Below are 55,586 nucleotides of genomic sequence, written 5' to 3'. Positions count from 1 at the left end.
TTCTTCAGGTATGGCGGTAGTAACGGTCCAACAACGCCGGCAACCCCGCCCGCCACGCCCGTGGCTTGATACCAAAGGTGTGCAGGATCTTCTTGCAGGCCAGCACCGCGTGTTGTGGCTCATCACTCGCATCCGGCCGCGCCGCGTGGGCCTGGGCAGTGGGCGATTCAATCGCCAGCGGATGAAAAGTTCGCGCTTCGGTAAGGATCGCCTGCCCCAGCGCCAACGGCGTGGTCGCCTCCTGGCCAGCGTAATGGTAGGTGCCCCACAGCGGCGCCGCGCAATCGAGTTGCTTGAGCACCGAGATGATCACCCGCGCCGCATCGTCCACTGGCGTCGGGTTACCGCGACGGTCATCGGCCATCAATAACTCATCCGGTTTCTCGGCCCGGGCCAGGAAGCGCCCCAGGGCGCCATCGACGCTGTCATCCAGCAGCCAACCAAAGCGCAGCAGCACGTGCTGTGGGCAGGTCGCGCGTACGCTCTGCTCGATGCGCCACAACGCCTGGCCGCGCAGGCCCAGAGGCACTGGCTCGTCTTTCTCGCTGTAGGCGGTGGCGCGGGAGCCATCGAACACGCGGTAGCTGGACGGCTGTAGCAACGTGATGGTGTGGTGCTGGCACAGTTCGGCCAGGCGTTCGATAGCGAACTCCTGGGCGGCCAAGCGGGTTTCGCTGACCGCTTCGGCTTGGAACCAGTCGAAGTAGTAGGCGAGGTTGATCAACGCATCGGGACGGGTGTCGTCGAGCAATTGGGTAAGGCTCGCGGCATCCCAGCCGTCTTGGGGCGGTTTGGGTGCGAGGAAACCGATGTCTTCCTCTGCACCAAGGCGAATCAGCGCTTGCCCGAGGGCATTCCCGCCGCCCAGTAACATAAGGCGCATTCGCATAAATTGAGCAGGCCCGGTCAGTTTGGAACGATGGCTATTTAGGTATGTGCCTGAATCGTTGCATTTTGCGGGTTTGTAGCGCAACCGTCACGGATTAACTATCTTCGCGCCACCCTCGGCTCCCTCATGCTCCAGGGCCGCCCGCTGGGGCACCATTACCTGTTGTGGATAAGTCTGCGCGAACTGCACCTGGTCGCAGTTATCCACAAGCTTTTTCAGACGCTGGTTAAACGCACGGCTCACCGCGTACTGCCCGCCCGACACCGTGCGGAACTGCGCCGTGAGCACTACGCCGTTGAGGTCCATCTTGTCGACGCCAAACACCTCCAGCGGCCCTTGCAGGTTGTACTTGAGGAACACATCGTCGCGAATCGACTGCCCCGCCTCGCGGATCAACTCTACGGCTTTATCCACATCGGTGTCGTAGGTGAACTGTACCGAGAAAAATGCATAGGCAAATTGCCGCGACTGGTTGGTCACCGCCTTGATCTGCCCGAACGGCACCGAATGCACAAAGCCCTTGCCATCACGCAGGCGCAGGGTACGGATGGTCAGGCCTTCGACGGTGCCGGCGTGGCCGGAGTCGAGCACCACCCAGTCGCCGATGGACAGGGTGTCTTCGATGATGATGAACAGCCCGGTGATCACGTCCTGCACCAATTGCTGGGAGCCAAAGCCGATGGCCAGACCGACCACACCGGCACCCGCCAGCAGCGGCGCGACATTGATGCCCAGGTTGGCCATGGTGGTGATCGCGCAGATCACCACCAGAATGATCTTCACCGCATTGCGCACCAGCGGCAGGATGGTTTTAACCCGCGTACTCGGCTGGCGGTTAGAGCGCTTGTTCACGGGCGGTTTGAGCGCTTCCTGGATCGCCGTGTCGAGCACTACCCAGAACAACCAGGTCATCAGCAGGATCAGGCCGATGCTGCTCAAGGAATCGCTGATCGCCCGGCCCACCGAGTTGCGTTGGGCAAACTCGAACAGCGACACGCCCCAGATCCGCCCGAGAATCTCGATAAACGCGATGGCCATGGCGATACGCAGAATGGCGTGCAACAGACTCAGGAAGCGCTCCTTGTACGCACTGCTGCGTTGGATCGCCACCTGGCTGCGAGACTTGAACAGGTGCTGCAACACGGTGCTGAGGAACACGGTGCCAATCAACAAAATGGTGGTGAACAACGCACAGCGCAGGGCCTTCTGGTTATCGTCGCCCGCGCCGATCAGGTTGATGGCCGACACCAGCACCATCAGCAGAATGGGCCAATACCACAACCCGGAAAACACCCGCAGCGATTGCTGCAACGCCGGGTGCTTGAGGCGCGGGGCCAACGGCCGGTTGCGAATCAAGTGGGCCACCGGCCGCCGCAGGCGCACCACCAATACCCCAAAGATCACCGCCGCAAACAACCCGGTAAATACCGCGACACTGCTGGTGATATTGCCGCCCAACTGACGGGCGATCTGCGGGCTGGTCAACGCATCGCTCAGGGCCGCAAGAAAGCCGATCAAGAACAGCGGTTTGGGACAGTAGTCGCGAATAATCCGCACCGCCGGGCGCTTGTGGCCGACATTGAACATGACGATGACGCACAACAATATCGAGGTAGAAAAGATGCCGCTGCTGGTGGCATAGGCGAAACACAGCGCCAGCGCACGGCCCACGGAAGTGGGCAGAAAGTGGCTGACATACAGGGTCAAGGGCAGGCACATCAGTGCGGGAATCGTATAAGGCACGATGTAGCCAAGCACCCCTTGCAGCCGCCCACGTTGTTCGACAAACGCGCGCCGACTCAAACGCAGCACGATAAAACGCCCCAACAGCGTCAACAGGGTAAATGCGCCGACCCACACACCAGACAGCAACAGAAAGTCCCCGGCCACGCTCCATGGCGAGCGTTCAGACGTCTGATCGACCAGGCGCCCTACTTCGTCCGCAGCCCGATCGGCACGCAGGCGCCAGGCATCGATCAGGTTTTGGTTGAGGTCGAGTTTGTCCTGCACATCGTCGATGGAGGAACTGATGGCACCGAGCAAACCGCCTTCGACCAGCAACTCAGGCTTGGCGGGGGCGGGCTCAGGAGCCGCGGCTTGCAGCGCGCCGCTGCCACACAACAACAGCGCACCGAGCAGTAATGCAGTCTTGAGATTGCGCAAAACACCGGGCTCCTTACAGAAGGGTCTGTAAGGAACTGACGGAATTGAGTCGTGATCGTTCCCTGTAGGAGCGAGCTTGCTCGCGAAAATCGTCAACGATTACGTGGGCATTCTGAATGAACGCGGTGCCTGTGCGCTCTTCGCGAGCAAGCTCGCTCCTACAAAGGTGGTTATTTCAGGTCGACATTCAGGCTTGGCGCACCAAATGCCACCAACTGCGCGTTGGAGGCGGCGAACCAGCCTTTCCAGAAGTCTTCCAGCGCCTGGATGGTCTTGCCCGAGCGATAGGCCTGCTTGATGTCCTTGGTCACCAGGGCAGCGCCGACCACATACACCCGGGCGCCTTGCAGGTCGGCAAACAGGTGCTTGTCCCCTACCCGCTTGAGCTCAGCCTCCGGCTGTAAATCACGTATGCGGTTGTTGGCGTAGAAGCTGCCGAAATCGCTGTTTTCAAGCATGTCGGAGACCAACAGCACCACTCGCTCCTGGGCCGGTTGCTGGCCCAGGTCGTTACCAATCTCGCGCAGCGAATGGAAGATCTCGCTGCGGGCGATATCTTCGGAGGCTTCGCGCAGCGTGCTCACAAACACCTTGCCCAAGGTCTTGTTGAAAAAGCTGCGCTGCTCGGTCAGGCACGTGTCGAAGGTGCGCAGCGACTGCATGCCGACGTTGTTGCGCACCTTGTCATCAATGCCCCGGTTGAGTTGGCCGGCAAACCGCAGTTGCATGAACTGCCCCGGCACAAACGCCGAGAAGCTGTACAGCCGCACCTTGTCCCCCGGCTGCACAAAGCGCTGCACCTGGGCCCACGTGGCCTTTTGGATCACCTCGGGCATCGGGATCGTCTGGTCGATGATCACCGTCAGCTCGCGGCCACTGTCGGCCGGGCGATAGTCCCCGACCTTGGCGTAGGCATAGCAGTCCGGGATGTCGTTGCGCTCGCCGGCCACCGCCAGCAATGGCGCCAGCAACAGGGCCGGGAAAAACCGCGAGATCTTCATTCAGGCACCTGCTGCGTCGAAGTCTTTGAGCAGTTGCTGTTCGGCCCGCAGCGCCATTACCTGTTCCAATGGATGGCCCTTGGCGCGGCTGATGGTTGCCAATTGCTCTTCGGTGTAGGCGGTCAGGTCTTTGCTGCGCAGGGCGTCGAGGCTCGACGGCGAAGCGGCGGGTACAGGTTGTTCAACCGGGGCGCTAACCGGCGCTGCCACTTCGGCCACAATCGGCGCAACCGGTGCGGCGGCTGGTTTGGCCGGCGCTTGCGGCGTACCCGGCATGACCTGCTTGCGCGCCAGGTACGTCTCAAAGTTGCGGTTGTGCGCGCTGGTCAACGCCGCCTGTTGCTGGGCGTTGGTGGTGGAACGACCGGCCAGCTTGAGTTGCAGCTTGCTCAACTTATGGTCGGCATGGGAGGCAATCTCCACACGCTGGCTCTGCATCCAGTTTTCCAGGGCTTCGCCGCTGGAAAATTTGTGGGTGTGCTCCCAAGCGGTCTTGGACTCCACGCCGGCAAACCCGAAGATCGACGCCAGCCAGATGCTGGTGATCTGGATCGCGATGTAGATCACCGACAGCACGATGAAGGTGATCAGCGAGGCTTTGCGAATCGCGTCCATCTTGTCGGTGAGGGTTTGTTTGTCGGCTTGCTCGTTGATCGCCGCCGAATCAGCTGGCAGGTCGAACGGGCTGGCCGATTCGTAGTTCTGCTGGGCAAACGCGTGGGGGCTGCCAACCATTTCAGTCTCAATGCTCTTAAGCTGCATGGTGCGGATACCAAACGCCGCCACCGCAATGATCGCGATCCAGATGCCGGTGGTGATCATCCAGCCACGGCTTGGGGTCACGGTGTGGTTGGTGTTGATGCGCGCCAGGATGCGGCTGTAATCCTTGCCGTCTTTGTCGCTGTCGGTGTCTTTGATGCCAATGCCCGGCAGTTCCTTGAGTTGTGGCGGGCGATTGCTGTCGGTGTCGTTTTCCCACCAGTGGCGTGCCTTGCTGATCAGCGCGTTCTTGTGCACGGCACGGCCGGTCACTTCCGCCAGGATCGCCGAAGCCACAGCCAGCAGGAAGGCGAACAACCAACCCATCCAGCTCTGGTCATTGGCCGACAGGTTCTGGTTGATGAACGGCACCAGCACGTAGGCAAAACCCACGGCCTCGAACATGATCAGCATGAAGATCAGCGCAAACACCCAGAACGGCCGTTCGCGGCGGCCGCGCTCGCCGATGGTGCGCAGGTAGGACTCACTTTTGTTGAAGAAATCGACGTCTTTGGCGCCGATCTTTTCATAGCGCGAGTAGTACGCGTCGCACAGTTCGCTTTCCGATTTCGGCCAGCCGTGGGAGTCGAGCATCAGGCTTTGCTTGGACAACCGCGCCACCTTGCCGATCAGCGGCACGCCGTGCCATACGCGCATCACGAAGTAGCCCACTTTGTCCCAGTAAGCCTGGATCAAAATGGCCGCCAGCAGCGTGGAAATCACAAGGCCTGTGATCAACTTGTTTGCCCAGAGCAGGGCTGTCAGCGCATTGAAGCTGAACTCTTCCATGGTGTGTTTCCTTGAGACTTATGCGCGAATCGGCACGAAACGGGTGGTGAAGGCTTCGCGGCTGCGGGGGTAGACCAACGCACCGTCAGTGGCTTCGGAATTTTTCTTGCTGAACACCACGTCGATACACGACACCGGCGCCTTGGGGTCCTGGGTGAACACCCGATACAACACCAGGTCCTCACCTTCGTAGGTGTTGGCCACGGCTTTGCTTTTGATCGACTTGCGATTGCCTTGGTCGTAGCCCTTGACCACTTCGATGAAGGGCTGGCGGCCGACGCTGGCGCCGTCGCGCAGGATCGACACCGGCGACAACGTCACCAAGTGGCCATTGACCACATTGGCCCACACGCGGTTGTTGTAGCCCGGCAGGTATTCGGTGGTGGTCTGGGTATCCAGTGCCTTGCCGCTGGCGAGGTTGAATACCTTGCCGCTTTCCCGTGGGCGGTCGGCTTCGCAACTGCTGGACGGCAAGTCGCCGGCGTGTGCGCTGGAAATCAGGGCAAACCCGGCCTTTTTCGGCGCGATGGCTTGGCCCATGGTCCAGCGGGTATCGCTGGCCGGTTCGCCGCCGAAATCCACCAGGGCGGTGCCGGCATCGGCAGGTTTGCTCTCGGTGGCGGGTTTGGCCGCCACGGCAGGCTTGGCCTTGGGCGCGCTGGCCACAGTGCGCGCAGGCTCGGTCGAGGTGCCGTGGGCAAGGTACTTGGTGTTGTTCTGCTCGGCATTGACGCGCTTGACCAGCATGTTGCGGTCGGTCACTTCAACGATTTCCACGCGGCGGTTCTTGCCGCGTTGCGCGCTGTCGCTGTTGTCGGCAATCGGCCGGGACGCACCTGCGCCCTGGAAGAACATGCGCTGAGGGGCAATGCCTTGCTCGGCGAGGATCGACGCCACGGCGCGGGCGCGCTGCTCGGACAGGCGTTGGTTGGTCGCGGCGCTGCCGGTGGCATCGGTGTGGCCCACCACCAGAATCGCCGCCTGGGAATTCTGCCCCTGCTTGGGGGCGAAGGCAGCAGCCAGTTTGCGCACCTGGCGCTGGCCATTGGTGCTCAACTGCGCGCTGCCGGTGGCGAACATGCCTTCGTCCTGCACCTGGGCGACGATGCCCGCCTCGGTCGGCGCTGGCGCACGGGAGTTGCCGGCGGCCACTTCCTGGCTCTGCAAGGTTTGCACCTGGATATTCAGGTTCTCTTCCTTGGCGATGCGCTCCAGCTCCTGCAAGCGGTTCTGCCACAGGTTACCGGCCACACAGCCAGCAGCAGCGCCCACACCACCGCCCACGACGGCTTTTTTGGCGTCGCCGGTGATCGCATAGGTCAGGCCGGCGCCCAGTATCGCGCCGCCAGCGCAGCCGATGGCCGTGCCGTAGTTTTTGCCCGCTTCGTTAAGGGTTGCACAGCCACTGAGCGCAATCGCGCCAGCCAGCAGGCTGATTTTTCGGGTAAGGGAGGTATTCACGTGATGGGTTCCGGCCTTTATCAAAAAAGAGCCGCCGACCCCACTGCCAACACTAGAACAGTGTCAGCGGCATCATCCATGAACAGGCCCTGCAAAATCGTCGAATTAAACAAATCGCGCGGAATTTGATCACGTCACTAATGGCATTTCAATACTACTTGTAACTCTTTATTGCTCTAGGCCGGGCACCTTCACGTTAGGCGCCGTCTGTAGGACGCTGGAAACTTTCCGCCAAACATCGCAGTCAGCCATAAACGGGGGCCAGGCCCCCAAACTCTTTTTCAGGAGCCACCATGGCTGCGATTCCCGACTGGGTGCCCATCACCCCCAGCGTCGCCATCACTCGCTTCACGGTGCTGACGGTCAATATCCACAAGGGTTTCACCGCCCTGAATCGACGTTTCATCCTGCCCGAGCTGCGCGAAGCGGTGCGCAGTGTGGGCGCCGACATGGTGTTTTTGCAGGAAATCCACGGCACCCACGAGCGCCACCCCCAACGCTACAGCGATTGGCCAAACATGCCGCAGTACGAGTTCCTCGCCGACAGCATCTGGCCGCAGTTCGCCTATGGGCGCAACGCCGTTTACCCCCATGGCGACCACGGCAACGCGCTGCTGTCGAAATTCCAGATCGTTAATTACGACAACCTCGACATCTCCCAAAGCGGCCATGAAAACCGTGGCCTGCTGCATTGCGTGCTGCGCCTGCCGGGCACCGGGCAGGAGGTGCATGCGATCTGCATGCACTTGGGCCTGCGCGAAGTGCATCGCCAGCAGCAATTGCGCTTGCTGGAGCAGCGCATCAGCGAGATCCCGGCCGATGCGCCGTTGATAGTCGCCGGTGATTTCAACGACTGGCGCCAAAAGGCCGACCTGAGCCAGAGCGGCCTGCGGGAAGTGTTCGTCGAGACCCATGGCAAGCCTGCGCGGACGTTTCCGGCACGCCTGCCCTTACTGCCGCTGGACCGCATTTATGTGCGCAATGTGAAGGTGCATAACCCCCGCGTACTGACCACTCGGCCCTGGTCCCATTTGTCGGACCATGTGCCGCTGTCGGTGGAGATCGAGTTATGAACGTGGCCGTCGAACACATCGCCACCGACCAGCCGCCAGACGAAGCCAAGGCCCGCGACCTGGATTACGGCTGGCAAAGTGGCAACCAGGTGATGTTGCTGGAGAACGGCGAGGCGTATTTCCCACAAGTGTTCGACGCCATGCGCGGGGCGCAGCGGGAGATCCTGTTGGAGACCTTTATTCTGTTCGAAGACAAGGTGGGCCATGAGCTGCAAGGCATCCTGATTGAGGCGGCGCAACGTGGCGTGAAGGTGGTGGCCAGCCTGGATGGCTTTGGCTGCGGCGAGTTGAGCCCGGGGTTTCTCGGCGAGTTGGCCGACGCCGGGGTGACGGTGCAGATGTTCGACCCGGCCTCGCGGACCCTGGGGTTTCGCACCAATTGGTTTCGCCGCCTGCACCGCAAGATTGTAGTGGTGGATGCGAGCGTGGCGTTTATCGGCGGGATCAATTTTTCGGCCGACCACCTGGGGGATTTCGGCCCCGAAGCGAAACAGGACTATGCCGTGCAAGTGACCGGCCCGGCGGTGGCCGACCTGCATCATTTTGCCCTGGTACAAAGCGGCCGCCAGGTGCGTACACGGCGCGGTTGGCGACGGCGCCAGCAGCGGCCATCTGCGTGGTCGGCCGATAACGCCGAGGGCCTGGTACGCCTGATTTATCGCGACAATGTGCAACACCGCGATGACATTGAAGAAGCCTATATCCACGCCTTGAGCAAAGCGCAAACACGCGTGGTGATCGCCAACGCCTACTTCTTTCCCGGCTACCGCCTGCTACGGGAAATCCGCAATGCCGCGCGCCGTGGCGTGCAGGTGCAACTGATCATGCAGGGTCAGCCCGATGTGCTGCTGGCCAAGCTCGCGGCGCGCATGCTCTATGACTATCTGCTCAAGGACGGCGTGGTAATCCACGAGTATTGCCAGCGCCCGCTGCACGGCAAAGTCGCGTTGGTGGATGATGAGTGGAGCACCGTAGGGTCCAGCAACCTCGACCCCTTGAGCCTGTCGCTGAACCTTGAGGCCAATGTGTTGATTCGCGACCGCGCTTTCAATCAGCAGCTCTATGAACGCCTGCAGGTGCTCGCCAAGGAGCATTGCCAAACCATGCCGGAGAACCGCAAGCCGCGCTTGTGGCTGTGGCGGTTGACCGTGGGTTTTCTGGTGTTTCATGTGATGCGCCACTTCCCCGCGATGACCGGTTGGTTGCCCGCACACAAACCCCGGTTGAAACCGTTCGAGGGCCAGGCCCATGACCACTGAATCGCGCTTCAAGCGTTGGAAGAAACCGCTGACCGTGGTGTTTTTTCTGGCGCTGATTGTGTTGTTCACCCTGCTCGCCCGGCGCATCGACTGGAGCGAAGTGGTTCAAACCCTGGGGGACTTCAAACTGCGCACCCTGCTGATCGCGGGCGCGGTGACGCTGTGCAGTTTTCTGGTGTACGCCAGCTTTGACCTGATCGGTCGCACCTACATTCGCCAGGACCTGGGCTGGAAGCAGATCTTGCCGGTGGGGGTCATCAGTTATGCGTTCAACCTCAACCTGAGTGCGTGGGTAGGCGGTATCGCCATGCGCTATCGGCTGTATTCGCGGCTGGGGGTCACCACCGGCAATATCGCCAAGATTTTAGGCTTGAGTTTGGCGACCAACTGGTTTGGCTATATGGCGTTGGCCGGGGTGGTGTTCAGCAGCGGGCTGGTGACGATGCCGCCGGGGTGGAAAGTCAGTACCACCGCGCTGCAAGGTATTGGCGCCGTGTTGGTGCTGGTCAGCCTGGGGTATTTGGCGGCCTGCCAGTTCTCGAAAAAGCGTGCGTGGACGATTCGCGGCATGGAGATCAACCTGCCGTCGGTACGCATGGCCTGCTTGCAGTTGGCGCTGGGCGCGCTGAACTGGTCGCTGATGGCGGCGGTGATTTTTACGCTATTGCCAGCCAAGTTGGATTATCCGTTGGTGTTGGGAGTGCTGCTGATCAGCGCAATTGCCGGGGTGGTCACGCACATTCCGGCCGGGCTTGGGGTGTTGGAAGCAGTCTTTATTGGGTTGCTGCAGCATGAAGCGTCGCGGGGCAGCTTGTTGGCGGGGTTGATTGCTTATCGGGCGATCTACTTTATTTTGCCGTTGTTGATTGCCTTGGTGATGTATTTGGGGGTGGAGGCCAAGGCCAAGGCGTTGCGGGTTAAGAAGGCGCCGGCTTGAATCTGCGTTTGCTGGACTGGCGCTATCGCGGGCAAGCCCGCGATAGCGATCTGAAGAACACCCAAATCATTGCGCCTGAATAATGCTCAACCGCTCCCCCACCACCATCTCGGTAATCCAGTCCACCAGGATCGAGGTATAGGCCTGCTGCGACACCGGATCACTCAGCGAATGGTCGGCGCCATCAATGATGCGGTGAGTCAGCGAGTGAGTCTGCTGGCACGCGGCCCGATAGCTCATGATGGTTGCGTGGGGCACGTGGTCGTCGGTTTCCGACTCGACGATCAGCACATCTCCGGTGAAGTTCGCGCAGGCATGCAAGGCGCGGTTGGTCTCGGCGTGCACCAGCGTACTGCGGTAATCCATCAAGTCGACTTTATCCAGATCGCGCTTAGGCTTGAGCCATTCCTGGTCGCGGTACAGCGCCGGCACCCGCAGCGCCAGCCAGCGCACCGGGCGCAGCGAGGTGAGAATGGCGGCCAGGTAACCGCCATAACTGGTGCCCACCACCGCAACCGCCGAGGTGTCGATGGCCGGATGGGATAACAGCCGGTCGTAGGCCGCCAGCAGGTCGCGCAGGTTGTCCTCGCGGGTGACGCGCGACAGCGGAATGCCTGCGCCGGCGTGGCCGCGCAGGTCGAACGTCAGGCACACGCAGCCAAGGCCCGCGATGCCTTTGGCACGCTCAAGGTCGCGCTCCTGACTGCCGCCCCAACCGTGCACAAACAACACCCCCGGCACTTTGGATTTGGGGCTCAGGAAGGTGCCACTCATCTGTTCGTCGTCGATGTCGATCGCAATGCTTTCGCTTCTAGCCGTCATAAGGTTTAACCGTCACGTACTTGAGAAGAAAGTCGCTGTTTTCTGCCGGGCCTCGGTACACCTCAATGGCATCCGCGGGCAGTGCCTGGTCCACGTAGGTTTCTACCGAGGACACGCGGATTGCCCGCAGGCCCGGATTGTGGATAAAGCTCTGCAGCGCCGCGACTTCCGCGCTGCTGGCCCCGCCCATGCGCCAAGACTGTTCGAGCACGCCACTGCAACGATGGCCGTGGCTGTCCAGGCCTTGGGCGATGTCGTAGTTGCGCCTTGAAGCATAGAAGCCGGGGTAGGCTTCGTCGGCGGCCGTGTCGAAGACCTGGGCTTGTTGGATGGCCAGGCGCACATCGTCGGGTAGGTCGAGCTTGAGCAGATCCTTGTAGTCGCCCGGCACCACCAATAGATTGGAGCCGCCGTAGACATCTTCGCCCTGCCCGTCCTGGGTCAGGTATTGATCGCCGCAGTAGCTGATCACGTGATCGCCGAAGAAGCTTTGGCCGACACTGTGAGTTATTACCTCTCGCAGATCTTGCTCAAACACCACGCCTTGGTTGAACAACGCTGCCGCATCGGGACGCGCCAGCACGGCATCAAGCTCTTTAGGGTTGTGGATAACTTCCTGGCCGCGCCCGGCGCAGGCGTGCACCGGTTTCAGGCGTATGGGGCCGCCTTCGAGCAACCGCATCCCAGCGGGCCGAGCATCTTCCAGAGCGAATACACTCAGGCCCTCCAGTACGACTTTTCGCACACGCTCGCCGAACAATGGCGACCAGCCTTCGGGGGCGCTGGCGTCCGGGCTGGAAAGCCCATGGCTGATGGCTTTGGTCGCGATGAATTCGTGATCCACATAACCGCCCCACAAGTCTTGCGGGCCCTTGATGTTAAGGGCTCGGGCTTGCGCAGGGCCGACCAGGGTTTGAGTCGGCAGCAGATACAGCGCCCGGCCAAGGTGAAGATCCAGGTCGTAACTGCCACCGAACGTGAGCCCGAGAACTTGCGCCAGCCAGCGCGCCAACGCGCGGTTGGTCTCGATCTCGTGCAACGGCGCAGCCTCCCGTGTGGAGTGAGCCACTACCAACTTGTTGCAATGCGTCGGGGTCATGCGTCCCCCTTGCCCGTCGGGCGATTCGTGTAGGGAGAACGCTGCAGGGATCAGGCCAAGGGGCTGTGGATAAGGATGGCCGTGAAATCAGGTAGTTACTCAGAAACCGATAGCACTTGGCCTGTTTTATTCTGCACGAAGCTACCGTTGGTCGGCGGCGTTCTGCACGACTTACACCCCAAATCGGCTGCGGTAATCGCTGGGGGCCAGCCCGGTGATTTTTTTGAACGTGGCGCGGAAGGCGCTGGGGTCCTGATAGCCCACGGTCCAGGCGATATGGTCGATGGTGCCGTTGGTGAATTCGAGCATTTGCCGCGCCTTGCCCACGCGCAGGTGCTGGCAGTATTCGGTCGGTTTCAACCCTGTCGCATTGCGAAAACGCCGCAGGAACGTGCGCTCCTCCAGGCCCGCCTCTTGGGCCATGGCCGCGACGGACACATCCACCGCGCCGCTGGCCTGCAACCAGTGCTGGACCTTGAGGATCGCGCCATCGCCGTGGCCAAGGATCGGTGCGAAGTTACTGCCGCACTGGCTGGCACTGTCGCTGTGTTCTATCACCAGGAAACGCGCAGTATCGGCAGCGATGCTGGGCCCCATCAGGCGGTCTACCAGGCGCAGGCCCAGTTCGGACCAAGCCATCAGGCCGGCGGTGGTGATCAGGTCGCCGTCATCGACGATGGGTTTATCGGCTTCAAGACGCACCGCCGGATAACGGGTGGCGAATGACTGGGCGGACGACCAATGGGTGGTGGCGCTGCGCCCATCCAGCAGACCACTGCGCGCCAGCATGATCGAGCCGATGCACACGCCGCCGAGCACCGTGCCGGCCGCATGCTGCTGGCGCATCCATTCCAGCAGCGCGGGCGGCGCCTGTTCTTCGGTGAACTCACCAATCGAGGGCGGCACCAGTACCGCCATCATCGGTTGATCGGGGCCGGGATGGCTGTCGAATACCTTTGCCGGCTTGCCGGCGGCATCCACCTGCCAATGACTGACCCGCAGCAATGGCAGTTGCGCGGACTGATGCTCGGCGGCGATCCGGTTGGCCACGCCAAACAGGTCGGTCAGGCCATGCACGGCCGCCAGTTGCGCGCCTTGGTAAATCAACACACCCAGCTCAACAACGACCATTGTCAGTTTTCCCCCTGTTATTGTCGGTGCAGCCAATCCCAGGTCTTGGCGCCAGCTAAGATACTGGGCCCCATCAACCCATCACGAGGCACTACCCATGGCCAAGCAAGCGCTCATCCTAATCGATATCCAGAACGACTACTTCCCCCAGGGCAAGTGGCCACTTGACGGCGTGGAAGCCGCAGCTGACAAAGCCGCGCAGGTGCTGCAAGCGTTTCGCCAAGCCGGGGATGCGGTGATTCACGTGCGCCACGAGTTCACCTCCGAGGACGCGCCGTTCTTCACCCCGGGCTCCGAGGGTGCACACCTGCATGGCAAGGTATTGAACGAAGGTAATGAACCGGTGGTGCTCAAACACTTCGTGAATGCGTTTCGCGAAACCAACCTGCGCGCCCTGCTGGAACAACGCAGCATCACGGAACTGGTGGTGGTCGGCAGCATGAGCCATATGTGCATCGACGGCGTAGTACGCGCGGCGGCGGACTTTGGCTATACCGTTACGGTGATCCATGACGCGTGCGCCACTCGCGACCTGGAGTTCAACGGGCAGGTGATTCCAGCGGCGCAGGTCCACGGGGCTTACATGGCTTCGCTGGCCTTTGGGTATGCGGGCGTGGTGTCGGCGGATGAGTACTTGAAGGCGCAAGCGGCGGCGGCATAACCGCCACCTGCGCTTGCCACGTCAGCGGGTAGCGATGATGAACAGGCGCGGGAAGGGCAGCAACACAGTGCCATCGCCCAGGGCTGGGTAAGCCTGGGTAATCCGCGTTTGGTAATCCTGTAGGAAGGCCGCTTTTTCGCTATCGGTCAAAGGTGCGAGGAATGGTCTAAGCGCGGATGCCTTGAACCATTCCACCACCGCAGCATGGTCTACCAATGGGTGCAGGTACGTGGTGCGCCATACATCAACGGTGCTGCAATGCTTGCTCAGCAGTTCGTAGTAGTAGCTCGCGGTGTGGCGCTCGTTGTGTTTGACCGAACCGATCTTGGCCGCCCACGGGCCATCGGCCGCGACTTCGCGGGCGAGTCGGTGGGCGGGTTCATCGAGGTTGTCCGGCGTTTGCACCGCCAGCGTGCCGCCAGGCGTCAGTTGGTTGACCAGGTGCGGATAGAGCGTGGCGTGGTCTGGCAGCCATTGCAGGGACGCGTTGGCCAGAATCACGTCGAAGGCTTGCGCGGGGATCCACGCACCGATATCCGCCAGCTCAAAGTTCAGCGCTGGCAGGCGTTTGCGGGCGTCGACCAGCATGTCGTCGGAGCTGTCCATGCCGGTGACATGCGCCTGCGGGAAGCGTTCGGCCAGCACTTGGGTGGAATTACCGGGGCCGCAACCCAGGTCGACCGCGGTGCGTACCTCGGAACTCGGGATAGCCGCAACCAAGTCACGCACGGGGCGCGTGCGCTGTTGCTCGAACATCGTGTATTGCTTGGCAGACCAGGTCATTGCGGCGCTCCTTCCTGTTTAAGGTGGGCCACAGCCTAAATCCTATGGGCCAGGAGAACAAACGCCAGGAATGGCAGGCAATAAAAAACCCCCGTGGCCAGGGCCATCGGGGGTTTGCTCGTTCCAGGCCTTAGACCTTAGAACGGGATATCGTCATCAAAGCTGTCGAAATCCGGAGCCGGTTGCGGAGCGGCCTGCTGTGGCGCTGGGCGCGACTCACGCTGTGGCTGCTGGCTTGGCTGTGGACGCGACTGCTGTGGACGCGGTGCCGAGTTGGACATGCCGCCCTGGCCCTGTTGGTCGCCCTGTGGACGGCCGCCCAGCAGTTGCATGGTGCCTTGCATGTCGACCACGATTTCAGTGGTGTAACGCTTGATGCCGTCTTTTTCCCACTCGCGGGTTTGCAGCTTGCCTTCGATGTAGACCTGCGAACCTTTACGCAGGTATTCACCGGCGATCTCGGCGACCTTGCCGAACATCGACACACGGTGCCATTCGGTTTTCTCGACCTTCTGGCCGGTTTGCTTGTCGGTCCACTGTTCGCTGGTCGCCAGACTCAGGTTGGTCACGGCGTTACCGTTAGGCAAGTAGCGAACTTCGGGATCCTGGCCGCATGTACCGACCAATATGACTTTGTTAACCCCACGGGCCATAACGTTCTCCTAGGCTGGGCGCGCTGTCGGCACTGGGTTGACCAGTTGCTCAAGCGTCGCGCGATCCAATAATTCGGTGTCCAATTTGATGTAGATGGCGGCTTCTTCGGCGATCACTACCGCATCTGTTACCCCAACAACGGCCTTAAGGCGCTCTACCAGGCCGGCTTCACGAATTGCTTCGGGCGACAACGGCAGGCGCAGGCTTGTGACGTATGGAGGTTCGCGCATGGTAACAGCAAAGGCCAACCAAAGTGCAGCAAGGCCGGCGCATCCGAGGAACACAACCGACAAACCGCCATGCTGGAACATCCAGCCACCCATGATGCCACCCAGTGCAGACCCCAGGAACTGGCTGGTGGAATACACCCCCATTGCCGTGCCCTTGCCACCGGCCGGTGAAACTTTACTGATCAGCGACGGCAACGAGGCTTCCAGCAGGTTGAACGCGGTGAAGAACACCACCGTGCCGATTACCAGCGCCCGTAGGCTGTCGCCGAACTGCCAGAAGAATAGCTCAGTGAGCATCAGCGTCGCGACGGCGCCGAGCAAAACCTGTTTCATTTTGCGTTTCTTCTCGCCATAGATGATGAACGGGATCATGGCGAAGAACGAAATCAGCAGCGCAGTGAGGTAGACCCACCAGTGCTGCTCCTTGGGCAGCCCGGCTTTTTCCACCAGCGCCAGGGGCAAGGCGACGAAGCTGCACATCAGCATCGCGTGCAATACGAAGATACCTAAATCCAGGCGCAGCAGGTCCGGGTGCTTGAGCGTCGGCAACAAGGCCTTGCGCGCAACGCCCGACTCACGGTGCTGCAACGTGCCGGTGGAGCGCGGCACCATGAAGGCCACGATCACGATGCCAAACAACGCCATGCCGCCGGTGGCGAGGAACAACCCGTGCAGGCCGAACGCGCGGGTGAGCAAGGGGCCGACCACCATGGCCACGGCAAACGACAGGCCGATGGTCATGCCGATCATGGCCATGGCTTTGGTACGGTGCTGCTCACGGGTCAGGTCTGACAGCAACGCCATGACCGCGGCGGAAATCGCCCCGGCGCCCTGTAGGACGCGGCCAGCAATCACACCCCAGATCGAGTCGGATTGAGCGGCGAGCACACTGCCGAGGGCAAACACGATCAACCCGAGGTAAATCACCGGGCGGCGGCCAATGCGGTCGGAAATGATCCCGAACGGAATCTGGAAAATCGCCTGGGTCAGGCCATAAGCGCCAATGGCCAGGCCGATCAGGGCGGGGGTCGCTCCTGCGAGATCCATTCCATAGGTCGCCAGTACCGGCAACACCATAAACATGCCAAGCATACGGAATGCGAACACCAGGGCCAGACCGCTTGCCGCTCGGGTCTCGCCGCTACTCATGCGTTCGCTGTGGGGATCGTGCATGGAAAAACCTCGTGTGAACCGGCGGCGATTCTACCAGTCCCATCGATTGAGAGGGTATATGCGGCGCTTTGCCGCGCAGCTTTCATGTAAGGCTGCACCCGGCACTTTGGCAGTGTATATTCATCCAGTCTTTAGCCGTATACTCCGGCATTATTTACGCCCGCCGTGCGAGGCCATCTTGGACAAGATCCTGATTCGTGGGGCTAGAACCCACAACCTGAAGAACATCGACCTGACCCTGCCCCGGGACAAGCTGATCGTCATCACCGGCTTGTCCGGCTCCGGCAAATCGTCCCTGGCGTTCGACACGCTGTATGCCGAAGGCCAGCGTCGCTATGTGGAATCGCTGTCGGCCTATGCCCGCCAGTTCCTGTCGATGATGGAGAAGCCCGACGTCGACACCATTGAAGGCCTGTCGCCGGCGATCTCCATCGAACAGAAATCGACCTCCCACAACCCGCGTTCCACCGTGGGCACCATCACCGAAATCTACGACTACCTGCGCCTGCTTTATGCACGCGTGGGCATTCCTCGCTGCCCGGACCACGATATTCCCCTGGAAGCCCAGACCGTCAGCCAGATGGTCGACCTGGTGCTGGCCCAGCCGGAAGGCGCCAAGCTGATGCTGCTGGCGCCGGTGATTCGCGAGCGCAAGGGTGAGCACCTTTCCGTCTTCGAAGAGCTGCGCGCCCAAGGTTTTGTGCGTGCACGCATCAACGGCAAGCTGTATGAGCTGGATGAAGCGCCAAAACTCGACAAACAGAAGAAGCACTCCATTGATGTGGTGGTCGACCGCTTCAAAGTGCGTGCCGACCTGCAACAGCGCTTGGCGGAATCCTTCGAAACCGCCTTGAAGCTGGCGGACGGCATTGCCTTGGTGGCGCCGATGGACGACGAGCCTGGGGAAGAAATCATCTTCTCCGCACGCTTCGCTTGCCCGATCTGCGGCCATGCCATCAGTGAGCTGGAGCCCAAGCTGTTCTCCTTTAACAACCCCGCTGGTGCTTGCCCGACCTGTGATGGCCTGGGGGTTAAACAGTTCTTCGATATCAAGCGGCTGGTCAATGGCGAGCTGACACTGGCGGAAGGTGCGATACGCGGCTGGGACAGACGTAACGTTTACTACTTCCAGATGCTCGGGTCGTTGGCGTCCCACTACAAGTTCAGCCTGGAAGTGCCGTTCAACCAACTGCCGGCGGACCAGCAAAAAGTCATCCTGCATGGCAGTGGCTCGCAGAACGTTGACTTCAAGTACCTGAACGACCGTGGCGATATCGTCAAACGCTCGCACCCGTTCGAAGGCATCGTGCCAAACCTGGAGCGCCGCTACCGCGAGACCGAATCGGCGAGCGTGCGTGAGGAGTTGGCCAAATTCCTCAGCACCCAACCGTGCCCGGACTGCCGGGGCACTCGCCTGCGCCGTGAGGCACGGCATGTGTGGGTAGGCGAGAAGACATTGCCGGCAGTTACCAACCTGCCGATTGGCGATGCCTGTGAGTACTTTGGTGTGCTCAAGCTGACCGGGCGCCGTGGGGAAATCGCCGACAAGATCCTCAAGGAAATCCGTGAGCGGCTGCAGTTCCTGGTCAATGTTGGCCTGGATTACCTGTCGCTGGACCGAAGCGCAGATACGCTATCTGGCGGTGAGGCGCAGCGTATTCGCTTGGCCAGCCAGATTGGCGCGGGGCTTGTGGGCGTTCTGTATATCCTCGATGAACCGTCGATTGGCCTGCACCAGCGGGACAACGATCGTCTATTGGGCACGCTGAAACACCTGCGGGATATCGGCAACACCGTGATCGTGGTCGAGCACGATGAAGATGCGATCCGCCTGGCGGATTACGTGGTCGATATCGGCCCGGGTGCGGGTGTGCATGGTGGGCATATCGTTGCCGAGGGCACGCCGGCCGAGGTAATGGCCCACCCGGATTCTTTGACCGGCAAGTACCTGTCCGGCCGCGTGAAGATTGAAGTCCCCGCCAAGCGCACACCGCGCAACAAAAAGCTGGCGCTGCACCTCAAGGGCGCGCGTGGCAACAACCTGCGCAATGTCGACCTGGAAATTCCGCTCGGCCTGCTCACTTGCGTGACCGGGGTTTCCGGCTCGGGCAAATCGACGCTGATCAACAACACGTTGTTCCCACTCAGTGCCACTGCTCTGAACGGCGCAACCACCTTGGAAGCCGCAGCGCACGACAGCATCAAAGGGCTGGAACATCTGGATAAAGTGGTCGATATCGACCAGAGCCCGATTGGTCGTACGCCGCGCTCCAACCCGGCAACCTATACTGGGCTGTTCACGCCGATTCGTGAACTGTTTGCTGGCGTGCCAGAGTCGCGCTCGCGGGGCTATGGGCCTGGGCGGTTCTCTTTCAACGTCAAGGGCGGGCGCTGCGAAGCCTGCCAGGGCGATGGCTTGATCAAGGTGGAGATGCACTTCCTGCCCGACATCTACGTGCCCTGCGATGTGTGCAAGAGCAAGCGCTACAACCGCGAAACCCTGGAGATCAAGTACAAGGGCAAGAGCATCCACGAAACCTTGGAGATGACCATTGAGGAGGCGCGGGTGTTCTTCGACGCGGTTCCGGCGTTGGCGCGTAAGCTGCAGACGCTGATGGATGTGGGCCTGTCGTATATCAAGCTGGGGCAATCGGCGACCACCCTGTCTGGTGGTGAAGCGCAGCGGGTGAAGCTGTCGCGTGAGTTGTCCAAGCGCGACACCGGCAAGACCCTGTACATCCTTGATGAGCCGACCACAGGCCTGCACTTTGCGGATATCCAGCAGCTGCTGGACGTGTTGCACAGGCTGCGTGACCACGGCAACACCGTGGTGGTGATCGAGCACAACCTGGATGTGATCAAGACTGCCGACTGGCTGGTGGACCTGGGGCCGGAAGGCGGTTCCAAAGGTGGCCAGATCATTGCGGTGGGGACGCCGGAGCAGGTCTCTGAAATGCCTCAGTCCCACACCGGTTACTACTTGAAACCGTTGCTGGAACGCGACCGGGCCTGACTTTATCGGGCCCAATGAAAAGCCCCTGCCACCTTTCGGTGACAGGGGCTTTTTTGTAGCCGGGAATCAGAACTGCGATTGCAGGTAATTCTCCAGGCCGACCAGCTTGATCAGGCCCAACTGCTTTTCCAACCAGTAGGTGTGATCTTCTTCGGTATCGTTCAATTGCACGCGCAAGATTTCGCGGGTGACATAGTCGTTGTGCTTCTCGCAGAGCTCGATGCCCTTGCAGAGTGCTGCACGGACCTTGTATTCCAACCGCAAGTCGCTGGCGAGCATCTCAGGCACTGTAGTACCGGTGTCCAGGTCGTCGGGACGCATACGTGGCGTGCCTTCGAGCATCAGGATACGGCGCATCAGAGCGTCGGCGTGCTGTGCCTCTTCTTCCATTTCGTGGTTGATACGTTCATAGAGCTCGGTAAAGCCCCAGTCCTCGTACATACGCGAATGGATGAAATATTGGTCACGAGCTGCCAGTTCGCCCGTCAGCAACGTGTTGAGGTAATCGATTACGTCGGGGTGACCTTGCATCGCCCTACATCTCCCTGCTTGAAAGCCTGTAGTTTGAACCATGATGACTCGGAGGTCACGGGATCAACGGCAGAAAAGTGAAGATTTCCGGAGAAAAGTAGTTGAAATAACGCAAAAACCGCCCAAATGAGGGCGGTTCTGCTTATCGTTTAGAGTCAGTTAAGCGATACACCCAATGCCTTTGCGATCGCTTCTCCATAAGCAGGGTCTGCCTTATAGAAGTGCTGCAACTGACGCTGGACCACATCACTGGACACCCCACCCATTGCACCGGCGATGTTGCTGGTGAGCAAAGCTTTCTGCTCATCACTCATCAGGCGGAACAGCGCACCGGCGTGGCTGTAATAATCGGTGTCTTCACGATGATCGTAGCGGTCAGCTGCACCGCTAAGGGCCAGGGCAGGCTCTGCGTACTGTGGCGCTTGCTTGGGTGCATCCGAGTAGCTGTTGGGTTCGTAGTTGGGCGCCGCGCCACCATTGCTGCCGAAAGCCATCGAGCCATCACGCTGGTAGCTGTTCACAGCATTACGTGGGGCGTTCACCGGCAGTTGCTGATGGTTGGTACCGACGCGATAGCGATGGGCATCTGCGTAGGCAAACACACGACCTTGGAGCATGCGATCTGGCGACAGGCCAACGCCTGGAACCATGTTGCTTGGACCGAACGCAGCCTGCTCAACTTCGGCGAAATAGTTCTGTGGGTTTCGGTTGAGTTCCAACTCACCCACTTCGATCAGCGGGAATTCTTTCTGCGACCAGGTCTTGGTCACGTCGAAGGGGTTCTCGTAATGAGCGTTTGCCTGCGCTTCGGTCATGATCTGGATGCAAACACGCCATTTTGGGAAGTCACCGCGCTCGATCGCACCGAAAAGATCGCGTTGGGCGTAATCCGGGTCGGTACCTGCCAAGCGTGCGGCCTCAGCCGGCGCCAAGTTCTTGATGCCTTGTTTGGTCTTGTAGTGCCACTTCACCCAGTGACGCTCGCCCTTGGCGTTGATCAGGCTGTAAGTATGGCTGCCGAAGCCATGCATGTGGCGGTAGCCATCAGGAATGCCACGGTCCGAAAAAAGAATGGTGACTTGGTGCAATGCCTCTGGGGAGTGCGACCAGAAGTCCCACATCATCTGCGCGCTTTTCAGATTGCTTTGCGGCAAGCGTTTCTGGGTGTGAATGAAGTCAGGAAATTTCAGCGGGTCGCGAATGAAGAACACGGGGGTATTGTTACCCACGATGTCCCAGTTGCCTTCCTCGGTGTAGAACTTCAAGGCGAAGCCACGTGGGTCGCGCTCGGTATCTGCCGAGCCACGCTCGCCGCCCACAGTGGAAAAGCGCAGGAATGTCGGGGTTTGCTTACCAACGGACTCGAACAGCTTGGCACTGGTGTATTGGGTAATGTCTTGGGTAACGGTAAAGGTACCGTAGGCACCCGAACCTTTAGCGTGCACACGACGCTCGGGAATGTTTTCACGGTTGAAGTGAGCAAGCTTCTCGATCAGATGAAAATCGTCGAGCAGCAACGGGCCGCGTGGGCCGGCGGAGCGGGAATTCTGGTTGTCCGCAACGGGAGCACCGCTTGCGGTGGTAAGGATTTTATTCTGGCTCATGTGCATATTCCTCAGGTCGGACTTGGAACTGCCGGCTAATCGGCTTGGTGGAGAGTATTGATCATCAACATGACACCCACAAATTCATTAAATTGCGGACATCAATAGAAAATTACTACCAACAACTCCAACGTCCATAGTGCCGAGCACAACCTGGGGAAGCTTGTACAAATCGCGCTTTTATTACGCGCACAAAAAACCGGGCACTAGGCCCGGTTCTTCGTTACAGACTGACGTCTTACTCGGCGCTTACAGCTTCGCCGGCAGTAGCACGATCAACCAACTCGACGTACGCCATAGGCGCGTTGTCGCCAGCGCGGAAACCGCACTTGAGGATGCGCAGGTAGCCACCCTCACGGGTAGCGTAACGCTTGCCCAGGTCGTTGAAGAGCTTACCAACGATAGCTTTCGAACGAGTACGGTCGAAAGCCAAACGGCGGTTAGCCAGGCTGTCTGTCTTGGCCAAAGTGATCAGCGGCTCAGCAACGCGACGCAGTTCTTTAGCTTTCGGCAGTGTAGTTTTGATCAGCTCGTGCTCGAACAGCGACACCGCCATGTTTTGGAACATGGCCTTGCGGTGCGAGCTGGTACGGCTCAGGTGACGACCACTTTTACGATGACGCATGGTTCATTCCTTACCAAACTCACGTTCGGTGATTACGACGATCAGGCAGTCGCCTTGTCGTCCTTCTTAAGACTTGCAGGCGGCCAGTTGTCGAGGCGCATGCCGAGGGACAGACCGCGGGAGGCCAGAACGTCCTTGATTTCAGTCAAGGATTTCTTGCCCAGGTTCGGAGTCTTCAACAGTTCTACTTCGGTACGCTGAATCAGGTCGCCGATGTAGTAAATGTTTTCCGCCTTAAGGCAGTTAGCCGAACGTACAGTCAGTTCCAGATCGTCAACCGGGCGAAGCAGGATCGGATCGATCTCGTCTTCCTGCTCGATTACCACTGGTTCGCTGTCACCTTTGAGGTCGACGAACGCAGCCAACTGCTGTTGCAGAATGGTTGCAGCGCGGCGGATAGCCTCTTCAGGATCCAGAGTACCGTTGGTTTCCAGATCAATAACCAGCTTGTCCAGGTTAGTACGCTGCTCGACACGGGCGTTTTCCACCACGTATGCGATACGGCGAACCGGGCTGAACGAAGAGTCAAGCTGCAAGCGACCAATGCTGCGGCTTTCGTCTTCATCGCTCTGACGCGAGTCGGCCGGTTCATAACCACGACCACGAGCTACGGTGAGCTTCATGTTCAGGGCGCCGTTAGACGCCAGGTTAGCGATTACGTGATCGGGGTTAACGATCTCGACATCATGATCCAGCTGAATATCGGCAGCGGTAACCACCCCCGAACCCTTCTTCGACAAGGTCAGCGTAACTTCGTCACGGCCGTGCAGCTTGATAGCCAGACCTTTAAGGTTCAACAGGATTTCAATTACGTCTTCCTGTACACCTTCGATGGCGCTGTACTCGTGGAGCACACCGTCAATCTCGGCCTCGACTACTGCACAGCCGGGCATTGAGGACAACAGGATGCGGCGCAGCGCGTTGCCCAGGGTGTGGCCAAAACCACGCTCGAGAGGCTCGAGAGTGATCTTGGCGCGGGTTGGACTGACAACCTGCACATCAATGTGGCGGGGTGTCAGGAACTCATTTACCGAAATCTGCATGGATGCACCTATTTTCTAGCCCTTACTTGGAGTAGAGCTCGACAATCAGGCTTTCGTTGATGTCGGCGGACAGATCACTGCGAGCAGGAACGTTCTTGAAAACGCCCGACTTCTTCTCAGTGTCTACTTCTACCCATTCTACGCGGCCACGTTGGGCACACAGATCGAGAGCTTGGACAATGCGAAGTTGGTTTTTTGCTTTCTCGCGAACTGCGACCACGTCACCAGCACGAACCTGGTAGGACGGAACGTTTACGGTCTGACCGTTAACGCTGATCGACTTGTGCGATACCAGCTGACGGGATTCGGCACGAGTCGAACCAAAGCCCATACGGTATACAACGTTGTCCAGACGGCATTCGAGCAGTTGCAGCAGGTTTTCACCGGTTGCACCTTTCTTGCCAGCAGCTTCTTTGTAGTAGCCGCTGAACTGACGCTCGAGAACGCCGTAGATACGACGGACCTTCTGCTTTTCACGCAGTTGGGTGCCGTAGTCGGACTGGCGACCGCGGCGTTGGCCGTGGATACCAGGTGCTGCTTCAATGTTGCACTTCGATTCGATCGCGCGCACGCCGCTCTTCAGGAAGAGATCGGTGCCTTCGCGACGAGCGAGTTTGCATTTTGGACCAATGTAACGAGCCATTCTTTACAATCTCCTGGATTACACGCGGCGCTTCTTCGGCGGACGGCACCCGTTGTGCGGGATTGGCGTCACGTCGGTGATGCTGGCGATCTTATAGCCACAGCCGTTCAAAGCACGGACAGCAGACTCACGACCTGGACCTGGACCTTTGACGTTAACGTCGAGGTTTTTCAGGCCGTATTCCAGCGCAGCTTGACCAGCACGTTCAGCAGCTACTTGAGCAGCGAACGGGGTGGACTTGCGGGAACCGCGGAAACCCGAACCACCAGAGGTAGCCCAAGACAGCGCGTTACCTTGACGGTCGGTGATGGTCACGATTGTGTTGTTAAAAGAAGCATGGATGTGGGCGATGCCATCAACCACTGTCTTTTTAACTTTTTTACGAGGACGAGCAGCAGGTTTTGCCATGATAATTTTCCTGTCGATTCGCTGGGGCGATTACTTGCGGATCGGCTTACGCGGACCTTTACGGGTACGCGCGTTAGTCTTGGTACGCTGACCGCGTACTGGAAGACCACGACGATGACGCAGACCGCGATAGCAACCGAGGTCCATCAAACGCTTGATTTTCATGTTGATTTCGCGACGCAGGTCACCTTCAGTGGTGAACTTCGCCACTTCGCCACGCAGCTGTTCAATCTGCTCGTCGCTCAGATCCTTGATCTTAGCGGCTGGGTTTACCCCAGCAACTGCGCAAATCTTCTGCGCAGTAGTGCGACCAACACCATAGATGTAGGTCAGCGAGATAACAGTGTGCTTGTTATCTGGAATGTTAACGCCTGCAATACGGGCCATTCAGTGGGACTCCAATTGACAGCTACCTACGCCCCGGAAGCCAAGAAATAGGGCGCGAGATAATATCGCTGTAATAACAAATAATCAACCCGGCAGCGCACTAGCTGCCGGGCTTCAAGCGGATCACACTCAGCCTTGGCGCTGTTTGTGACGCGGTTCCGCGCTGCAAATTACTCGAACAACACCTTCGCGGCGAATAATCTTGCAGTTACGGCACAGCTTTTTCACCGATGCACGAACTTTCATCACCAACTCCTCGAACCTTATGGGTACTCAGCGCAACATGCCGCTGCCGTAGCCCTTCAGGTTGGCTTTCTTCATCAGGGATTCGTACTGGTGCGAAACGAGGTGCGATTGTACTTGGGACATGAAGTCCATCACAACCACGACGACGATCAGCAACGAGGTCCCGCCAAGGTAGAACGGAACGTTTGCTGCAACCACCAGGAACTGGGGCAGCAAGCACACGGCCGTCATATATAGAGCACCGAACAGGGTCAAACGAGTAAGAACGCCATCAATGTAGCGCGCAGACTGCTCACCTGGACGGATGCCCGGAATAAAGGCACCGGACTTCTTCAGGTTTTCCGCTACGTCTTTCGGATTGAACATCAACGCCGTATAGAAGAAGCAGAAGAAAATAATCCCTGCACTAAACAGCAGAATATTCAACGGCTGACCAGGAGCGATCGACTGAGAGAGGTCCTGCAGCCAGCCCATATTTTCAGACTGACCAAACCAGGTACCCAACGAAGCCGGAAACAGCAAAATGCTGCTCGCGAAAATTGCCGGGATAACACCGGCCATATTCACTTTCAGCGGCAAGTGGCTGGTCTGCGCAGCGAAGACCTTACGGCCCTGCTGACGCTTGGCGTAGTGAACAGCAATACGACGCTGGCCACGCTCAATGAACACCACAAAACCGATAATCGCTACTGCCAGCAAACCGATGGCAACCAAGGCGAAGATATTGATATCACCCTGACGCGCAGACTCGAAAGACTGCCCGATTGCTCTCGGAAGACCGGCGACGATACCTGCGAAAATCAACATCGAGATACCGTTACCAACACCGCGCTCAGTAATCTGCTCACCCAGCCACATCATGAACATCGCACCAGCCACAAACGTGGATACCGCGACGAAATGGAAGCCAAAGTCACCAGTGAACGCAACACCCTGCCCCGCCAGGCCAACGGACATGCCGATAGCTTGAACCAGGGCGAGGATGACAGTGCCGTAGCGGGTGTACTGGCTAATCTTGCGACGGCCAGCTTCACCTTCCTTCTTCAACTGCTCCAGCTGCGGGCTGACGGCGGTCATCAACTGCATGATGATCGATGCCGAAATGTACGGCATGATCCCCAGTGCAAAGATACTCATCCGCTCCAGCGCGCCGCCGGAAAACATGTTGAACAAGCTAAGAATGGTCCCCTCATTCTGTCGAAACAGGTCTGCGAGTCGGTCCGGGTTGATACCTGGAACCGGGATGTGTGCGCCTATTCGGTAGACGATAATCGCCAGGAACAGAAAACGCAGACGAGCCCAAAGTTCAGACATACCGCCTTTGCCGAGCGCTGAGAGAGCACCTTGCTTAGCCATTTATTCCTCGAACTTGCCGCCAGCTGCTTCGATAGCCGAACGCGCACCTTTGGTGGCGCCGATTCCCTTGCCGATAGTGACAGCGCGAGTCACTTCACCGGACAGCATGATTTTCACACGCTGTACGTTGACGTTGATCACGTTGGCATCTTTCAGGGTCTGCACAGTAACGATGTCGCCTTCCACTTTAGCCAGCTCGGACAGACGCACTTCTGCGCGATCCATGGCTTTCAGGGATACGAAACCGAACTTAGGCAGGCGACGATGCAGCGGCTGTTGACCGCCTTCAAAGCCTGGAGCAATGGTGCCACCGGAGCGGGAGGTTTGACCTTTGTGGCCACGGCCACCAGTCTTACCCAAACCGCTACCGATACCACGGCCCGGACGATGCTTTTCGCGACGGGAACCCGGCGCTGGACTCAGATCATTGAGTTTCATCGATTAACCCTCTACACGCAGCATGTAGTAAGCCTTGTTGATCATCCCACGATTCTCGGGAGTATCCAGGACTTCTACAGTGTGACCGATGCGACGCAGACCCAAACCTTTAACGCACAGTTTGTGGTTAGGGATGCGGCCGGTCATGCTTTTGATCAGCGTTACTTTAACGGTAGCCATGATCAGAAGATCTCCTTGATAGTCAGACCACGCTTAGCAGCGATGGACTCAGGAGATTGCATAGCTTTCAAACCTTTGAAAGTGGCGTGAACCACGTTTACCGGGTTAGTCGAGCCGTAGCACTTGGCCAGAACGTTCTGAACGCCAGCAACTTCGAGGACAGCACGCATAGCGCCGCCAGCGATGATACCGGTACCTTCAGAAGCAGGCTGCATGTACACCTTCGAAGCGCCATGGGCGGACTTCATAGCGTACTGCAGAGTGGTGCCGTTCAGGTCAACTTGGATCATGTTGCGGCGAGCAGCTTCCATTGCCTTCTGGATCGCAGCAGGCACTTCACGCGACTTGCCACGGCCGAAGCCAACACGGCCTTTACCATCACCAACCACGGTCAACGCGGTGAAAGTGAAGATACGGCCGCCTTTAACGGTTTTGGCTACGCGGTTAACTTGAACCAGCTTCTCAATGTAGCCTTCGTCGCGCTTTTGGTCGTTATTTGACATAACTTAGAACTCCAGCCCAGCTTCACGAGCAGCATCAGCCAGCGCTTTCACGCGACCGTGGTACTTGAAGCCAGAGCGGTCGAAAGCCACTTGCGAGACGCCAGCGGCCTTAGCACGCGTAGCGACCAGCTGGCCAACCTTTGTGGCCGCGTCGATGTTGCCAGTGGCACCATCACGCAGTTCTTTATCCAAAGTCGAGGCGCTTGCCAGGACTTTGTTGCCGTCGGCCGAGATGACCTGGGCGTAGATGTGCTGCGACGAGCGGAACACGCAGAGACGCACGACTTCGAGTTCGTGCATTTTCAGGCGTGCTTTGCGAGCGCGACGCAGTCGAGTAACTTTTTTGTCGGTCATTTGCTATGCCCTACTTCTTCTTGGCTTCTTTACGACGGACGACTTCGTCCGCGTAGCGCACACCTTTGCCTTTGTACGGCTCTGGTGGACGGAAGTCGCGGATCTCAGCGGCCACTTGACCTACCAGCTGCTTATCGATGCCCTTGATCAGGATATCGGTCTGGCTAGGGGTCTCAGCGGTGATGCCTTCCGGCAGTTCGTAATCCACTGGGTGCGAGAAGCCAAGGGCCAGGTTCAAAACCGTGCCTTTTGCTTGCGCTTTGTAACCAACACCGACCAGCTGGAGCTTACGCTCGAAGCCTTGGCTTACGCCTTGGACCATGTTGTTTACCAACGCACGCGTGGTACCGGCCATTGCGCGAGTTTGTTGATCGCCATTGCGAGCAGCGAAACGCAGCTCACCAGCTTCTTCAACGATCTCAACGGACGAATGGATGTTCAGTTCAAGAGTACCCTTGGCACCCTTCACCGAAAGCTGTTGGCCTGCGAATTTGACTTCGACACCGGCTGGCAGCTTAACGGGGTTCTTAGCGACGCGAGACATGCTTATCCCCCCTTAGAACACAGTGCAAAGAACTTCGCCGCCGACACCGGCAGCGCGCGCAGCACGATCCGTCATCACACCTTTGTTGGTGGAGACGATAGACACGCCCAGACCGCCACGAACTTTCGGCAGATCTTCAGCGGACTTGTACTGACGCAGGCCTGGACGGCTAACGCGCTTCACTTCCTCGATGACCGAACGGCCTTCGAAGTACTTCAGCTCGATGGACAGCAGAGCTTTTACATCGCTGCTGATCTGATAACCCGCAATGTAGCCTTCGTCTTTCAGGACTTTGGCAACAGCTACCTTCAACTTGGAAGATGGCATGCTTACGACGGACTTTTCAGCCATCTGGGCATTACGGATACGAGTTAGCATGTCCGCTAACGGGTCCTGCATACTCATGGGCTAGACGCTCCTAATACAAAAAAATTAGCCTTGCGGCTACATATGTCGCCGAGAATCTCCGGGTAAAAAACACGGGCTCAGGCGAGCCGCGTATTTTAGACACACTCCGGAAATGAAACAAGCCCCAAAAGGGGCTTGTTCCAGATTCAAGGTCACCGGTGGTCGTTATCTTGCGATTCCAACCACCTGGACGTTGAAAGTACTTACCAGCTGGCTTTAACCAGACCTGGAACGTCACCACGCATTGCCGCTTCACGCAGTTTGTTACGGCCGAGGCCGAACTTGCGGTAAACGCCGTGTGGACGACCGGTCAGGCGGCAGCGGTTACGCATGCGCGAAGCGCTTGCGTCACGTGGCTGCTTCTGCAGAGCAACTGTAGCTTCCCAACGCGCTTCTGGACTTGCGTTCAGATCAACGATGATTGCTTTCAGTGCTGCACGCTTCTTGGCGTACTTGGCAACCGTGAGCTGACGCTTCAGCTCGCGGTTTTTCATGCTCATCTTGGCCATGGTCCTACTCCAATCAGTTGCGGAACGGGAATTTGAAAGCACGCAACAGGGCGCGACCTTCATCATCGTTCTTGGCAGTGGTGGTCAGGGTGATGTCCAGACCGCGGAGAGCATCGATCTTGTCGTAGTCGATTTCCGGGAAGATGATCTGCTCTTTCACGCCCATGCTGTAGTTACCACGACCATCGAAGGACTTGGCATTCAGGCCGCGGAAGTCGCGAACCCGAGGCAGGGAGATCGACAGCAGACGATCCAGGAACTCGTACATACGCTCACGGCGCAGGGTCACTTTGACGCCGATCGGCCAACCTTCACGGACTTTAAAGCCAGCGATGGATTTGCGAGCGTAGGTCACAACGACTTTCTGGCCGGTGATCTTTTCCAGGTCAGCAACAGCGTGCTCGATGACTTTTTTGTCGCCGATCGCTTCGCCCAGACCCATGTTCAGGGTGATTTTGGTAACGCGCGGAACTTCCATCACGTTCCCAAGCTTAAGTTCTTCCTTAAGCTTAGGGGCGATTTCCTTCCGGTAAATCTCTTGTAGTCGTGCCATGGTCTAATCTACCTAGCAGTGTTCAAGCATCAACCGCTTTTTGGGTCGACTTGAAGACACGAATTTTCTTACCGTCTTCTACTTTGAAACCAACGCGGTCAGCCTTGTTGGTTTCGCCGTTGAAGATGGCGACGTTAGAAGCATCCAGCGGAGCTTCTTTCTCGACGATACCGCCCTGCACGCCCGACATCGGGTTAGGCTTGGTATGACGCTTAACCAGGTTCAGACCGCCGATAACCAGACGGTTATTAGCGAGAACCTTAAGCACCTTACCGCGCTTACCTTTGTCTTTGCCGGCGATCACGATGATCTCGTCGTCACGACGAATCTTTTGCATGTCGGATCTCCTTACAGCACTTCTGGGGCGAGCGAGACGATCTTCATGAACTTCTCAGTACGAAGTTCACGGGTCACTGGCCCAAAGATACGGGTGCCGATCGGCTCTTGCTTGTTGTTCAGAAGAACAGCAGCGTTGCCATCAAAGCGGATAATGGAGCCATCAGCACGGCGTACGCCGTGACGAGTGCGGACTACAACAGCAGTCATCACTTGGCCTTTTTTCACTTTACCGCGAGGAATTGCTTCCTTCACGGTAACTTTGATGATGTCACCGATACCAGCGTAACGACGATGGGAGCCACCCAGCACCTTGATGCACATAACACGGCGAGCGCCGCTGTTATCGGCCACATCGAGCATGGATTGAGTCTGAATCATATAATTTCTCCGACCCCTAGTCCTTAGACTTCCACAGCGCGTTCGAGAACATCAACCAGTGCCCAAGACTTGGTCTTGGCCAGCGGACGAGTTTCACGAATAGTGACTTTGTCGCCGATGTGGCACTGATTGGTTTCGTCGTGCGCGTGCAGCTTAGTCGAACGCTTAACATATTTACCGTAGATCGGGTGCTTAACGCGACGCTCGATCAGTACGGTGATGGTTTTGTCCATCTTGTCGCTGACAACACGGCCAGTCAGCGTACGGACAGTCTTTTCGGCTTCAGCCATGATCACTTACCTGCCTGCTGGTTGAGCACAGTCTTCACGCGAGCGATGTCACGCTTAACTTGCGAGAGCAGATGAGACTGCCCCAACTGGCCAGTTGCTTTCTGCATACGCAGATTGAACTGGTCGCGCAGCAAGCCGAGCAGTTGCTCGTTCAGCTGCTGTGCGGATTTTTCACGAAGTTCATTCGCTTTCATCACATCACCGTCCGTTTAACAAAGGAGGTGGCGAGCGGCAGCTTTGCAGCAGCCAGGGCGAAAGCCTCACGCGCCAGCTCTTCAGTAACACCCTCGATTTCATACAGGACTTTGCCTGGCTGAATCTGGGCAACCCAATATTCCACGTTACCCTTACCTTTACCCATCCGCACTTCGAGAGGCTTCTTGGAGATCGGCTTGTCCGGGAATACACGGATCCAGATCTTGCCGCCACGTTTTACGTGACGGGTCAGTGCACGACGCGCTGACTCGATCTGACGAGCGGTGAGACGACCACGAGCTACAGACTTCAGCGCGAACTCGCCGAAGCTGACTTTGCTACCGCGCTGAGCCAGACCACGGTTGTGGCCTGTCATCTGCTTGCGGAACTTCGTACGCTTAGGTTGCAACATTTGGCGTACCCCTTACTTAGCAGCTTTTTTACGAGGCGCTGGTGCTTGTGGTTTCAGTTCTTCTTGGCGACCACCAATTACTTCGCCTTTGAAGATCCAAACCTTTACACCGATCACACCGTAAGTGGTGTGAGCTTCGTAGTTGGCATAGTCGATGTCGGCACGCAGGGTGTGCAGTGGCACACGACCTTCGCGATACCATTCAGTACGTGCGATTTCAGCACCGCCGAGACGACCGCTCACTTGGATTTTGATGCCTTTGGCACCAATGCGCATGGCGTTCTGTACGGCGCGCTTCATAGCGCGACGGAACATTACGCGACGCTCCAGCTGCTGAGCTACGCTCTGCGCAACCAGCATACCGTCGAGCTCCGGCTTACGGATCTCTTCGATATTGATGTGCACAGGCACACCCATTTGCTTGGTCAGGTCCTGACGCAGTTTCTCAACATCTTCACCTTTCTTCCCGATAACGATACCTGGACGAGCGGTGTGGATGGTGATACGTGCAGTTTGGGCCGGACGATGGATATCGATACGGCTTACGGACGCGCTTTTTAGTTTGTCTTGGAGATACTCACGCACCTTCAGATCAGCGAACAAATAGTCCGCATAAGTCCGACCGTCTGCGTACCAGACGGAGGTGTGCTCCTTGACGATTCCCAGGCGAATGCCAATGGGATGTACTTTCTGACCCATCTCTTCGACTCCGTTACTTGTCAGCAACCTTGACAGTGATATGGCAAGACCGCTTGACGATGCGATCAGCACGGCCTTTGGCACGTGGCATGATGCGCTTCAGCGAACGCCCTTCGTTGACGAAAACGGTGCTGACCTTCAGGTCATCAACGTCTGCGCCTTCGTTATGCTCGGCGTTGGCTACGGCCGACTCCAGCACTTTCTTCATGATCTCGGCGGCTTTCTTACTGCTGAAAGCCAACAGGTTGAGCGCTTCGCCCACCTTCTTCCCGCGGATCTGGTCGGCGACCAAGCGGGCTTTCTGGGCGGAGATTCGAGCGCCCGACAACTTAGCGGCTACTTCCATTTCCTAACCCCTTAACGCTTGGCTTTCTTGTCTGCCACGTGCCCACGATAAGTGCGGGTACCGGCAAACTCGCCCAGTTTGTGGCCGACCATGTCTTCGTTAACGAGAACTGGGACGTGTTGACGACCGTTGTGTACTGCGATGGTCAGACCGACCATTTGTGGCAGGATCATAGAACGACGCGACCAGGTCTTAACTGGTTTGCGATCATTCTTTTCCGCCGCCACTTCGATCTTCTTCAGTAGGTGAAGATCAATAAAAGGACCTTTTTTCAGAGAACGTGGCACTGTCGTATCCCTCTATTTACTTGCGACGACGGACGATCATTTTGTCGGTACGCTTATTACCACGAGTCTTCGCGCCCTTAGTCGGGAAGCCCCATGGCGATACCGGATGACGACCACCAGAGGTACGACCTTCACCACCACCGTGTGGGTGGTCAACCGGGTTCATGGCAACACCACGAACGGTTGGGCGAACGCCACGCCAGCGTTTGGCACCAGCTTTACCCAGCGAACGCAGGCTGTGCTCGGAGTTCGAGACTTCGCCCAAGGTCGCACGGCATTCAGCCAGCACTTTACGCATCTCACCAGAACGCAGACGCAGGGTCACGTAGACACCTTCACGAGCGATCAGCTGAGCCGAAGCACCAGCGGAACGAGCGATCTGTGCGCCTTTACCTGGCTTCAATTCGATGCCGTGTACGGTGCTACCAACTGGAATGTTGCGCAGTTGCAGAGCGTTGCCCGGCTTGATCGGTGCCAGAGCACCTGCGATCAGCTGGTCGCCAGCGCTCACGCCTTTAGGGGCGATGATGTAGCGACGCTCGCCATCTGCGTACAGCAGCAGAGCGATGTGAGCAGTACGGTTTGGATCGTATTCGATACGCTCGACAGTGGCAGAGATGCCATCTTTGTCGTTGCGACGGAAGTCGACCAGACGATAATGCTGCTTATGGCCACCACCGATGTGACGAGTGGTAATACGACCATTGTTGTTACGACCACCAGACTTCGATTTTTTCTCGAGCAGCGGTGCGTGAGGAGCGCCTTTATGCAGCTCCTGGTTGACCACCTTGACCACAAAACGGCGGCCAGGGGAAGTCGGTTTGCATTTAACGATTGCCATGATGCACCCCTTCCTTACTCAGCACTGCTGCTGAAATCGAGATCTTGGCCTGGCTGAAGGGAGATAACTGCCTTCTTCCAGTCATTACGCTTGCCCAGACCGCGAGCAGTGCGCTTGCTCTTACCCAGAACATTCAGGGTAGTAACACGCTCAACTTTCACGCTGAACAGGCTTTCGACGGCCTTCTTGATTTCCAGCTTGGTTGCGTCAGTTGCAACCTTGAAAACGAACTGGCCTTTCTTGTCAGCCAGAACCGTAGCCTTTTCGGAAACGTGCGGGCCAAGCAGAACTTTAAATACGCGTTCCTGGTTCATCCCAGCAGCTCCTCGAATTTCTTCACGGCCGACACGGTGATCAACACCTTGTCGTATGCGATCAGACTAACTGGATCGGAACCTTGCACGTCACGTACATCAACGTGTGGCAGGTTACGAGCAGCCAGGTACAGGTTCTGATCAACAGCTTCCGACACGATCAAAACGTCGGTCAGGCTCATGTTGTTCAGTTTGCCCAGCAGATCTTTGGTTTTCGGGCTTTCAACAGCGAAGTCCTGAACCACGACCAGACGGTCAGTACGCACGAGTTCAGCAAGGATGGAGCGCAGAGCTGCGCGGTACATCTTCTTGTTGAGCTTCTGCGAGTGATCCTGCGGACGAGCTGCGAAAGTGGTACCGCCGCCACGCCAGATTGGGCTACGGATAGTACCGGCACGAGCACGGCCAGTGCCTTTCTGACGCCAAGGGCGCTTACCGCCACCACGTACGTCGGAACGGGTCTTTTGCTGCTTGCTACCTTGACGGCCGCCGGCCATGTAGGCCACGACTGCTTGGTGAACCAGCGTCTCGTTGAATTCGCCGCCAAATGTCAGTTCGGAAACTTCGATCGCTTGAGCGTCATTTACATTTAATTGCATGTCAGCTTCCCCTTAACCGCGAGCCTTGGCCGCTGGACGTACAACCAGGTTGCCGCCAGTAGCGCCAGGAACAGCACCCTTGACCAACAACAGATTGCGTTCAGCGTCGACGCGCACTACTTCGAGGGACTGCACGGTCACGCGCTCAGCGCCCATATGACCGGACATTTTTTTGCCCTTGAATACACGACCAGGAGTCTGGCACTGGCCAATAGAGCCCGGGACGCGGTGGGAAACGGAGTTACCGTGAGTGTTGTCTTGGCCACGGAAATTCCAACGCTTGATCGTACCCTGGAAGCCTTTACCTTTGGACTGACCGGTTACATCAACCAGTTGACCAGCGGCGAAGATTTCAGCGTTGATCAGATCGCCAGCCTGGTAGTCGCCATCTTCAAGACGGAACTCCATAACAGTACGACCAGCTGCAACGTTTGCTTTAGCGAAGTGACCTGCTTGAGCAGCAGTCACACGCGAAGCACGACGCTCGCCGACAGTGACTTGCACTGCACGATAGCCATCGGTTTCTTCAGTTTTGAACTGGGTGACGCGATTCGGTTCGATCTCAATGACCGTGACCGGAATGGAGACACCTTCTTCGGTGAAAATACGGGTCATACCGCATTTACGACCGACTACACCAATAGTCATGTTGTAAACCTCATGAGTGTACGGGGCTTTCACCCGCTATGGCCGCCCATTTCAGAGCGTTACACGACTAAGACCCAAGTCTTAGCCGAGGCTGATCTGTACTTCCACACCGGCCGCCAGATCAAGCTTCATAAGTGCATCAACGGTTTTATCCGTTGGCTGGACGATGTCCAGTACGCGCTTATGAGTACGGATCTCGTACTGGTCACGCGCGTCTTTGTTGACGTGCGGGGAGACCAGAACGGTGAACCGCTCTTTACGGGTAGGCAGTGGAATTGGACCACGCACTTGAGCACCAGTACGTTTCGCGGTTTCCACGATTTCCTGGGTGGATTGGTCGATCAGGCGATGGTCAAAAGCCTTCAACCTGATACGGATTTGCTGATTTTGCATTGGATTTCAGACTCCGGCTGCTATTCCCACCGAGCGCAATACGCCCGTTAAAAGGAGGCGCAATTCTATAGACGGCCCAGATAGGTGTCAACCCAATAAAAAAAGCCCCCGCTGAGCGGGGGCTTTTTCAAAACTTCAAGCTAACTCAAAAAGAGCTTACTCGATGATTTTAGCTACAACACCAGCACCAACGGTACGGCCGCCTTCACGAATTGCGAAGCGCAGACCGTCTTCCATTGCGATGGTTTTGATCAGGGTAACTTCCATTTGGATGTTATCGCCTGGCATTACCATTTCAACGCCTTCTGGCAGCTGGCAGTTACCAGTCACGTCAGTAGTACGGAAGTAGAACTGAGGACGGTAGCCTTTGAAGAACGGAGTGTGACGACCGCCTTCTTCTTTGCTCAGAACGTAAACTTCTGCGGTGAACTTGGTGTGCGGCTTAACCGAACCCGGCTTAACCAGAACCTGGCCACGCTCAACGTCGTCACGCTTAGTACCACGCAGCAGAACGCCGCAGTTCTCGCCAGCACGACCTTCGTCGAGCAGCTTACGGAACATTTCAACACCAGTGCAGACGGTGTTGGTGGTGTCACGCAGACCAACGATTTCCAGCGCATCTTGAACGCGAACGATACCGCGCTCGATACGACCAGTAACAACAGTACCACGACCGGAGATCGAGAATACGTCTTCGATTGGCATCAGGAACGGCTTGTCGGTCAGACGAACTGGCTCTGGGATGTAGCTGTCCAGAGTTTCTACCAGACGCTTAACAGCGGTGGTACCCATTTCGTTGTCGTCTTTGCCTTCCAGAGCCATACGAGCGGAACCGATGATGATCGGAGTGTCGTCGCCTGGGAAGTCGTAAGTGCTCAGCAGATCGCGCACTTCCATCTCAACCAGTTCCAGCAGCTCAGCGTCGTCTACCAGGTCAGCCTTGTTCAGGAAAACCACGATGTACGGAACGCCTACCTGACGGGACAGCAGGATGTGCTCACGGGTTTGTGGCATCGGACCATCAGCGGCCGAGCAAACCAGGATCGCGCCGTCCATCTGGGCAGCACCAGTGATCATGTTCTTCACGTAGTCAGCGTGACCTGGGCAGTCAACGTGAGCGTAGTGACGAATCGAAGAGTTGTACTCTACGTGCGCGGTGTTGATGGTGATACCACGAGCTTTTTCTTCTGGAGCGCTGTCGATTTTATCGAAATCAACGACTGCGGAACCGAAAACTTCGGAGCAGACGCGAGTCAGAGCTGCGGTCAGAGTGGTTTTACCGTGGTCAACGTGGCCGATGGTGCCAACGTTTACGTGCGGTAGGGAACGATCAAATTTTTCTTTAGCCACGACAATTAACTCCTTGCCTAAAGGACTGAATCAGCCTTGTTTTTTGGATACAGTTTCAGCGATGTGCGCCGGAGCTGTGTTGTATTTTTTGAATTCCATAGAGTAGCTTGCGCGACCCTGGGACATGGAGCGAACGTCGGTCGCATAACCGAACATCTCACCCAACGGAACCTCGGCGCGAATCACTTTGCCGGAAACCGTGTCTTCCATACCCAAGATCATGCCGCGACGACGGTTAAGGTCGCCCATGACATCACCCATATAGTCTTCAGGTGTAACAACTTCTACCGCCATGATTGGCTCAAGCAACTCACCACCGCCCTTCTGGGCCAGTTGCTTGGTTGCCATGGAGGCAGCCACCTTAAACGCCATCTCGTTGGAGTCGACGTCGTGGTAAGAACCGTCAAAAACGGTTGCTTTCAGGCCGATCAGCGGATAGCCGGCAACAACACCGTTCTTCATCTGCTCTTCGATGCCCTTCTGGATAGCCGGGATGTATTCCTTAGGAACCACACCACCAACTACTTCGTTCACGAATTGCAGACCTTCCTGACCTTCGTCAGCAGGAGCAAAACGGATCCAGCAGTGACCGAACTGACCACGACCGCCGGACTGACGAACGAACTTACCTTCGATTTCACAGTTCTTCGTGATGCGCTCACGATAGGAAACCTGAGGCTTACCAATGTTGGCTTCGACGTTGAACTCACGGCGCATCCGGTCAACCAGGATGTCCAGGTGCAACTCGCCCATGCCAGAGATGATCGTCTGACCAGTCTCTTCATCGGTTTTAACGCGGAAAGATGGATCTTCCTGAGCAAGCTTGCCCAGAGCGATACCCATTTTTTCCTGGTCATCCTTGGTCTTAGGCTCAACGGCAACCGAAATAACCGGCTCCGGGAAGTCCATGCGAACCAGGATGATTGGCTTGGCAGCGTCGCACAAGGTCTCACCAGTGGTGACGTCCTTCATGCCGATCAGGGCCGCGATGTCACCAGCGCGTACTTCCTTGATCTCTTCACGGGCGTTTGCGTGCATTTGCACCATACGACCCACGCGCTCTTTCTTGCCTTTAACCGAGTTGATCACGCCGTCGCCGGATGCCAACACGCCCGAGTAAACGCGGACGAAGGTCAAAGTACCCACGAATGGGTCGGTAGCGATCTTGAACGCCAGAGCCGAGAACGGCTCGCTGTCGTCAGCATGACGCTCCATCTCTTCTTCCTCGTTATCAGGGTTGGAACCCTTGATAGCAGGAATGTCGGTTGGAGCAGGCAGGAAGTCGATAACGGCGTCGAGAACCAGGGGAACACCCTTGTTCTTGAAGGAAGAACCGCAAACAGCCAAGACGATCTCACCAGCGATAGTACGCTGACGCAGAGCGGCCTTGATTTCCACGTTGGTGAGTTCTTCACCTTCGAGGTACTTGTTCATCAGTTCTTCGCTGGCTTCGGCAGCAGCCTCAACCATGTTGTTGCGCCACTCGTCAGCCAGCTCTTGAAGCTCGGCAGGGATAGGCTTGCGAACAGGAACCATACCTTTGTCGGCGTCATTCCAGTAAACAGCTTCCATGTTGATCAGATCGATCTGACCTTGGAAATTGTCTTCGGAACCGATGGCCAATTGGATTGGCACCGGAGTGTGACCCAGACGCTGCTTGATCTGACCGATCACGCGCAGGAAGTTGGCACCAGCACGGTCCATCTTGTTTACGTAAACAAGACGTGGAACGCCGTATTTGTTGGCTTGACGCCATACGGTTTCCGACTGAGGCTCAACACCCGAGGTACCGCAGAACACAACGACAGCGCCGTCGAGTACGCGCAGGGAACGCTCAACTTCAATGGTGAAGTCTACGTGGCCTGGGGTATCGATTACGTTGAAGCGGTGCTCGTCTTTGTACTGCTTCTCGGAACCTTTCCAGAAGGCGGTAATAGCAGCAGAAGTAATGGTAATACCACGCTCCTGCTCCTGAACCATCCAGTCTGTGGTCGCGGCGCCGTCATGCACCTCGCCCATTTTGTGACTTTTGCCGGTGTAAAACAGTACGCGCTCGGTGGTGGTGGTTTTACCAGCATCCACGTGAGCGACGATACCGATGTTACGGTAGCGGCTAATCGGAGTAGTACGAGCCATAAAGCCCTCGCAAAATTAGTGAAGCTAAAATTAGAAGCGGTAGTGCGAGAAAGCTTTGTTAGCTTCAGCCATACGGTGCACGTCTTCACGCTTCTTAACAGCAGCACCTTTACCTTCAGCAGCGTCCAACAGTTCGCCAGCCAAACGCAGAGCCATAGACTTCTCGCCGCGCTTACGGGCGAAGTCTACCAACCAGCGCATTGCCAGAGCGTTACGACGGGACGGGCGAACTTCAACCGGAACCTGGTAAGTAGCACCGCCTACACGGCGCGACTTCACTTCGACCAGCGGAGCGATGGCGTCGAGAGCTTTCTCGAAGATTTCCAGGGGGTCGCTGTTCTTGCGTTCTTTAACCTTTTCCAGCGCGCCATAAACGATACGCTCGGCAACGGCTTTCTTGCCGCTTTCCATCACGTGATTCATGAACTTGGCCAGGATTTGGCTTCCGTATTTTGGATCGTCAAGCACTTCGCGCTTGGCTGCTACGCGTCTTCTTGGCATGGATAAGCCCTCAAACGGTCTTCAGGTTCGCTCGGAATCGGTGCCCTTACGGGACGCCTCCGACCTTACTCTTATCGACTCAGAAAATTAGATGATTCAGTTTTACAAAAAGCCGCTACTACTTAGGCTTTTTGGTACCGTACTTCGAACGACCCTGGTTACGACCTTTAACGCCGGAAGTATCCAAGGAGCCGCGTACGGTGTGGTAACGAACACCTGGCAAGTCTTTTACACGACCGCCGCGGATCAGTACCACGCTGTGCTCTTGCAGGTTGTGACCTTCACCACCGATGTACGAGGAAACCTCGAAACCGTTGGTCAGGCGCACACGGCATACTTTACGCAGTGCCGAGTTAGGTTTTTTCGGCGTGGTGGTATACACACGGGTGCATACGCCACGACGTTGCGGGCAGTTCTGCAGCGCAGGTACGTCGGATTTCTCGACGATACGCTTACGCGGCTGACGTACCAGCTGGTTGATAGTTGCCATCTACTAGCTCCACTGTTGTCTTGCGACGCTATTGTCTTGCAAGAAAAGCAAAATGGCAGGAACGAATTCCCGCCAAATTTAGGGGTACAAGAGTCTAAAGAGGATCTTGCCCCCAGTCAAGGCAAGGCCCCGACCTCCCCTCTCGTCGAACCGGGGCAAAACTGCCTCGATCCGACGAATGGGGCTGCCAGGGCCCAGACTTATTTATCGCAGAACTCAGTTACCGCTTGAGTTCAGCGCTTCGGTCAGTGCAGCTTCCACTTCACTGGCGCTTACGCGCAACGGCTTGTCAGCATCACGGCGGCGCTTGCGCTCGCTGTGGTAAGCCAAACCGGTACCAGCCGGGATCAGACGACCCACAACCACGTTTTCTTTCAGGCCGCGCAGGTAATCGCGCTTGCCGGTTACCGCTGCTTCGGTCAGTACGCGAGTGGTCTCCTGGAAGGAGGCCGCCGAGATGAACGACTCAGTGGACAACGACGCCTTGGTGATACCCAGCAACACACGAGTGAACTTGGAAACGAATTTCTCGTCGTTCGCCAGGCGCTCGTTTTCTACCAGTACGTGAGTCAGTTCCATCTGGTCGCCCTTGATGAAACTGGAATCGCCGGATTCAGCGATTTCAACTTTACGCAGCATCTGACGCAGGATGGTCTCGATGTGCTTATCGTTGATCTTCACGCCTTGCAGACGGTAAACGTCCTGGATCTCGTTAACGATGTACTTGGCCAGCGCACTCACACCCAGCAGACGCAGGATGTCGTGTGGATCGCTTGGACCGTCGGAGATAACTTCGCCGCGGTTTACCTGCTCGCCTTCGAACACGTTCAGGTGACGCCACTTCGGAATCAGCTCTTCGTACGGATCGGTACCGTCGTTCGGAGTAATGACCAGACGGCGCTTGCCTTTGGTCTCTTTACCGAACGCGATGGTGCCGCTGACTTCAGCCAGAATCGACGCTTCTTTCGGACGACGAGCTTCGAACAAGTCGGCTACACGCGGTAGACCACCGGTGATGTCTCGAGTTTTCGAAGTTTCTTGCGGGATACGCGCGATAACATCACCGATCGCGATCTTCGCACCGTCCGCTACACCGACCAAGGCGTTGGCTGGCAGGAAGTACTGAGCGATTACGTCAGTGCCTGGCAGCAACAAGTCCTTGCCGTTGTCATCGACCATCTTCACGGCAGGACGGATGTCTTTACCGGCAGCTGGACGATCTTTCGCGTCGAGTACTTCAATGTTGGTCATACCGGTCAATTCGTCAGTCTGACGCTTGATCGTGATGCCTTCTTCCATGCCCACGTAGGTCACGGTACCTTTCATTTCGGTAACGATTGGGTGAGTGTGCGGATCCCACTTGGCCACGATTGCGCCAGCGTCGACCTTGTCACCTTCTTTTACCGAGATCACAGCACCGTACGGCAGCTTGTAACGCTCACGCTCACGACCGTAGTCATCAGCGATTGCCAGCTCACCGGAACGGGACACAGCAACCAGGTGACCATCCACTCGCTCAACGTGTTTCAAGTTGTGCAGACGGACGGTACCGCCATTCTTAACTTGAACGCTGTCGGCTGCGGAGGTCCGGCTTGCCGCACCACCGATGTGGAACGTACGCATGGTCAGCTGGGTACCCGGCTCACCGATGGACTGGGCAGCGATAACGCCGACCGCTTCACCGATGTTCACCTGGTGACCACGGGCCAAGTCACGGCCGTAGCACTTGGCGCAAATGCCGTAGCGGGTTTCGCAGCTGATCGGCGAGCGAACGATCACTTCGTCGATGCTGTTGAGTTCGATGAACTCTACCCACTTCTCATCTACCAGGGTGCCAGCAGGAACGATGATTTCCTCGGTACCTGGCTTGAATACGTCACGGGCAATTACACGACCCAATACGCGCTCACCCAGCGGCTCCACAACGTCACCGCCTTCAATGTGCGGAGTCATCAGCAGGCCGTGCTCGGTGCCGCAATCGATCTCGGTAACAACCAGATCTTGTGCAACGTCTACCAGACGACGAGTCAGGTAACCGGAGTTAGCGGTTTTCAACGCGGTATCCGCAAGACCCTTACGAGCACCGTGAGTGGAGATGAAGTACTGAAGTACGCTCAAACCTTCACGGAAGTTCGCAGTAATCGGCGTTTCGATGATGGAACCGTCCGGCTTGGCCATCAGGCCACGCATACCGGCGAGCTGACGGATCTGCGCAGCAGAACCCCGTGCGCCCGAGTCGGCCATCATGTACATCGAGTTGAAGGACTCTTGGTCAACTTCGTCGCCGTGACGGTCGATGACTTTCTCTTTCGAGAGGTTGGCCATCATCGCCTTGGAAACTTCGTCGTTCGCCTTGGACCAAAGGTCGATTACTTTGTTGTACTTCTCGCCCTGGGTTACCAGGCCGGAGGCGTACTGGCTTTCGATCTCTTTCACTTCATCAGTAGCAGCGTTGATGATGCGGGCTTTTTCATCCGGGATAACGAAGTCGTTAACACCGATGGAAACGCCGGAGATGGTCGAATAAGCAAAACCGGTGTACATCAACTGGTCAGCGAAGATCACGGTCTCTTTCAGACCAACCACGCGGTAGCATTGGTTGATCAGCTTGGAGATCGCCTTTTTCTTCATCGGCAGGTTGACGACGTCGTACGACAGACCTTTTGGCACAACTTGATACAGCAGCGCACGGCCGACGGTGGTGTCGACAATACGGGTGCCGCTCACGCTGCCGCCGTCACGGTCGTTGACGGTTTCGTTGATCCGCACTTTGACCTTGGCGTGCAGTGCGGCTTCGCCGGCACGGAACACACGGTCAACTTCTTGCAGGTCAGCGAACACACGACCTTCGCCCTTGGCGTTGATCGCTTCACGGGTCATGTAATACAGACCCAATACAACGTCCTGCGACGGAACGATGATTGGCTCACCGTTGGCTGGCGACAGAATGTTGTTGGTCGACATCATCAACGCACGCGCTTCCAACTGGGCTTCCAGTGTCAGCGGTACGTGCACGGCCATTTGGTCGCCGTCGAAGTCGGCGTTGTACGCAGCACAGACCAGAGGGTGCAGCTGGATAGCCTTACCTTCGATCAGTACCGGTTCAAACGCCTGGATACCCAGACGGTGAAGGGTCGGTGCACGGTTGAGGAGAACCGGGTGTTCGCGAATCACTTCAGCGAGAACGTCCCAAACTTCTGGCAGTTCGCGCTCGACCATTTTCTTGGCCGCTTTGATGGTGGTCGCGAGACCGCGCATTTCCAGCTTGCCGAAAATGAATGGCTTGAACAGCTCCAGAGCCATCTTCTTAGGCAGACCGCACTGGTGCAGACGCAGGGTCGGGCCTACGGTAATTACCGAACGACCGGAGTAGTCAACACGCTTACCGAGCAAGTTCTGACGGAAACGACCTTGCTTACCCTTGATCATGTCAGCCAAGGATTTCAGAGGGCGCTTGTTGGAACCTGTGATAGCGCGGCCACGACGACCGTTGTCGAGCAGGGCATCGACCGCTTCTTGCAACATACGCTTTTCGTTACGCACGATGATGTCCGGAGCGGACAGGTCAAGCAGGCGCTTCAAGCGGTTGTTACGGTTGATCACGCGGCGGTACAGGTCGTTGAGGTCGGACGTCGCGAAACGACCACCGTCCAACGGTACCAGCGGACGCAGGTCTGGCGGCAGAACCGGCAGAACGGTCAGCACCATCCACTCTGGCAGGTTGCCGGAACCCTGGAAGGCTTCCATCAACTTCAGACGCTTGGACAGTTTCTTGATCTTGGTTTCGGAGTTGGTTTGCGGAATTTCTTCGCGCAGACGGCCAATCTCGTGTTCCAGGTCGATAGCGTGCAGCAGTTCACGGACAGCTTCGGCACCCATGCGGGCATCGAAATCGTCGCCGAACTCTTCCAGCGCTTCGAAGTACTGCTCGTCGTTCAGCAGCTGACCTTTCTCAAGAGTGGTCATGCCTGGATCGATAACGACATAGCTCTCGAAGTAGAGAACGCGTTCGATATCACGCAGGGTCATGTCCATCAGCAAGCCGATACGGGACGGCAGCGATTTCAGGAACCAGATGTGGGCAACCGGCGAAGCCAGCTCGATGTGCGCCATGCGCTCACGACGAACCTTGGCCAGCGCAACTTCAACGCCGCACTTCTCGCAGATCACACCACGGTGCTTCAAGCGCTTGTACTTACCGCACAGGCACTCGTAATCCTTTACCGGGCCAAAGATCTTGGCGCAGAACAGGCCGTCACGCTCAGGTTTGAACGTACGGTAGTTGATGGTTTCCGGCTTTTTAACTTCACCGAACGACCACGAACGGATCATCTCAGGCGATGCCAACCCAATACGGATGGCGTCGAACTCTTCGACTTGACCCTGGTTTTTCAGCAAATTCAGTAGGTCTTTCAAGGCCTTTCCTCCTGGCGGAGCAGAGAGCGGGCTTAACGGCCCCGCTCTCGATTCGCGTCACGTGTTATTCGGTTTCCAGATCGATATCGATGCCGAGGGAACGAATTTCTTTGATCAACACGTTGAAGGACTCGGGCATGCCCGGCTCCATACGGTGATCGCCGTCCACGATGTTTTTGTACATCTTGGTCCGACCGTTCACATCGTCCGACTTCACTGTGAGCATTTCTTGCAGAGTGTAAGCAGCACCGTATGCTTCCAGTGCCCAGACCTCCATCTCCCCGAAACGCTGACCACCGAACTGAGCCTTACCACCCAGCGGCTGCTGGGTAACGAGGCTGTACGAACCGGTAGAACGAGCGTGCATCTTGTCGTCTACCAAGTGGTTCAGCTTCAGCATGTACATGTAGCCAACAGTAACCGGGCGCTCGAACTTGTTGCCGGTACGGCCGTCGAACAGCTGCATCTGGCCGCTTTCTGGCAGGTCTGCCAGTTTCAGCATGGCCTTGATTTCGCTTTCCTTGGCACCGTCGAACACCGGGGTAGCCATTGGAACGCCGCCGCGCAGGTTCTTCGCCAGATCCAGGATTTCCTGGTCGGAGAAGGTGTCCAGCTCTTCGTTGCGACCGCCGATCTCGTTGTAGATCTCGTGCAGGAACTTACGCAGGTCTGCGACCTTGCGTTGCTCTTCGATCATACGGTTGATCTTCTCGCCCAGACCTTTGGCCGCGAGGCCCAGGTGGGTTTCAAGGATCTGACCAACGTTCATACGCGAAGGTACGCCCAACGGGTTGAGGACGACGTCGACCGGGGTGCCATTGGCATCGTGCGGCATGTCTTCAACCGGCATGATCACGGAGACCACACCCTTGTTACCGTGACGACCGGCCATCTTGTCGCCCGGCTGGATGCGGCGACGGATTGCCAGGTAAACCTTGACGATTTTCAGCACGCCTGGAGCCAGGTCATCGCCCTGCTGCAGTTTGCGCTTCTTGTCTTCGAACTTGTCGTCCAGCAGACGGCGGCGATCAACGATGTAGGCCTGGGCCTTCTCGAGCTGCTCGTTCAGAGCATCTTCAGCCATGCGCAGTTTGAACCACTGGCCGTGCTCAAGACCGTCGAGGATTTCGTCGGTGATGTCCTGACCTTTCTTCAGGCCTGCGCCGCCTTCAGCCTTGTGGCCTACCAGAGCGGAACGCAGACGTTCGAAGGTCGCGCCTTCAACGATACGGAACTCTTCGTTCAGGTCCTTGCGGATCTCGTCGAGTTGGGTCTTCTCGATGGACAGTGCACGAGCATCACGCTCAACGCCGTCACGGGTGAAGACCTGTACGTCGATGACAGTACCTTTGGTACCGGTAGGTACACGCAGGGAGGTGTCTTTAACGTCGCTGGCTTTTTCACCGAAGATGGCACGCAGCAGTTTTTCTTCCGGAGTCAGTTGGGTCTCGCCTTTCGGAGTGACCTTACCCACCAGAATGTCGCCTGCGCCTACTTCAGCACCTACGTAAACGATACCGGCTTCGTCCAGTTTGTTCAGCGCAGCTTCACCCACGTTCGGGATGTCCGCGGTGATTTCCTCAGGCCCAAGCTTGGTGTCACGCGCCACACAGGTCAGTTCCTGAATGTGGATCGTGGTAAAGCGGTCTTCTTGAACAACACGCTCGGACAGGCAGATGGAGTCTTCGAAGTTGAAGCCGTTCCATGCCATGAACGCGATGCGCATGTTCTGACCCAGAGCCAGCTCACCCATGTCGGTGGACGGACCGTCGGCCATGATGTCGCTACGCTGAACGCGATCACCTTTGCTCACCAGCGGACGCTGGTTGATGCAGGTGTTCTGGTTCGAGCGGGTGTATTTGGTCAGGTTGTAGATGTCGACACCGGCTTCGCCAGTTTCAACTTCGTCATCGGCAACACGAACCACGATACGGCTTGCATCAACGGAGTCGATCACGCCACCACGACGAGCCACGACGCAAACGCCGGAGTCACGGGCTACGTTACGCTCCATGCCGGTACCTACCAGCGGCTTGTCAGCACGCAGGGTTGGTACAGCTTGACGCTGCATGTTGGAACCCATCAACGCACGGTTGGCGTCATCGTGCTCCAGGAACGGGATCAGCGACGCTGCGACCGAAACTACCTGCTTCGGCGATACGTCCATCAAGGTGACGTCTTCCGGCGCCTTAACGGTGAACTCGTTCAAGTGACGAACAGCTACCAGCTCGTCGACCAGGACTTTCTTGTCGTTCATCGTGGCCGAAGCCTGAGCGATCACGTGATCAGCTTCTTCGATGGCGGACAGGAACACGATCTCGTCGGTAACCAGAGCGTCTTTCACCACACGGTACGGGCTCTCGAGGAAGCCGTACTGGTTGGTGCGCGCATAGGCCGCCAGGGAGTTGATCAGACCGATGTTCGGACCTTCCGGCGTTTCGATCGGGCAAACACGACCGTAGTGCGTCGGGTGTACGTCACGAACTTCGAAGCCTGCACGCTCACGGGTCAGACCGCCCGGGCCCAGTGCGGATACACGGCGCTTGTGGGTGATCTCGGAGAGCGGGTTGTTCTGGTCCATGAACTGGGAAAGCTGGCTGGAACCGAAGAACTCTTTCACCGCCGCAGCCACTGGCTTGGCGTTGATCAGGTCTTGCGGCATCAGGCCTTCGCTTTCAGCCATCGACAGACGCTCTTTGACCGCACGCTCAACACGCACCAGGCCAACGCGGAACTGGTTTTCAGCCATTTCGCCTACGCAGCGAACACGACGGTTACCCAGGTGGTCGATGTCATCGACGATGCCTTTGCCGTTACGGATGTCGACCAGGGTCTTCAGAACCGCAACGATGTCTTCCTTGCACAGCACGCCCGAACCTTCGATCTCGGTACGACCGATACGACGGTTGAACTTCATCCGGCCGACCGCAGACAGGTCATAGCGCTCAGGGCTGAAGAACAGGTTGTTGAACAGGGTCTCGGCAGCGTCTTTGGTTGGCGGCTCGCCTGGACGCATCATGCGATAGATCTCGACCAGCGCTTCCAATTGGTTGCTGGTGGAGTCGATCTTCAGAGTGTCGGAGACGAACGGGCCGCAGTCGATATCGTTGGTGTACAGGGTCTCGATACGAACAACCTGAGCCTTGGCGATCTTGGCCAGGATTTCAGTGTTCAGCTCGGTGTTGCACTCGGCCAGGATTTCGCCTGTAGCCGGGTGAACGATGACCTTGGCAGTAGTACGACCCAGGACGTAGTCCAGAGGTACTTCCAGCTCTTTGATACCGGCTTTTTCGATCTGGTTGATGTGGCGCGCAGTGATACGACGGCCAGCTTCAACAATGACCTTGCCTTTTTCATCCTGGATATCCAGAACGGCAATTTCACCACGCAGACGCGAAGCGATCAGCTCCAGCTTGAGGGTTTCATCCTTCAGGCTGAATACGTTGGTGGTGTAGAAAGCGTCCAGCACTTGCTCAGTGGTATAACCGAGCGCGCGCAGCAATACCGAGGCCGGCAGCTTACGACGACGGTCGATACGCACGAACACGCAGTCTTTCGGGTCGAACTCGAAGTCCAACCACGAACCGCGGTACGGAATGATCCGCGCGGAGTACAGGAGTTTACCGGAGCTGTGCGTCTTGCCGCGGTCGTGGTCGAAGAACACGCCCGGGGAACGGTGCAGCTGGGAAACGATTACACGCTCGGTACCGTTGATTACGAAGGTACCGTTTTCAGTCATCAGCGGGATTTCGCCCATGTAGACTTCTTGCTCTTTGATGTCCTTGATCGCTTTGTTCGACGATTCTTTGTCGAAAATGATCAGGCGGACTTTTACCCGCAAAGGTACGGCGTACGTAACACCGCGCAACACGCATTCTTTGACATCAAATGCCGGTTCGCCCAGGCGATAACCCACGTACTCCAGCGCAGCATTGCCGGAGTAGCTGATGATCGGGAAAACGGATTTGAAGGCCGCATGCAGGCCCACGTCGCGGAACTGATCTTTGGTCGCTCCCGCCTGCAAGAATTCACGATACGAATCCAGCTGGATAGCCAGAAGGTACGGGACATCCATGACGTCCGGCAACTTGCTAAAGTCCTTGCGGATACGTTTTTTCTCAGTATATGAGTAAGCCATCAGCGTTCCCCAGCTTGGTCACCTGCTTGTTTGGCCCCTCCGACGGGAGCAGCCAGAAAATCTCGCAAACCCCATGGTTTGCACCACCGCTTCGGGTGGCTACAGCGCGTTAATGGCGGCGACCGAGTCGACAGCCAAGAACGGAAAAAGGCCGGTGGCAAGAGCCACCAGCCATCAGCCTTCAGCTTAACGCTTGGGCTGGAAACGCAAGGTCGATGCTTACTTCAGCTCGACTTTAGCGCCTGCTTCTTCCAGAGCTGCTTTGGCTTTTTCGCCAGCATCTTTGGCAACAGCTTCCAGAACCAGAGCTGGAGCGCCGTCAACTACTGCCTTGGCTTCTTTCAGGCCCAGACCGGTCAGTTCACGTACTGCCTTGATCACGTTTACTTTCTTCTCGCCAGCTTCCAGCAGCATGACGTTGAATTCGGTTTGCTCTTCAACAACGGCAGCAGCAGCAGCTGGGCCAGCGGAAGCAGCGGCAGCAGACACGCCGAATTTTTCTTCGAAAGCTTTGATCAGCTCAACAACCTGCAGAACCGACATTTCAGCTACGGCGTTGAGGATATCGTCTTGGGAGATAGACATTGCTGTATTTCCTGAATTGGGGGACGGCCTACGCGGCCATCGAAATAAACAAAAATACGCGAGAGAAGTCGCTCAGCCTTAGGCTGCGGCAGCTTCTTTTTGCTCGCGAACTGCTGCCAGAGTACGAGCCAGCTTGCTGGTAGCGCCTTGAATCACGCTCATCAGCTGCGAAATGGCTTCGTCGCGGGTCGGCAGTGTTGCCAGTACGTCGATTTGGTTAGCTGCGAGGAACTTGCCCTCGAACGCAGCTGCCTTGATCTCGAACTTATCCTGACTCTTAGCGAATTCCTTGAACAAACGGGCAGCAGCGCCTGGATGATCTTTGGAGAACGCGATCAGAGTCGGGCCAGTGAACACGTCGTTGAGGACACTGTATTCAGTGTCAGCAACAGCGCGCTTGAGCAGGGTGTTACGTACAACACGTACGTATACGCCAGCTTCACGAGCCTCTTTACGGAGTCCGGTCATAGCGCCTACTGTCACACCACGGGCATCAGCCACGACAGCGGACAGAGCAGCTTTGGCAGCCTCGTTGACTTCAGCGACGATGGCCTTCTTGTCTTCGAGATTAATTGCCACGGGTTTAACTCCTGCTTGTTACCGTTTCATCTGGCCTGAGCCGGATGTCGTTTTGGTGTCTGATTCGGTAAGGAACCGGGAGCACCATCTGCGTAGGCTTGTGGTTTAAGACTTGCGCCGCCTACGGTCTTGGATAGCCCCCGCCAGGCAGGGACCCCAATTTTTCCGACTGACGCAATCGCTTGCGCCAGTCTGTGTCTTATACGTCCAGCGAGCCTTGGTCGATGACCAGACCTGGGCCCATAGTGGTGCTCAGGGTAACGCGCTTGACGTAGATACCTTTCGAGGAAGCCGGCTTGATACGCTTCAGATCAGCGATCAGGGCTTCAACGTTTTCCTTCAGCTTGACGGCGTCGAAGCCGACTTTGCCAACGGAGGTGTGGATGATGCCGTTTTTGTCGGTGCGATAACGAACCTGACCAGCCTTGGCGTTTTTAACCGCGGTAGCTACGTCTGGCGTTACGGTGCCGACTTTAGGGTTAGGCATCAGACCACGTGGACCGAGGATCTGACCCAACTGACCTACGACACGCATTGCGTCCGGGGAGGCAATAACTACGTCATAGTTCAGGTCGCCGCCTTTCATTTCGGCAGCCAGGTCGTCCATGCCAACGCGATCAGCGCCAGCGGCCAGAGCAGCTTCAGCTGCCGGGCCTTGGGTGAAGACAGCAACACGTACAGTCTTGCCAGTACCGTGTGGCAGCACAGTTGCGCTACGAACGACCTGGTCGGATTTACGTGGGTCAACGCCCAGATTTACAGCAACGTCAACGGACTCGCTGAACTTGACAGTCGACAGCTCGGTCAGCAGAGCAGCAGCGTCTACAAAGTTGTAGGCCTTGCCTGCTTCGATTTTGCCGGCGATAGCCTTTTGACGCTTGGTCAGCTTAGCCATTACACACCCTCCACGTTAAGGCCCATGCTACGAGCAGAACCGGCGATGGTACGCACGGCTGCATCCATATCAGCTGCAGTCAGATCCGCGTTTTTGGTTTTCGCGATTTCTTCCAGCTGAGCACGAGTTACAGTGCCGACTTTAACGGTGTTAGGACGAGCGGAACCGCTAGTCAGACCAGCAGCCTTCTTCAACAGAACCGAAGCCGGGGTCGACTTGGTTTCGAAGGTGAAGCTACGGTCGCTGTATACAGTGATGATCACTGGAGTCGGCAGACCTGGCTCAAGACCCTGGGTACGGGCGTTGAAGGCCTTGCAGAATTCCATGATGTTCACGCCGTGCTGACCCAGAGCCGGGCCAACAGGTGGGCTTGGGTTAGCCTGAGCGGCCTTCACTTGCAGCTTGATGTAAGCGGTAATCTTCTTGGCCATGAGGCACTCCAATTACGGGTTCAATCGCCTCGAAAGGCTCCCCGGTTACTTGCGCGTTTATCCCAGTGACGACAAAACCCCACAGCCTAAGGCTGCGGGGTTGGGATGCTTGATCAGCTAGACCTTCTCGACCTGGCTGAACTCCAACTCTACCGGAGTAGAGCGACCGAAAATAAGCACTGCCACTTGGATCCGGCTCTTTTCGTAGTTAACTTCTTCGACAGTACCGTTGAAATCAGCAAACGGACCATCTGTGACACGAACAACCTCGCCCGGCTCGAACAACGTCTTCGGCTTAGGCTTGTCGCTACCGTCAGCAACACGACGCAGAATTGCTTCCGCCTCTTTGTCAGTGATCGGAGCAGGCTTATCAGCAGTACCGCCGATGAAACCCATGACACGAGGAGTGTCCTTGACCAAGTGCCAAGTACCTTCATTCATGTCCATCTGAACCAGCACATAGCCAGGGAAGAACTTGCGTTCGCTTTTACGCTTCTGACCATTCCGCATTTCAACCACTTCTTCAGTGGGAACCAGAATTTCGCCGAAACCATCTTCCATGCCTGCCAGCTTTACGCGCTCCAGCAAAGAGCGCATAACATGCTTCTCGTAACCCGAGTAAGCATGCACAACGTACCAACGCTTAGCCACGGGACACCCTTAGCCAACAATCAAAGAAACAAGCCAGCCGAGCAGGGAATCTAGACCCCACAACAGCAACGCCATAACCAGTACAACAGCCACTACGATCAACGTGGTCTGCGTGGTTTCTTGGCGAGTCGGCCAAACGACTTTACGAATTTCGGTGCGAGCTTCCTTCACCAGGACCGCGAAAGACTTGCCTTTGGCAGTCTGCAGGCCTACAAAGGCAGCTACAGCAGCGAGAACAAGCAAAGCGAGGACACGGTACAGGATCGGCGAAGCAGAATAGTACTGATTGCCAACAACGCCTACGACCACCAATGCGACCACAGCGAGCCACTTGACCAGATCGAAACGAGAGCTTTGAGCTTCAGCCTTAGGAGTCATCTATGAAGATCCTGTGAAAAGAAAGCCAGATACACCACGTGAATCTGGCAGGTCAGGAGGGAATCGAACCCCCAACCTACGGTTTTGGAGACCGTCGCTCTGCCAATTGAGCTACTGACCTAAAACAAAATCAGGCCGACCATTATGCAGGCCTGAAAAAGACTTTACAACAACCAACCCCAAGAGACTTGAAATCACCTGACAACAAAGCAGGCACAAAACCAACAAGCCGAGGCAGCTGTTAAAACAAAGGCAGATATTTTCATATCTGCCTTGTTATATGGAGCTCTTGAGCGGATTTGAACCGCTGACCTCACCCTTACCAAGGGTGTGCTCTACCAACTGAGCTACAAGAGCGAAACACTTTGCACAACCTGCAAACTTGGAGCGGGTAGCGGGAATCGAACCCGCATCATCAGCTTGGAAGGCTGAGGTTCTACCACTAAACTATACCCGCGGAGCTTGCAGCTCACGCTAAAAATGGTGGAGGGGGAAGGATTCGAACCTTCGAAGTCGTAGACGTCAGATTTACAGTCTGATCCCTTTGGCCGCTCGGGAACCCCTCCTAAGCGAGCCGGCATTTTACATCACGCCGACCTTCTGTCAAGCATTTTCTCATTTAAATTATGAGGTTAGCTGCATTGACGATTGCCTCACCTTGTAGACCGTTAAGGTCTTCACTGCGAAGCGGGCGCCATTCTATGCAAACTATTCGAGAGTTGCAACGCCTTCGCACAACATTATTTTATGTTTTAACTCATTGAATTCCTTAGCAAGGTTTTCAAAGGGTAGATCGTCAGCCAAGCGCCGACTTTCAGGCGCTACGCGGAGCCAGTAGCCGAGAGCATCAGGAGCACCCAGCAATTGCACCTTGACCTTTATATCCAGGCTAATGAGGCGCTGTTCGACGGACTGCGCTTGACGCAGGTCCGCAAAGCCACCGATATACAGGCATGTATTTTGCCCATCAGAAGCTTTGATGCGATCCCGCCGGGCAACCCCATCAGCCGATTCGCTCAGGAGGCGGATATCTTGCTGAGAGCCCTTATAGAGACTCAGGGGCGTGACGTCTTTGGCACGCAACGGCGCTTCTTGCTGGTGCCATATGTAGTAGAAAACATTGAGAACGAGCAAAAGGAGGAACAGCCAACGCATAAGGAACCTCAAGACAAAGGGCAAGCCATCGCCAGGCCAACAAAAACCAGATCAGGAACCAGTCGAGCCTGGGGCACCGTGTCCGAGACCAAACCAGCATCTCCTCCCGTCAGGAACACTGTGAAGTCATCCCCCCAATAGCTGCGCGCCAACTCGATCTGAGTGAGCACAAAGCCCCTGAGCATCAGCATACAACCGCGCTCTACAGCCTCTACCGTAGTATGGCCAGGAGAGAGGCGCTCTAGCGCCCTTTCAGCCGCTGCATCGTCGTAGCGGATCTTTCGAGTATGTGTTCGCAGCTGGTTGCGCATCAGCGGCATGCCCGGGCATATGAAGCCCCCTAAGTGCTCACCATCCGAAGCAACAAAGTCCGCAGTAGCCGCCGTACCAAAATCCAGGACCAAGCATGCGCCGGGCGCCAACTTAAACCCGCCCAACATCGCCAGCCAGCGATCAAGACCAAGACGCTCGAATTCTTCGTAGCCATTGCGCACACCAGCCATCTCGCGCGCGGGGGCCGCACAGCTTACAGCGACGCCAAAGGCAACTACCAAGGCATCGACCAGCTTATCCGTTTCCTCCAGAGCCCTAACGCTTACCAGTCGGCAACGTGTAAGCAGTAGACCAGGAAGGGCCACCAAGCTATCGATCAATGCTACGTCCGAACCGACCACACCCTCTGCGCGAACAATTGCACACCCCGACTCAAGCACTCGCCACTTGATGAAGCTGTTTCCACAGTCGAGCTCAAGAATCATCACGCAACCTCAAACTTAGCTCACCGCCGCTATATATTTTCTCAACGCCATCAACGCTCAGGCGTAACGCTCCCTGGCGATCCACACCCAGCACCACGCCATCAACCTGGCTACTGCCCGCAATAAGCGACGCCACCTGTCCTTGCCACAAGTGGTTTTGCTCCCACTCACCCTGGAGCGCAGAAAAACCAGATGCCTTATGCCGCTCAAGATAACGTTGCAACTGGATACCCAATTGCGCAACCAGGTGGTTGCGATCGACAGCAACCCCCGTCTCTAGATGCACCGAAGTCCACCGCTGATCAACCTCTTCTGCTTTTTGCATATTCACATTAATACCCACCCCGATCACGACGTGGCAGATATCAGCGGGGTCGCCAACAAGCTCAAGCAAGATACCCGCGATTTTTTTATCTACTACAAGGAGATCATTGGGCCACTTCAAGCCAGCACCCAAAACGCCCAACTCACGAAGAGCCTGCAAGACGGCAAGCCCCACCACAAGACTCAACCCCTCCAGCTGCCGCAGACCACCCTCTATGCGCAATACGAGGCTGTAATAGACGTTCTGGGCGAAGGGACTGACCCATTTCCGGCCGCGCCTTCCCCTTCCAGCCGTTTGCTGCTCCGCCAAAACTAAAAAGGGTGCGGCGTGGCCAGCATCAATAAGTCGCAGGGCTTCAGCATTAGTGGAGTCAATCGTATCGGATACGTGTATGGGCCATGCCAAAGAAGGCGCGTTCAGCGCAATAGCCTCAGCATTCAAAAAAACTAGTGGGGATGCCAGCTGATAACCCTTGCCACGCACTTTATGGATTGGCAGGTTTAACTCGGCCTCAAGATGCTGGAGCTGCTTCCATACAGCACTGCGGCTGACGCCCAGTGCAGCGCCAAGCGCCTCCCCAGAGTGGAATCGACCGTCTTTAAGAAGTTTTAACAACGTCAGCATGCAGGTATCGCCTCACAATGAGGCAGGCATGATAGCCATGCGCAGGGCCATTGCATAGAAATGGCCGGAGTTTAGCGCCAAGGGGTGAATGTGTTTTTCTCGCGCCCAAAACAAAACCCCTGACTGCGTTAGCAATCAGGGGTTTTGGAATTTAATCTTGACGATGACCTACTCTCACATGGGGAAACCCCACACTACCATCGG

61 protein-coding genes and 4 tRNA genes are annotated in these 55,586 nt (G+C 57.1%); 5 read left to right on the top strand and 60 right to left on the bottom strand.

Features of this window, described 5'->3' with window-relative positions:
* Positions 1–4: 4 nt before the first annotated feature.
* The 5 genes from ACLD1Y_RS10015 to ACLD1Y_RS09995 form a co-directional block, all read right to left on the bottom strand.
* Complete coding sequence (locus ACLD1Y_RS10015; RefSeq protein WP_429477681.1) at positions 5–889, bottom strand: sugar nucleotide-binding protein; 885 nt, start codon at positions 887–889, stop codon at positions 5–7.
* 87 nt (positions 890–976) lie between these two features.
* Positions 977–3,052, bottom strand: a complete 2,076-nt coding sequence (locus ACLD1Y_RS10010) for a mechanosensitive ion channel family protein (protein ID WP_429477680.1) — start codon at positions 3,050–3,052, stop codon at positions 977–979.
* A 170-nt stretch (positions 3,053–3,222) separates the two neighbouring features.
* Positions 3,223–4,053 carry a hypothetical protein gene (locus ACLD1Y_RS10005; protein ID WP_429477678.1) on the bottom strand — a complete coding sequence of 277 codons (831 nt, stop codon included), beginning with the start codon at positions 4,051–4,053 and terminating at the stop codon, positions 3,223–3,225.
* Positions 4,054–5,601 (bottom strand): hypothetical protein, encoded by a 1,548-nt coding sequence (locus ACLD1Y_RS10000; protein ID WP_429477676.1) that lies wholly within the window; start codon positions 5,599–5,601, stop codon positions 4,054–4,056.
* Between the two features lie 18 nt (positions 5,602–5,619).
* The gene (locus ACLD1Y_RS09995; protein WP_429477674.1) at positions 5,620–7,062 is read right to left on the bottom strand and encodes an OmpA family protein; all 1,443 of its coding nucleotides are present in this window, start codon (positions 7,060–7,062) and stop codon (positions 5,620–5,622) included.
* Between the two features lie 293 nt (positions 7,063–7,355).
* On the opposite strand from ACLD1Y_RS09995, the gene ACLD1Y_RS09990 reads away from it, so the two are divergent.
* The 3 genes from ACLD1Y_RS09990 to ACLD1Y_RS09980 are packed head-to-tail and all read left to right on the top strand — an operon-like array spanning position 7,356 to position 10,331.
* Positions 7,356–8,135, top strand: coding sequence for an endonuclease/exonuclease/phosphatase family protein (locus ACLD1Y_RS09990; protein WP_429477672.1), 780 nt, complete (start codon positions 7,356–7,358; stop codon positions 8,133–8,135).
* The gene (clsB, locus tag ACLD1Y_RS09985; RefSeq protein WP_429477670.1) at positions 8,132–9,394 is read left to right on the top strand and encodes a cardiolipin synthase ClsB; all 1,263 of its coding nucleotides are present in this window, start codon (positions 8,132–8,134) and stop codon (positions 9,392–9,394) included. Before ACLD1Y_RS09990 ends, clsB begins: the two co-directional genes overlap by 4 nt.
* The gene (locus tag ACLD1Y_RS09980) at positions 9,384–10,331 is read left to right on the top strand and encodes a lysylphosphatidylglycerol synthase domain-containing protein (RefSeq protein ID WP_429477668.1); all 948 of its coding nucleotides are present in this window, start codon (positions 9,384–9,386) and stop codon (positions 10,329–10,331) included. Before clsB ends, ACLD1Y_RS09980 begins: the two co-directional genes overlap by 11 nt.
* 66 nt (positions 10,332–10,397) lie before the next feature.
* Here ACLD1Y_RS09980 and ACLD1Y_RS09975 read toward each other — a convergent pair whose 3' ends face one another.
* The 3 genes from ACLD1Y_RS09975 to ACLD1Y_RS09965 all read right to left on the bottom strand — a co-directional run bounded on the left by ACLD1Y_RS09975 (position 10,398) and on the right by ACLD1Y_RS09965 (position 13,383).
* Complete coding sequence (locus ACLD1Y_RS09975; protein WP_429477666.1) at positions 10,398–11,153, bottom strand: alpha/beta hydrolase family protein; 756 nt, start codon at positions 11,151–11,153, stop codon at positions 10,398–10,400.
* Entirely contained in the window at positions 11,143–12,252 is a 1,110-nt protein-coding gene (locus ACLD1Y_RS09970) for a DUF3182 family protein (protein ID WP_429477664.1), read from the bottom strand. Before ACLD1Y_RS09970 ends, ACLD1Y_RS09975 begins: the two co-directional genes overlap by 11 nt.
* Before the next feature lie 171 nt (positions 12,253–12,423).
* The gene (locus ACLD1Y_RS09965; protein WP_429477662.1) at positions 12,424–13,383 is read right to left on the bottom strand and encodes a GlxA family transcriptional regulator; all 960 of its coding nucleotides are present in this window, start codon (positions 13,381–13,383) and stop codon (positions 12,424–12,426) included.
* A gap of 97 nt (positions 13,384–13,480) precedes the next feature.
* Between ACLD1Y_RS09965 and ACLD1Y_RS09960 the strand changes: the two genes are divergently transcribed.
* Positions 13,481–14,044, top strand: a complete 564-nt coding sequence (locus ACLD1Y_RS09960) for a cysteine hydrolase family protein (protein ID WP_429477661.1) — start codon at positions 13,481–13,483, stop codon at positions 14,042–14,044.
* Between the two features lie 21 nt (positions 14,045–14,065).
* Here ACLD1Y_RS09960 and tam read toward each other — a convergent pair whose 3' ends face one another.
* From tam to ACLD1Y_RS09945, 3 genes are all read right to left on the bottom strand, one after another.
* Positions 14,066–14,827, bottom strand: a complete 762-nt coding sequence (gene tam, locus ACLD1Y_RS09955) for a trans-aconitate 2-methyltransferase (protein WP_429477659.1) — start codon at positions 14,825–14,827, stop codon at positions 14,066–14,068.
* Between the two features lie 137 nt (positions 14,828–14,964).
* Complete coding sequence (locus tag ACLD1Y_RS09950; protein WP_003232445.1) at positions 14,965–15,480, bottom strand: single-stranded DNA-binding protein; 516 nt, start codon at positions 15,478–15,480, stop codon at positions 14,965–14,967.
* 9 nt (positions 15,481–15,489) lie between these two features.
* Complete coding sequence (locus tag ACLD1Y_RS09945) at positions 15,490–16,884, bottom strand: MFS transporter (protein ID WP_178924243.1); 1,395 nt, start codon at positions 16,882–16,884, stop codon at positions 15,490–15,492.
* Between the two features lie 178 nt (positions 16,885–17,062).
* On the opposite strand from ACLD1Y_RS09945, the gene uvrA reads away from it, so the two are divergent.
* Entirely contained in the window at positions 17,063–19,897 is a 2,835-nt protein-coding gene (gene uvrA, locus ACLD1Y_RS09940) for an excinuclease ABC subunit UvrA (protein ID WP_429477657.1), read from the top strand.
* A gap of 66 nt (positions 19,898–19,963) precedes the next feature.
* Here the strand turns inward: uvrA and bfr are convergent, their stop codons facing one another.
* The 49 genes from bfr to birA form a co-directional block, all read right to left on the bottom strand.
* Positions 19,964–20,428, bottom strand: a complete 465-nt coding sequence (gene bfr / locus ACLD1Y_RS09935; RefSeq protein ID WP_017736661.1) for a bacterioferritin — start codon at positions 20,426–20,428, stop codon at positions 19,964–19,966.
* A 155-nt stretch (positions 20,429–20,583) separates the two neighbouring features.
* On the bottom strand, positions 20,584–22,032 hold the full coding sequence (locus ACLD1Y_RS09930) for a catalase (RefSeq protein ID WP_429477655.1): 1,449 nt from the start codon (positions 22,030–22,032) through the stop codon (positions 20,584–20,586).
* Between the two features lie 238 nt (positions 22,033–22,270).
* Positions 22,271–22,657 (bottom strand): 50S ribosomal protein L17, encoded by a 387-nt coding sequence (rplQ, locus tag ACLD1Y_RS09925; RefSeq protein WP_003176402.1) that lies wholly within the window; start codon positions 22,655–22,657, stop codon positions 22,271–22,273.
* A 41-nt stretch (positions 22,658–22,698) separates the two neighbouring features.
* Entirely contained in the window at positions 22,699–23,700 is a 1,002-nt protein-coding gene (locus ACLD1Y_RS09920; protein WP_003176403.1) for a DNA-directed RNA polymerase subunit alpha, read from the bottom strand.
* 22 nt (positions 23,701–23,722) lie between these two features.
* Positions 23,723–24,343, bottom strand: coding sequence for a 30S ribosomal protein S4 (rpsD, locus tag ACLD1Y_RS09915; protein ID WP_003176404.1), 621 nt, complete (start codon positions 24,341–24,343; stop codon positions 23,723–23,725).
* Positions 24,344–24,361: 18 nt separating this feature from the next.
* Entirely contained in the window at positions 24,362–24,751 is a 390-nt protein-coding gene (gene rpsK, locus ACLD1Y_RS09910) for a 30S ribosomal protein S11 (protein WP_002555466.1), read from the bottom strand.
* 30 nt (positions 24,752–24,781) lie between these two features.
* Entirely contained in the window at positions 24,782–25,138 is a 357-nt protein-coding gene (rpsM, locus tag ACLD1Y_RS09905; protein WP_003194635.1) for a 30S ribosomal protein S13, read from the bottom strand.
* A gap of 129 nt (positions 25,139–25,267) precedes the next feature.
* Positions 25,268–25,384 carry a 50S ribosomal protein L36 gene (rpmJ, locus tag ACLD1Y_RS09900; protein ID WP_002555468.1) on the bottom strand — a complete coding sequence of 39 codons (117 nt, stop codon included), beginning with the start codon at positions 25,382–25,384 and terminating at the stop codon, positions 25,268–25,270.
* A gap of 27 nt (positions 25,385–25,411) precedes the next feature.
* A complete protein-coding gene (secY, locus tag ACLD1Y_RS09895; protein ID WP_003176406.1) occupies positions 25,412–26,740 on the bottom strand; it encodes a preprotein translocase subunit SecY in 1,329 nt (442 codons plus the stop codon).
* Complete coding sequence (rplO, locus tag ACLD1Y_RS09890) at positions 26,741–27,178, bottom strand: 50S ribosomal protein L15 (RefSeq protein WP_003176407.1); 438 nt, start codon at positions 27,176–27,178, stop codon at positions 26,741–26,743.
* 3 nt (positions 27,179–27,181) lie between these two features.
* Complete coding sequence (rpmD, locus tag ACLD1Y_RS09885) at positions 27,182–27,358, bottom strand: 50S ribosomal protein L30 (protein ID WP_003186033.1); 177 nt, start codon at positions 27,356–27,358, stop codon at positions 27,182–27,184.
* Between the two features lie 2 nt (positions 27,359–27,360).
* Positions 27,361–27,861, bottom strand: coding sequence for a 30S ribosomal protein S5 (gene rpsE, locus ACLD1Y_RS09880; protein WP_429477650.1), 501 nt, complete (start codon positions 27,859–27,861; stop codon positions 27,361–27,363).
* Between the two features lie 3 nt (positions 27,862–27,864).
* On the bottom strand, positions 27,865–28,215 hold the full coding sequence (gene rplR / locus ACLD1Y_RS09875) for a 50S ribosomal protein L18 (RefSeq protein ID WP_003186037.1): 351 nt from the start codon (positions 28,213–28,215) through the stop codon (positions 27,865–27,867).
* Between the two features lie 10 nt (positions 28,216–28,225).
* On the bottom strand, positions 28,226–28,759 hold the full coding sequence (gene rplF, locus ACLD1Y_RS09870) for a 50S ribosomal protein L6 (RefSeq protein WP_003176412.1): 534 nt from the start codon (positions 28,757–28,759) through the stop codon (positions 28,226–28,228).
* 12 nt (positions 28,760–28,771) lie between these two features.
* Positions 28,772–29,164, bottom strand: coding sequence for a 30S ribosomal protein S8 (gene rpsH, locus ACLD1Y_RS09865; protein WP_010206883.1), 393 nt, complete (start codon positions 29,162–29,164; stop codon positions 28,772–28,774).
* Between the two features lie 206 nt (positions 29,165–29,370).
* Complete coding sequence (rpsN, locus tag ACLD1Y_RS09860; protein ID WP_003176414.1) at positions 29,371–29,676, bottom strand: 30S ribosomal protein S14; 306 nt, start codon at positions 29,674–29,676, stop codon at positions 29,371–29,373.
* Positions 29,677–29,689: 13 nt separating this feature from the next.
* Entirely contained in the window at positions 29,690–30,229 is a 540-nt protein-coding gene (gene rplE / locus ACLD1Y_RS09855) for a 50S ribosomal protein L5 (protein ID WP_003194642.1), read from the bottom strand.
* Positions 30,230–30,251: 22 nt separating this feature from the next.
* Positions 30,252–30,566, bottom strand: coding sequence for a 50S ribosomal protein L24 (rplX, locus tag ACLD1Y_RS09850; RefSeq protein ID WP_003176416.1), 315 nt, complete (start codon positions 30,564–30,566; stop codon positions 30,252–30,254).
* Positions 30,567–30,577: 11 nt separating this feature from the next.
* Positions 30,578–30,946, bottom strand: coding sequence for a 50S ribosomal protein L14 (gene rplN, locus ACLD1Y_RS09845; protein ID WP_002555479.1), 369 nt, complete (start codon positions 30,944–30,946; stop codon positions 30,578–30,580).
* A gap of 23 nt (positions 30,947–30,969) precedes the next feature.
* Positions 30,970–31,236: a 30S ribosomal protein S17 gene (gene rpsQ / locus ACLD1Y_RS09840; protein WP_003176419.1), complete on the bottom strand. Its 267-nt coding sequence runs from the start codon at positions 31,234–31,236 to the stop codon at positions 30,970–30,972.
* A 2-nt stretch (positions 31,237–31,238) separates the two neighbouring features.
* Positions 31,239–31,430 (bottom strand): 50S ribosomal protein L29, encoded by a 192-nt coding sequence (rpmC, locus tag ACLD1Y_RS09835; RefSeq protein WP_002555481.1) that lies wholly within the window; start codon positions 31,428–31,430, stop codon positions 31,239–31,241.
* The gene (rplP, locus tag ACLD1Y_RS09830; protein WP_017736665.1) at positions 31,430–31,843 is read right to left on the bottom strand and encodes a 50S ribosomal protein L16; all 414 of its coding nucleotides are present in this window, start codon (positions 31,841–31,843) and stop codon (positions 31,430–31,432) included. The genes rpmC and rplP overlap by 1 nt, the downstream gene beginning before the upstream one ends.
* Positions 31,844–31,855: 12 nt before the next feature.
* Positions 31,856–32,542 carry a 30S ribosomal protein S3 gene (gene rpsC / locus ACLD1Y_RS09825; RefSeq protein WP_003176422.1) on the bottom strand — a complete coding sequence of 229 codons (687 nt, stop codon included), beginning with the start codon at positions 32,540–32,542 and terminating at the stop codon, positions 31,856–31,858.
* A gap of 13 nt (positions 32,543–32,555) precedes the next feature.
* On the bottom strand, positions 32,556–32,888 hold the full coding sequence (rplV, locus tag ACLD1Y_RS09820) for a 50S ribosomal protein L22 (protein ID WP_003103908.1): 333 nt from the start codon (positions 32,886–32,888) through the stop codon (positions 32,556–32,558).
* Positions 32,889–32,899: 11 nt separating this feature from the next.
* Positions 32,900–33,175 (bottom strand): 30S ribosomal protein S19, encoded by a 276-nt coding sequence (gene rpsS / locus ACLD1Y_RS09815; RefSeq protein ID WP_002555486.1) that lies wholly within the window; start codon positions 33,173–33,175, stop codon positions 32,900–32,902.
* 16 nt (positions 33,176–33,191) lie between these two features.
* Complete coding sequence (rplB, locus tag ACLD1Y_RS09810; protein ID WP_008053874.1) at positions 33,192–34,016, bottom strand: 50S ribosomal protein L2; 825 nt, start codon at positions 34,014–34,016, stop codon at positions 33,192–33,194.
* 14 nt (positions 34,017–34,030) lie between these two features.
* Entirely contained in the window at positions 34,031–34,330 is a 300-nt protein-coding gene (rplW, locus tag ACLD1Y_RS09805; RefSeq protein WP_002555488.1) for a 50S ribosomal protein L23, read from the bottom strand.
* Positions 34,327–34,929 carry a 50S ribosomal protein L4 gene (rplD, locus tag ACLD1Y_RS09800; RefSeq protein ID WP_003176424.1) on the bottom strand — a complete coding sequence of 201 codons (603 nt, stop codon included), beginning with the start codon at positions 34,927–34,929 and terminating at the stop codon, positions 34,327–34,329. The genes rplW and rplD overlap by 4 nt, the downstream gene beginning before the upstream one ends.
* 12 nt (positions 34,930–34,941) lie before the next feature.
* Positions 34,942–35,577 carry a 50S ribosomal protein L3 gene (gene rplC / locus ACLD1Y_RS09795; RefSeq protein ID WP_003194649.1) on the bottom strand — a complete coding sequence of 212 codons (636 nt, stop codon included), beginning with the start codon at positions 35,575–35,577 and terminating at the stop codon, positions 34,942–34,944.
* Between the two features lie 81 nt (positions 35,578–35,658).
* Positions 35,659–35,970: a 30S ribosomal protein S10 gene (gene rpsJ, locus ACLD1Y_RS09790; RefSeq protein ID WP_003186070.1), complete on the bottom strand. Its 312-nt coding sequence runs from the start codon at positions 35,968–35,970 to the stop codon at positions 35,659–35,661.
* 156 nt (positions 35,971–36,126) lie between these two features.
* Positions 36,127–37,320 (bottom strand): elongation factor Tu, encoded by a 1,194-nt coding sequence (tuf, locus tag ACLD1Y_RS09785; protein ID WP_003232413.1) that lies wholly within the window; start codon positions 37,318–37,320, stop codon positions 36,127–36,129.
* 30 nt (positions 37,321–37,350) lie between these two features.
* Entirely contained in the window at positions 37,351–39,456 is a 2,106-nt protein-coding gene (fusA, locus tag ACLD1Y_RS09780; RefSeq protein WP_236411516.1) for an elongation factor G, read from the bottom strand.
* 30 nt (positions 39,457–39,486) lie between these two features.
* Positions 39,487–39,957, bottom strand: a complete 471-nt coding sequence (gene rpsG, locus ACLD1Y_RS09775) for a 30S ribosomal protein S7 (RefSeq protein WP_002555493.1) — start codon at positions 39,955–39,957, stop codon at positions 39,487–39,489.
* Positions 39,958–40,075: 118 nt separating this feature from the next.
* Positions 40,076–40,447 carry a 30S ribosomal protein S12 gene (gene rpsL / locus ACLD1Y_RS09770; protein WP_002555494.1) on the bottom strand — a complete coding sequence of 124 codons (372 nt, stop codon included), beginning with the start codon at positions 40,445–40,447 and terminating at the stop codon, positions 40,076–40,078.
* A 216-nt stretch (positions 40,448–40,663) separates the two neighbouring features.
* Positions 40,664–44,863 (bottom strand): DNA-directed RNA polymerase subunit beta', encoded by a 4,200-nt coding sequence (gene rpoC, locus ACLD1Y_RS09765; protein WP_429477644.1) that lies wholly within the window; start codon positions 44,861–44,863, stop codon positions 40,664–40,666.
* 64 nt (positions 44,864–44,927) lie between these two features.
* Positions 44,928–49,001, bottom strand: a complete 4,074-nt coding sequence (gene rpoB, locus ACLD1Y_RS09760) for a DNA-directed RNA polymerase subunit beta (RefSeq protein WP_105523499.1) — start codon at positions 48,999–49,001, stop codon at positions 44,928–44,930.
* A 219-nt stretch (positions 49,002–49,220) separates the two neighbouring features.
* Positions 49,221–49,586, bottom strand: coding sequence for a 50S ribosomal protein L7/L12 (rplL, locus tag ACLD1Y_RS09755; RefSeq protein ID WP_429477641.1), 366 nt, complete (start codon positions 49,584–49,586; stop codon positions 49,221–49,223).
* A gap of 78 nt (positions 49,587–49,664) precedes the next feature.
* Positions 49,665–50,165 (bottom strand): 50S ribosomal protein L10, encoded by a 501-nt coding sequence (gene rplJ, locus ACLD1Y_RS09750; RefSeq protein ID WP_003232405.1) that lies wholly within the window; start codon positions 50,163–50,165, stop codon positions 49,665–49,667.
* 199 nt (positions 50,166–50,364) lie between these two features.
* Positions 50,365–51,060, bottom strand: a complete 696-nt coding sequence (gene rplA / locus ACLD1Y_RS09745; RefSeq protein ID WP_003232403.1) for a 50S ribosomal protein L1 — start codon at positions 51,058–51,060, stop codon at positions 50,365–50,367.
* On the bottom strand, positions 51,060–51,491 hold the full coding sequence (rplK, locus tag ACLD1Y_RS09740) for a 50S ribosomal protein L11 (RefSeq protein WP_003176435.1): 432 nt from the start codon (positions 51,489–51,491) through the stop codon (positions 51,060–51,062). Before rplK ends, rplA begins: the two co-directional genes overlap by 1 nt.
* A gap of 117 nt (positions 51,492–51,608) precedes the next feature.
* A complete protein-coding gene (nusG, locus tag ACLD1Y_RS09735) occupies positions 51,609–52,142 on the bottom strand; it encodes a transcription termination/antitermination protein NusG (RefSeq protein WP_003176436.1) in 534 nt (177 codons plus the stop codon).
* A 9-nt stretch (positions 52,143–52,151) separates the two neighbouring features.
* Positions 52,152–52,520: a preprotein translocase subunit SecE gene (gene secE / locus ACLD1Y_RS09730; RefSeq protein WP_025857211.1), complete on the bottom strand. Its 369-nt coding sequence runs from the start codon at positions 52,518–52,520 to the stop codon at positions 52,152–52,154.
* A 45-nt stretch (positions 52,521–52,565) separates the two neighbouring features.
* Positions 52,566–52,641, bottom strand: a tRNA-Trp gene (locus tag ACLD1Y_RS09725).
* 160 nt (positions 52,642–52,801) lie between these two features.
* Positions 52,802–52,877, bottom strand: a tRNA-Thr gene (locus ACLD1Y_RS09720).
* Positions 52,878–52,903: 26 nt separating this feature from the next.
* Positions 52,904–52,977, bottom strand: a tRNA-Gly gene (locus ACLD1Y_RS09715).
* 24 nt (positions 52,978–53,001) lie between these two features.
* Positions 53,002–53,086: transfer RNA gene (locus ACLD1Y_RS09710), tRNA-Tyr, on the bottom strand.
* Between the two features lie 142 nt (positions 53,087–53,228).
* Entirely contained in the window at positions 53,229–53,675 is a 447-nt protein-coding gene (locus tag ACLD1Y_RS09705) for a hypothetical protein (protein WP_429477637.1), read from the bottom strand.
* An 8-nt stretch (positions 53,676–53,683) separates the two neighbouring features.
* Positions 53,684–54,433: a pantothenate kinase gene (locus ACLD1Y_RS09700; RefSeq protein WP_429477635.1), complete on the bottom strand. Its 750-nt coding sequence runs from the start codon at positions 54,431–54,433 to the stop codon at positions 53,684–53,686.
* Positions 54,423–55,382 carry a bifunctional biotin--[acetyl-CoA-carboxylase] ligase/biotin operon repressor BirA gene (gene birA, locus ACLD1Y_RS09695; protein ID WP_429477633.1) on the bottom strand — a complete coding sequence of 320 codons (960 nt, stop codon included), beginning with the start codon at positions 55,380–55,382 and terminating at the stop codon, positions 54,423–54,425. Before birA ends, ACLD1Y_RS09700 begins: the two co-directional genes overlap by 11 nt.
* Between the last annotated feature and the right edge of the window lie 204 nt (positions 55,383–55,586).

It is taken from the genome of Pseudomonas sp. 18175 (genome assembly GCF_050432925.1).
In the GTDB taxonomy this organism is placed as follows: Bacteria; Pseudomonadota; Gammaproteobacteria; order Pseudomonadales; family Pseudomonadaceae; genus Aquipseudomonas.
Note: the sequence above shows the minus strand (reverse complement) of the source record. Positions and strands in the feature narration are given on the sequence as shown.

Bases quoted from the DNA above. Each gene is read 5' to 3' on its own strand.
- rpmJ (WP_002555468.1), bottom strand. From the start codon at position 25,384: ATGAAAGTTCGTGCATCGGTGAAAAAGCTGTGCCGTAACTGCAAGATT.
- rplD (WP_003176424.1), bottom strand. From the start codon at position 34,929: ATGCAATTAAATGTAAATGACGCTCAAGCGATCGAAGTTTCCGAACTG.
- ACLD1Y_RS09990 (WP_429477672.1), top strand. From the start codon at position 7,356: ATGGCTGCGATTCCCGACTGGGTGCCCATCACCCCCAGCGTCGCCATC.
- rplL (WP_429477641.1), bottom strand. From the start codon at position 49,586: ATGTCTATCTCCCAAGACGATATCCTCAACGCCGTAGCTGAAATGTCG.
- ACLD1Y_RS09960 (WP_429477661.1), top strand. From the start codon at position 13,481: ATGGCCAAGCAAGCGCTCATCCTAATCGATATCCAGAACGACTACTTC.
- rpsH (WP_010206883.1), bottom strand. From the start codon at position 29,164: ATGAGTATGCAGGACCCGTTAGCGGACATGCTAACTCGTATCCGTAAT.
- rplA (WP_003232403.1), bottom strand. From the start codon at position 51,060: ATGGCTAAGCTGACCAAGCGTCAAAAGGCTATCGCCGGCAAAATCGAA.
- rpoB (WP_105523499.1), bottom strand. From the start codon at position 49,001: ATGGCTTACTCATATACTGAGAAAAAACGTATCCGCAAGGACTTTAGC.
- ACLD1Y_RS09945 (WP_178924243.1), bottom strand. From the start codon at position 16,884: ATGCACGATCCCCACAGCGAACGCATGAGTAGCGGCGAGACCCGAGCG.
- ACLD1Y_RS09930 (WP_429477655.1), bottom strand. From the start codon at position 22,032: ATGAGCCAGAATAAAATCCTTACCACCGCAAGCGGTGCTCCCGTTGCG.
- clsB (WP_429477670.1), top strand. From the start codon at position 8,132: ATGAACGTGGCCGTCGAACACATCGCCACCGACCAGCCGCCAGACGAA.
- rplO (WP_003176407.1), bottom strand. From the start codon at position 27,178: ATGAAACTCAATGATCTGAGTCCAGCGCCGGGTTCCCGTCGCGAAAAG.
- rplF (WP_003176412.1), bottom strand. From the start codon at position 28,759: ATGTCTCGCGTCGCTAAGAACCCCGTTAAGCTGCCAGCCGGTGTCGAA.
- birA (WP_429477633.1), bottom strand. From the start codon at position 55,382: ATGCTGACGTTGTTAAAACTTCTTAAAGACGGTCGATTCCACTCTGGG.
- ACLD1Y_RS10005 (WP_429477678.1), bottom strand. From the start codon at position 4,053: ATGAAGATCTCGCGGTTTTTCCCGGCCCTGTTGCTGGCGCCATTGCTG.
- rplV (WP_003103908.1), bottom strand. From the start codon at position 32,888: ATGGAAGTAGCCGCTAAGTTGTCGGGCGCTCGAATCTCCGCCCAGAAA.
- ACLD1Y_RS09700 (WP_429477635.1), bottom strand. From the start codon at position 54,433: ATGATTCTTGAGCTCGACTGTGGAAACAGCTTCATCAAGTGGCGAGTG.
- ACLD1Y_RS09975 (WP_429477666.1), bottom strand. From the start codon at position 11,153: ATGACGGCTAGAAGCGAAAGCATTGCGATCGACATCGACGACGAACAG.
- ACLD1Y_RS09965 (WP_429477662.1), bottom strand. From the start codon at position 13,383: ATGGTCGTTGTTGAGCTGGGTGTGTTGATTTACCAAGGCGCGCAACTG.
- ACLD1Y_RS10000 (WP_429477676.1), bottom strand. From the start codon at position 5,601: ATGGAAGAGTTCAGCTTCAATGCGCTGACAGCCCTGCTCTGGGCAAAC.
- rpsD (WP_003176404.1), bottom strand. From the start codon at position 24,343: ATGGCTCGTTACATTGGTCCAAAATGCAAACTCGCTCGTCGCGAAGGC.
- ACLD1Y_RS09705 (WP_429477637.1), bottom strand. From the start codon at position 53,675: ATGCGTTGGCTGTTCCTCCTTTTGCTCGTTCTCAATGTTTTCTACTAC.
- rpsC (WP_003176422.1), bottom strand. From the start codon at position 32,542: ATGGGTCAGAAAGTACATCCCATTGGCATTCGCCTGGGAATCGTCAAG.
- rpsJ (WP_003186070.1), bottom strand. From the start codon at position 35,970: ATGCAAAATCAGCAAATCCGTATCAGGTTGAAGGCTTTTGACCATCGC.
- rplQ (WP_003176402.1), bottom strand. From the start codon at position 22,657: ATGCGTCATCGTAAAAGTGGTCGTCACCTGAGCCGTACCAGCTCGCAC.
- rplN (WP_002555479.1), bottom strand. From the start codon at position 30,946: ATGATTCAGACTCAATCCATGCTCGATGTGGCCGATAACAGCGGCGCT.
- rplP (WP_017736665.1), bottom strand. From the start codon at position 31,843: ATGTTGCAACCTAAGCGTACGAAGTTCCGCAAGCAGATGACAGGCCAC.
- rpsL (WP_002555494.1), bottom strand. From the start codon at position 40,447: ATGGCAACTATCAACCAGCTGGTACGTCAGCCGCGTAAGCGTATCGTC.
- rpmC (WP_002555481.1), bottom strand. From the start codon at position 31,430: ATGAAAGCGAATGAACTTCGTGAAAAATCCGCACAGCAGCTGAACGAG.
- fusA (WP_236411516.1), bottom strand. From the start codon at position 39,456: ATGGCTCGTACTACTCCGATTAGCCGCTACCGTAACATCGGTATCGTC.
- rplK (WP_003176435.1), bottom strand. From the start codon at position 51,491: ATGGCCAAGAAGATTACCGCTTACATCAAGCTGCAAGTGAAGGCCGCT.
- rplB (WP_008053874.1), bottom strand. From the start codon at position 34,016: ATGGCAATCGTTAAATGCAAACCGACTTCCCCTGGCCGCCGTTTTGTG.
- secY (WP_003176406.1), bottom strand. From the start codon at position 26,740: ATGGCTAAGCAAGGTGCTCTCTCAGCGCTCGGCAAAGGCGGTATGTCT.
- ACLD1Y_RS09920 (WP_003176403.1), bottom strand. From the start codon at position 23,700: ATGCAGATTTCGGTAAATGAGTTCCTGACACCCCGCCACATTGATGTG.
- rplC (WP_003194649.1), bottom strand. From the start codon at position 35,577: ATGACTATTGGTGTAGTCGGTCGTAAATGCGGTATGACCCGTATTTTC.
- rpsG (WP_002555493.1), bottom strand. From the start codon at position 39,957: ATGCCAAGAAGACGCGTAGCAGCCAAGCGCGAAGTGCTTGACGATCCA.
- ACLD1Y_RS09950 (WP_003232445.1), bottom strand. From the start codon at position 15,480: ATGGCCCGTGGGGTTAACAAAGTCATATTGGTCGGTACATGCGGCCAG.
- tam (WP_429477659.1), bottom strand. From the start codon at position 14,827: ATGACCTGGTCTGCCAAGCAATACACGATGTTCGAGCAACAGCGCACG.
- rpsE (WP_429477650.1), bottom strand. From the start codon at position 27,861: ATGTCAAATAACGACCAAAAGCGCGACGAAGGCTACATTGAGAAGCTG.
- rplE (WP_003194642.1), bottom strand. From the start codon at position 30,229: ATGGCACGACTACAAGAGATTTACCGGAAGGAAATCGCCCCTAAGCTT.
- rpmD (WP_003186033.1), bottom strand. From the start codon at position 27,358: ATGGCTACCGTTAAAGTAACGCTGATCAAAAGCATGACCGGCCGCATC.
- rpsM (WP_003194635.1), bottom strand. From the start codon at position 25,138: ATGGCCCGTATTGCAGGCGTTAACATTCCAGATAACAAGCACACTGTT.
- bfr (WP_017736661.1), bottom strand. From the start codon at position 20,428: ATGCAAGGTCACCCCGACGTAATCGATTACCTCAACACGTTGCTGACG.
- ACLD1Y_RS09980 (WP_429477668.1), top strand. From the start codon at position 9,384: ATGACCACTGAATCGCGCTTCAAGCGTTGGAAGAAACCGCTGACCGTG.
- ACLD1Y_RS09970 (WP_429477664.1), bottom strand. From the start codon at position 12,252: ATGACCCCGACGCATTGCAACAAGTTGGTAGTGGCTCACTCCACACGG.
- secE (WP_025857211.1), bottom strand. From the start codon at position 52,520: ATGACTCCTAAGGCTGAAGCTCAAAGCTCTCGTTTCGATCTGGTCAAG.
- rplR (WP_003186037.1), bottom strand. From the start codon at position 28,215: ATGACCGACAAAAAAGTTACTCGACTGCGTCGCGCTCGCAAAGCACGC.
- rplX (WP_003176416.1), bottom strand. From the start codon at position 30,566: ATGCAAAAGATTCGTCGTGACGACGAGATCATCGTGATCGCCGGCAAA.
- rplW (WP_002555488.1), bottom strand. From the start codon at position 34,330: ATGAACCAGGAACGCGTATTTAAAGTTCTGCTTGGCCCGCACGTTTCC.
- rpsQ (WP_003176419.1), bottom strand. From the start codon at position 31,236: ATGGCTGAAGCCGAAAAGACTGTCCGTACGCTGACTGGCCGTGTTGTC.
- rpsN (WP_003176414.1), bottom strand. From the start codon at position 29,676: ATGGCCAAGATGAGCATGAAAAACCGCGAGCTGAAGCGTCAGCTCACG.
- ACLD1Y_RS10015 (WP_429477681.1), bottom strand. From the start codon at position 889: ATGCGAATGCGCCTTATGTTACTGGGCGGCGGGAATGCCCTCGGGCAA.
- rpsK (WP_002555466.1), bottom strand. From the start codon at position 24,751: ATGGCAAAACCTGCTGCTCGTCCTCGTAAAAAAGTTAAAAAGACAGTG.